Origin of the sequence: Kitasatospora sp. NPDC059327, from assembly GCF_042752535.1 — a bacterium.
Taxonomy (GTDB): domain Bacteria; phylum Actinomycetota; class Actinomycetes; order Streptomycetales; family Streptomycetaceae; genus Kitasatospora.
In genome coordinates, this window is record NZ_JBHYYB010000020.1 from 1 (window position 1) to 57019 (window position 57019).

A 57019-nucleotide genomic window follows, 5' to 3' on the forward strand; every position below is an offset into this window, starting at 1 on the left:
TCTCGCTCTGGGTGGACCTCGGGGCGCGGCGCGGCGCGCCGCGGGGCGGGGCGGGGCAGGGCCGAGGGGCGGAGGCCGGGCGGGCCGGCGGGAGGCGTGGGTCGGCGCGGGGCGGCATGGGCGGGGGTGCCCGGGGTGGTCCGGGGAACCGGTGGTGCGCCGGGGGGCGTCCCGGACGAGGTGGCGGGGTGTAGTGGCCGGTCGGCGGGCCGGGGCCGGTCCGCCGCGCCGACGGGCCGTTCGGCGAGGACCATGAGACGTCTGGGAGACTGACCCTGATGACAACTGCGAACACGACCGGCACGGCCACCCTCACCGACGGCGTACGGGCCGAGGCGACCATCGATCTGGCCGCCCTGCGCGGCAACCTCGCCGCGCTGCGCGAGCGCGTCGGCGCCGCCACGGTGATGGCCACGGTCAAGGCGGACGCCTACGGCCACGGCGCGGTCCGCTGTGCCCGCGAGGCGGTCGCCGCCGGCATCGGCTGGCTCGGCACGGCACTCCCGCAGGAGGCGCTCGCCCTGCGCGCCGCCGGGATCCGCCCCGACCAGGCCCGGGTCCTCTGCTGGCTCTGGACGCCGGGCGGCCCCTGGCGCGAGGTGCTGCTCGCCGACATCGATGTCTCCGTCAGCGGTCAGTGGGCACTGGACGAGTTGCTCGCCGCCGTCCGCGCGACCGGCGTTCCGGCCCGGGTGCACCTGAAGGCCGACACCGGTCTCGGTCGCAACGGCTGCCAGCCCCACGACTGGCCCGAGCTGGTCGCCGCGGCCCGGCGTGCCGAGGTCGAGGGCCTGCTCACGGTGGTCGGCGTCTGGTCGCACTTCGCGGCGGCGGACGAGCCCGGCCACCCCTCCATCCAGACCCAACTGGACGCCTTCCGCGAGGCGCTGGCGCACGCCGAGGCGGCCGGGCTGCGCCCGGTGGTCCGCCACCTCGCCAACTCGCCGGCCACCCTGCTGCTCCCGCAGTCGCACTACGACATGGTCCGTACCGGGCTGGCCATGTACGGGCTCTCGCCCGTCCCGGAGGTCGGCTCGCCGGCCGATTTCGGGCTGCGGCCGGTGATGGCGTTGACCGCCCGGTTGGCCCTGGTCAAGCACGTTCCCGGTGGTCACGGCGTCAGCTACGGCCATCACTACACCACGCCGGGCCCGACCACCCTGGGCCTGGTGCCGGTCGGCTACGGCGACGGTGTCCCCCGGCACGCCAGCGGTACCGGTCCGGTGCAGATCGCGGGCAAGTGGCGCACGGTGGCCGGACGGGTGGCGATGGACCAGTTCGTCGTCGACCTCGGCGGGGACACCCCCGCGATCGGCGACGAGGTGTTGCTGTTCGGCAACGGCGAGCAGGGCGAGCCGACCGCCGAGGACTGGGGCCGGGCCTGCGGCACCATCTCCTACGAGATCGTGACCCGGATCGGCGCCCGGGTGCCGCGCCGCTACCTCGGCGCGAGCGCGGCCGGCGCGGACACGGTGGACACCGGGGACAGCAAGGCCAGCAAGGCCAGCGCCGAGGGCTCGGTCGGATGAGCGAGGAGGCCGGCTCCGGTCCGGTCGCGGCGGTGGCCAAGGCCGCGGGAGCGGCCTCCGGAGTGAGCCGGGCCGGCCTGATCGGGATCTCGGTCGGCGTGGTCGCGGCCGGTGCGGCCGCCGGCGTGGCGATCGAGCGGCTGACCGTCGGCCGGGCGACCCGCCGCCGGGCCCGCGCGGAGCTGGATGCCAACGCCCCGTACGGCTCGCTCCGCGGGCGCCCGCGCAGGGTGGCGGCTCCGGACGGCACCGAGCTCTACGTCGAGCTGGACGGCACCGGTTGGCCCGAGCCCGTCCGGGCGAGCCCCGAACGCCCGCCGCACCACGAGGACGGGACGGACGGCGGCGTCGACACGGATGTCGATCCGGATCCCGATCCCGATACGGATGCCGAACCGGATGCGGGTACCGACGCCGGGGCCGGCCGTCGCGGCTGGTTCGTCCGCCGCCGGCAGGGCGGCACCGGGAGCGGCGAGGGACCGGCGGACCGGAGCGGCCTGCCCGGTCTGCTGGGCGGCTCCGGCGTGCCGGCGCGGGCCGGGCGACGCTCCGGCCCCGGGCCCGCCGTCGCGGCCGGCGGCGGACGCGAGCCGCTGACCGTGATCTTCTGCCACGGCTACTGCCTCAACCAGGACAGCTGGCACTTCCAGCGGGCCGCGCTGCGCGAGGGCGTGCGGCTGGTCTTCTGGGACCAGCGCAGTCACGGCCGCTCCGAGCGCTCCCGCTCCTACCTGGCCGGCGAGCCCGCGAGCATCGATCAGCTGGGCGGGGACCTCAGGACGGTGATCGAAGCCGTCGCGCCGACCGGGCCACTCGTCCTGGTCGGTCACTCGATGGGTGGCATGACGGTGATGGCGCTGGCCGACCAGGACCCGGACCTGTTCCGGGATCGGGTCGCCGGGGTCGCGCTGATCGGCACGCTGGCGGGGGACTGGGAGGCCGTGACCCTCGGAATGCCGGCGGTCGGCGCCAAGCTGTTCAAGAAGGTCGCGCCGGGCGTGATGAAGCTGCTCGGCCGACAGGTCGAGCTGGTGGAGGCGACCCGGCGGCTGGGCACCGACGTCAGTGCCGTCTTCTACCGGAAGTTCTCCTTCGGCGGGAAGGACGTCGACCCGGGCGTGGTGCGGTTCGCCGAACAGCTGCTGGACGCCACCCCGATCGACGTGGTGGCCGAGTTCTACCCGGTGTTCGGCGCGCACGAGAAGACCTCCGCCCTGGCGGCCCTGCGCGGCATCCCCACCCTGGTGCTCGCGGGCACCAAGGACCTGCTGACCCCGCCCGCGCACAGCGAGGCGATCGCCGAACAACTGCCCGGCGCCGAGCTGCTCCTGGTGGAGGACGCCGGGCACCTGGTGATGTTGGAGCGCCCGGACCTCGTCGACCAGCGCCTGGCCGCCCTGCTGGAGCGGGCGGCGGACTACCGGGGCGCGGCGCCGCCACTGTCGCCCTCGTCGCGGGAGACGGAGTAGCCCGACCGGTCACCTCGGGCCGGGCCGGGCCGGGCGCGGGACCCGGCGGGGATGTGGCACCGTAGCGGGGGCGCCCGGAGGTCGGTGCGCCGCCGTACGGATCGAAGGGCTTGAATCGCGCATGGGCTCGCACGCCACTCTCACCGTCGCCACTCCCCAGCGGATGGGCCGGCTCGGCCGGGAACTGGCCGCGCTGCTGCGGCCGGGGGACCTGGTGCTGCTCTCCGGGGAGCTGGGGGCCGGCAAGACCACGCTCACCCGGGGGCTGGGGGAGGGGCTCCAGGTGCGCGGGGCGGTCACCTCGCCGACCTTCGTGATCGCCCGGGTGCACCCGTCGCTGGTCGGCGGGCCGGCTCTGGTGCACGTGGACGCGTACCGGCTGGGCGGGGACCTGGACGAGATGGAGGACCTCGACCTGGACGTCTCGCTGCCGGAGTCGGTGGTGGTGGTCGAGTGGGGCGAGGGCAAGGTCGAGCGGCTGGCCGAGGACCGCTTGGAGGTCCGGATCGAGCGTGCCATCGGCGGTACGGCGGACGGGGACGACCTGGACCCGCGCCAGGTGCTGCTGACCGGGATCGGCCCGCGCTGGACCGGGGTGCAACTGGAGGCGCTGGCCTGAGCCGGCCGATGCCGACAGGCTGTCGGTAAGTGTTGCGGGCGGGGTGCCGGGCGTGATGGGATAGGTGCTGCGGTTAGGTCTGCCTAACTAGGGAGGCGCCATGTCGAGCACCACCCCCGCCCCGGAGCGCGCGCCGCGCGATGCCGGGGCCGGAGAGCCCACCCGCAGCGTTCAGGGCGGGCCGATGCGGGCCCTGCTGGCCGCGTGGGCGGCCGCGGAGGCGGTCTCCACCCCGCCGGAGCGTCGGACGACCGTGGCGCCCGCCGAACCCCTGGCCGACACCCCCCGCGCGGCCTGACCGCTCCGGACCTGCCTGCCAGGCCGGACCGCCCCGCGAACAAGGGCCCGCGAGCAAGGGCCCTGCACCAGGCCCGGGCACCGCGGCGCGCGGGCCCTGGTGCGCCCGGCAGGCCCCGGCGCCTCAGGCGATCACGACGACCTTGGTGCCGTTCGGCGCGAAGTCCCAGATCAGCTGGCCCTCCGGCCGCCCGCTGCGGATGCCGCCGGTCTTGGCCTTCGGGTCGGTGGTCGGGGTGGCGCCGTCCATCGCCGCGCTGAAGCCGAACACCACGCCGTTCTGCTGGGCGAAGCGCACCACGTGCTCGATCTGGCGGCCGTCGGTGCCGGTGGTGGTGGCCGTGCGGCTGTACACCGGGTAGCTGCCCGGGGTCGGTTCCACCGAGCCCGGGGTGACCGCGAAGGTGGCCACCACCTGCGGGTTCTTCTTGGGGTCGACCAGCCAGACGTAGTGGCTGCCGACCGAGTAGACGATCCGCAGCCCGCTGCCCGAGCCGGTCGGCAGCGCCGGGGCGGTCGGGGTGGCCGAAGCGGTCGGGGTGGCCGGGGCGGACGGGCCGCTCGACGAGGCGGTCGGGCTCGCACTCGGCCGGGTGGCTTCCGTGCGGTCCTGCGCGCCGTTGGCCTGGAAGGCCAGCAGGCTCACCACCGCCAGGGCCCCCAGGGTCAGCCCCGTGACCACCACTCCAGGACCCATCTTCGCCACGTGTCGCTCCCACCGCCGTCCCAAAACCCGTCGGCCCCATCGTGCCAGGTCGACTCGTCCGCGCCCGCACCCCGTAGGACGTGTGTTCCGAACCCGTACGCCTTGTCGATCGGGCGGACCAAGACCGGCGGTCGGTCACGGCTCCGACCGGTCTAACCTTGACCCGTGCTGCTGCTCGCGTTCGACACCGCTACCCCCGCCGTCACCGCCGCCGTCCACGACGGCACGGCCGTCCTCGCCGAGACCGACCAGGTCGACGCCAGGCGCCACGGCGAACTGCTCCTTCCCGCCATCGACCGGGTGCTGCGGGAGGCCGGCGTGGACAAGCATCGGCTGACCGGCATCGCGGTGGGCGTCGGCCCCGGCCCCTACACCGGCCTGCGGGTCGGCCTGGTGACGGCCGCCGCGCTCGGCCACGCGCTGGGCGTACCGGTTCACGGCGTCTGCACCCTGGACGCGATCGCCCACGCGGCACGCGCCGAGGGCCTCGCCGGGCAGCCGTTCACGGTGGCCACCGACGCGCGCCGCAAGGAGGTCTACTGGGCCTCGTACGACGCGGACGGCCGCCGCGTCGAGGGCCCCGCCGTGGACCGCCCGACCGAGCTGGCACCGCGACCGCGGGCCGTGGGCGCCGGCGCGCTGCTGTACCCGGAGGCCTTCCCGGGCGCGCACGGGCCCGAGCACGTCTCGGCCGGCGCGCTGGCCGACTTCGCCGCCGCCGAACTCGCCGCCGGCCGGGAGCTGCTGCCCAACGTGCCGCTGTACCTGCGGCGCCCGGACGCCCAGGTGCCCGCCGGCTACAAGGCGGTGCTCCCGGCGTGACCGGCCCGAACGGCCCGAACGGCGTGACCGGCCAGGACGCTCCCGCCGCCCCGAACGGCCCCGCCACCCTGCGCCCGATGCGCTGGTGGGACATCGCGCCGGTGCTGGAGCTGGAGCTGGACCTCTTCCCCGAGGACGCCTGGTCCACCGGGATGTACTGGTCCGAGCTGGCCGAGGCCCACCCCGGCGGCACCCGCCACTACACGGTGGCCACCGCCGCCGACGGCGCGATCGTCGGCTACGCCGGGCTGATGGCGGTGGCCGGCGAGGGTGACGTGCAGACCATCGCCGTCGACCGGCGGCACCAGGGCACCGGCCTCGGCGCGGTGCTGCTCGCGGACCTGATCCGGGAGGCCGCCCGGCGCGACTGCGCCGAGCTGCTGCTGGAGGTGCGGGTGGACAACCCGCGCGCCCAGCGGCTCTACGAGCGCTTCGGCTTCGAGGCGGTCGGCATCCGGCGCGGCTACTACCAGCCGGCCGGGATCGACGCGCTGGTGATGCGTCTCGATCACCCCAGTACCGAACCGAAGGACCTGAAGGAAGACCGCCATGGCTGACGAACCGCTCGTCCTCGGCATCGAGACCTCCTGCGACGAGACCGGCGTCGGCATCGTGCGCGGCACCACGCTGCTCGCCGACGCGGTGGCCTCCAGCGTCAACGACCACGCCCGGTTCGGCGGTGTGGTGCCCGAGATCGCCAGCCGCGCGCACCTGGAGGCGATGGTCCCGACCATCCAGCGCGCCCTGGACACCGCCGGCATCAAGGCGAGCGACCTGGACGGCATCGCCGTCACGGCCGGTCCCGGCCTGGCAGGTGCGCTGCTGGTCGGCGTGAGCGCCGCCAAGGCCTACGCCTGGGCGCTGGACAAGCCGCTCTACGGGGTCAACCACCTGGCCTCGCACATCTGCGTGGACCAACTGGAGCACGGCCGGCTGCCCTCACCGACGATGGCCCTGCTGGTCTCCGGCGGGCACTCCTCGCTGCTGCTCAGCGAGGACATCACCAGCGACGTCCGCCCGCTCGGCGCGACCATCGACGACGCGGCCGGTGAGGCCTTCGACAAGGTCGCCCGGGTGCTCGGCCTCGGCTTCCCCGGCGGTCCGGTGGTGGACCGGATCGCCCGCGAGGGCGACCGCGGGGCGATCGCCTTCCCGCGCGGTCTGAGCGGTCCGAAGGACCCGGCGTACGACTTCTCCTTCTCGGGGCTGAAGACCGCCGTCGCCCGCTGGGTGGAGGCCAAGCGCCGGGCCGGCGAGGAGGTGCCGATCGCGGATGTCGCGGCCTCGTTCCAGGAGGCGGTCACCGACGTCCTGACCCGCAAGGCGGTCAAGGCCTGCAAGGACAGCGGCGTCGATCACCTGATGATCGGCGGCGGGGTGGCGGCCAACTCGCGACTGCGCGAGATGGCCCAGCAGCGCTGCGACAAGGCGGGCATCCGGCTGCGGGTCCCGCGCCCGGGGCTGTGCACCGACAACGGCGCGATGGTCGCCGCGCTGGGGGCCGAGATGGTCTGGCGCGACCGCACGCCCTCGGCCTTCGACCTCTCGGCCGACTCCTCGCTGCCGGTCACCGAGGTCCACGTCCCGCACACCGACGTGCACGGCCAGGCGTACCAGGCGCTCGGCGGCGGGCGGTGACCACCACCGCCGCGATGTGGGAGGCACGGGCCGCCGACGGCCGGGGCGCCGAGCTGTCCGCGTGGGTCCGTGAGGTCGCGCTGCCCGCGCTGCGCGGCTCGGCCGGCCTGGTCCGCGCCGAGCTGTTCGGCGCGGCGGGCGACCGTGTGCTGCTGATCACCTGGTGGACGGCGGAGCCGCTGCCGCTCGCCGAGCCGCCCGCCGGGCTGATCGGCCGTCCGGTGCACCGCTGGTCCTTCGTCAGCGAGCATGTGGAGTAGTCACTCGTCAGCCTGTCCTGGAACCGAACAGCTGACCGTTACCGTGCATAGCTGAGGAACAGCTGGACGGTACCGGGGAGCGCGGCGCGGTGAAGTGGCACGGGCGGGGCAGGACGAGGACGTACGCGGTGGGGGCGCTGGCGCTGCTGGCCGCCGCCACGGGCTGTGGCGGGGGCGGATCGGGCGCCGGACCGGCGGGCGCCGCCGCGACGACGCCGGCGGCCGCGCGGGAGCCCTCCCGGGCCGCGAGCCCGGCGCCCGCGACGACACCCGCCGCGGTGCCCGCGGCCGGGGACGCGGCGGCCTGGGCGAAGTGGAACCTCAAGCCGCTGCCGCCCGCCCCCGCGGCGCCCGCCGACAAGCCGGTCAAGCTCGAACGGACCGGCACCGTGCCGGTGTTCAGCGAGGTGAAGACCACCGACAAGGTGGTCTTCCTCACCATCGACGACGGCGCCGAGAAGGACCCGAAGTTCGTCGAGATGCTGACCGACCTCAAGGTGCCCGTCTCGATGTTCCTGACCAGGGACATCGTCAAGGACAACTACGGCTACTTCAAGCCGCTCCAGGCGCTCGGCAACCACATCCACAACCACACCGTGGACCACGCCCAGATGAGCAAGGTCCCGCCGGAGAAGCAGAAGTCCGAGATCTGTGACGCCCAGTCCGCGCTGACCCAGCAGTACGGCAGCGCGCCGCTGCTGTTCCGGCCGCCCTACGGGGACGGCGCCAACACCCCGGCACTGAACACCGCGGTGCAGCAGTGCGGGCCGCGCGCGATCGTGCTCTGGCGCGAGTCGATGCAGATCCACGACATGCAGTACCAGGCGGCGGACAAGAAGCTGCGGCCCGGCGACATCGTCCTCGCCCACTTCCGGGGCCCGAAGGACCTCAAGGGCGAGACGATGACGCAGATGTTCGGGGAGCTGCTGGCCCGCGTCCAGGAGCAGGGCTTCGCGGTGGCCCGGCTGGAGGACTACATCCAGGCGCCCGCCTCCTGACCGGCCGCTAGGGGGCCGTCACCGGCCGGCCGAGCATCATCAGCGGGCCCCGGTCGGTGCGGCTGAGGATCACCGTGACGCTGTTCGGCCCGCTCGGCTTCAGCTGGCGGCGCAGCTCCTCCGGGGTGATCGCCATTCCCCGCTTCTTGATCACCACGGTGCCGACGGCCCGCTCGCGCAGCAGCGCCTTCAGCTTCTTGATGTGGAACGGCAGGACGTCGGTCAGCTCGAAGGCGTGCGCGTACGGGGTGGCGACCAGGTGGTCCGAGGTGACGTAGGCGATCTTCGGGTCGATCAGCCGGCCGCGCACCTGCCCGGCCACCTCGGCGACCAGGTGGGCCCGGATCACCGCGCCGTCCGGCTCGTAGAGGTAGCGGCCGACCGGTCCGGCGGGCGGGTCGGGCAGGTCGCCGCCGGTCAGCGAGGCGCCGTGCGGCAGCAGGGTGGCGCGGTGCGGGCGGTCGGCCCCGGTGCCGAACCAGAGCACCGCCTCCTTGACGTCGCCGTGGTCGGAGACCCATTCGGCCTCGGCGTCGGCCGGTACGGCCTCGTGCGGGATGCCCGGGGCGACCTTGAGCGCGCCGACCGGGGTGCGCCGGCCGGCCTCGATCGCCCAGGAGAGCGGCGGGGCGTAGGCCTCGGGGTCGAACACCCGGCCGCGCGCGGTGCGGCGGGCGGGGTCGGTGAAGACCGCGTCGTACCCGGTGACGTCGATGTCGGCGACATCGGCGCACCGCACCTCGACCAGGTCCGCCAGGCCCAGCGCGGCGGCGTTGGCGGCGGTGGCCGCGCAGGCCGCCGGGTCCTTGTCGACGGCGAGCACTTCGATGCCGGCCCGGGCCAGCGCGAGGACGTCCCCGCCGATGCCGCAGCAGAGGTCGGCCAGCCGGCGCACGCCGAGGTCGGCGAAGCGCCGGGCCCGCCACTCGGCGACGGCGCGCCGGGTGGACTGCTCGACACCGTTGGGCGTGAAGAACATCAGGTCGGCGTCCGTGCCGAACTTCGCGCGGGCGCGTTGCCGCAGCCTGGCCTGTCCGAAGGCCGCCGAGACCAGCTCCGGCGAGTGCTCCCGGCGCAGCCTGGTCGCCAGCGCGAGCTCCTCCTCGGGTGCGAACTCGCGCAGTTCGGCGAGCAGGGACTGCCCCTCGGGGGTCAGCAGGGGCTGCAGGTTCTCGGTCTCCACGCGCTCATTCTCCCCGGTCGGGCCGGGGCGGCGCCGGGGTGCCGCGGCGTCGGGGCGGCTGGGCCGCCGGGGCCGCCCGCACCGCCGGTCCGGCGGGGGGTACGGGTGTGCGGCGCGGCGGTGGCCTCGTACAGGAGTGCGACCGGGGACTCGCCGGTCCGAACCGTTCGGGCGCGCCGTTGGCACTCTGGTTGACTGAGTGCTAACCGCCGCCTATGGTCGTCCTTGGCACTCTCCCCATGGTGAGTGCTAACGCGACGACGTGTGTCTGACCCCCGCGACGGCAGGCCCGCAGGTTCGCCACCTACCCGTTAGAAAACCCCGTAATCTCCGAAGGGGAGCTCGGACGTGACCACCAGCAGCAAGGTTGCCATCAAGCCGCTCGAGGACCGCATCGTGGTCCAGCCGCTCGACGCCGAGACCACCACGGCCTCCGGCCTGGTTATCCCGGACACCGCCAAGGAGAAGCCCCAGGAGGGCGTCGTCCTGGCTGTCGGCCCGGGCCGCTTCGAGGACGGCCAGCGTCTGCCGCTCGACGTCGCCGTCGGTGACATCGTCCTGTACTCGAAGTACGGCGGCACCGAGGTGAAGTACCAGGGCGAGGAGTACCTCGTCCTCTCGGCGCGCGACGTTCTCGCCATCATCGAGAAGTAAGCAGCACCGAGAAGTAAGTCGTTCCAGCCCGCCCCGGATCCGTGTCCCAGTGACAGGGGCCCGGGGCGTGGTTGTTGGTTCACGTAGTCCGGTGGCCGGCGTGCCGGCCGCAGCCCCGAGGGAATAGGGAACATGGCGAAGATCCTGCAGTTCGACGAGGACGCCCGCCGCTCGCTGGAGCGCGGTGTCAACAAGCTGGCCGACACCGTCAAGGTGACCATCGGCCCCAAGGGCCGCAACGTCGTCATCGACAAGAAGTTCGGTGCTCCGACCATCACCAACGACGGTGTGACCATCGCCCGCGAGGTCGAGCTGGACGACCCGTACGAGAACCTTGGCGCGCAGCTCGTCAAGGAGGTCGCCACCAAGACCAACGACGTCGCGGGTGACGGCACCACCACCGCCACCGTGCTGGCCCAGGCCCTGGTCAACGAGGGTCTGCGCAACGTCGCCGCCGGCGCCGGCCCGGCCGCCCTGAAGAAGGGCATCGACAAGGCCGTCGCCGCCGTCTCCGAGCACCTGCTCTCCATCGCCCGCGAGATCGAGGGCAAGGACGACGTCGCCGCCGTCGCGTCCCTCTCGGCGCAGGACACCCAGGTCGGCGAGCTGATCGCCGAGGCGATCGACAAGGTCGGCAAGGACGGTGTCATCACCGTCGAGGAGTCGAACACCTTCGGCGTGGAGCTGGACTTCACCGAGGGCATGCAGTTCGACAAGGGCTACCTGTCGCCGTACTTCGTCACCGACGCGGAGCGGCAGGAGGCGGTCCTGGAGGACCCGTACATCCTGATCAACCAGGGCAAGATCTCCTCCATCCAGGAGCTGCTGCCGCTGCTGGAGAAGATCCTGCAGGGCGGTGCCTCGAAGCCGCTGCTGATCATCGCCGAGGACGTCGACGGCGAGGCGCTGTCCACCCTCGTGGTGAACAAGATCCGCGGCACCTTCAACGCGGTCGCCGTCAAGGCCCCGGGCTTCGGTGACCGCCGCAAGGCGATCCTGGGCGACCTGGCCACCCTGACCGGTGCCACCGTCATCTCCGAGGAGGTCGGCCTCAAGCTCGACCAGGCCGGTCTGGACGTGCTGGGCACCGCTCGCCGCGTGACCATCACCAAGGACGAGACCACCGTCGTCGACGGCGCCGGTGACAGCGAGGCCGTGGCCGGCCGCGTCGCCCAGATCAAGGGCGAGATCGCCAACACGGACTCCGACTGGGACCGCGAGAAGCTGCAGGAGCGCCTGGCCAAGCTGGCCGGCGGCGTCTGCGTCATCAAGGTCGGCGCCGCCACCGAGGTGGAGCTGAAGGAGCGCAAGCACCGCCTGGAGGACGCCATCTCGGCGACCCGTGCCGCGGTCGAGGAGGGCATCGTCGCCGGTGGTGGCGCCTCCCTGGTGCACGCCGCCAAGGTGCTGGACGGCGGCCTGGGCCTGTCGGGCGACGAGGCGACCGGTGTCGCGGTCGTCCGCAAGGCGCTCGCCGAGCCGCTGCGCTGGATCGCCCAGAACGCCGGCCTTGAGGGCTACGTCATCACCCACAAGGTCGCCGAGCTGGAGGCCGGTCACGGCTTCAACGCCGCCACCGGTGAGTACGGCGACCTGCTGAAGGCCGGCGTCATCGACCCGGTCAAGGTCACCCGCTCCGCGCTGGAGAACGCCGCGTCGATCGCCTCCCTGCTGCTCACCACCGAGACCCTCGTGGTGGAGAAGCCCGCCGAGGAGGAGGCCGGCAACGGCCACTCGCACGGTGGCCACGGCCACTCCCACTGACGCCTGATCAGTGACCGCAGGCCCGGTCCGCGCCCCTCGGGGTACGGGCCGGGCCTGCGGCGTTGTGCGCGCTTCATTCTTCAACTATCAGTTGAATTTTGCATAGCGCAAAGATTGCCTTATAACTGAGGCATGATCGAGGCCCGCCATCTGCGCGTCCTGCGTGCCGTCGCCCGCACCGGCTCCTTCTCCGCCGCCGCCCGTGAGCTGGGCTGTACGCAGCCCGCCATCAGCCAGCAGATGAAGGCCCTGGAGAAGTCCGTGGACACTCCGCTGGTGGTGCGTTCGGGGCGCGGCATGCAGCTGAGCGAGGCCGGACGGGTGCTGCTCAAGCATGCCACCGGCATCCTGGCCGGGCTCTCCGCCGCCGAGGAGGAGGTCGCGGCGATCGCCGGGCTGCGGGCCGGGCGGGTCCGGTTGGTCTCCTTCCCCACCGCGAGTTCCACCCTGGTGCCGCCGGCCGTCGCCCGGCTGCGGGACAGCCATCCGGGGGTGCGCGTGTCGCTGGTCGAGGCCGAACCGCCGGAGTCGCTGGCGATGCTGCGCGGCGGCGAGTGCGAGATCGCGCTGGCCTTCCGCTATCCGCAGGCCCCCGGCGGCGCCCCGGCGCCCGCCCCCGCGCACGGCACGCCGCGCGAGGCGCGGGCCGAGGCCAACCTGGAGGCCCAGCAGCTCAGCGCCACCACCGACTGGTCCGACCTGGTGGTCACCCCGCTGCTGGACGACCCGCTGGTCGGCCTGCTGCCCGCCGCGCACCCCTTGGCGGGGCGCGACGGCGGGCGCGGGCCGGTGGAGCTCGCCGAGCTGGCGGGGGAGCAGTGGATCGCCGGCTGCCCGCAGTGCCGGGGGCACCTGGTGGAGCTCTGCGCGGGCGCGGGCTTCGAGCCCCGGATCGACTTCGCGACCGACGACTACCCGGCGGTGGTCGGCCTGGTGGCGGCCGGGCTCGGGGTGGCGGTGCTGCCGGGGCTGGCGCTGGAGTCGGTGCGCCCCGACGGCGTGTCGGCGGTGTCGGTGCGGACCGCCTCGGGAGCGCCTGCGGTGCGGCAGGTGGTCGCCCTGACCCTGTCGGACCTCGCCGAGGTGCCGGCGGTGGCGCTGATGCTGGAGCGGCTGGCGGGCGCGGCGGCCGGGCGCTGACCGGACCCCCACCCGGGAGGAGCGTCGGCTCGAAGCGCTACGAAGAAACGTTTCTTCGCGGCGTGGGCCGGGTGGGTGCCTAGCGCGGCAGTCCCGTCGGCGCGACCAGCGGTACTTCCATCAGGCGGTTACGCGAGCGGCCCATCATCTCCTCGCGCTCGTCCTCGGTCAGCCCTCCCCAGACGCCGTACGGCTCACGGACGGCCAGGGCGTGCGCCGCGCACTCGGTGCGTACCGGGCAGCGCATGCAGACCTCCTTGGCGCTCGCCTCGCGCGAGCTGCGCGCGGCGCCGCGCTCCCCCTCGGGGTGGAAGAAGAGCGAGCTGTCCACGCCGCGGCAGGCCGCGGAGAGCTGCCAGTCCCAGAGATCGGCGTTGGGGCCGGGGAGGCGTGAGAAATCTGCCATGGCTCATTCCCTTCAGAGGCTCGGCGGCCGCGGACCGGCCATCGGCGGGCTGGGCTGCGCGGCACGGCGAGGCTTCGATGCGCTGGTGTGGACACCTGGAAATATGACTTACGGCAACTCCATGGACAAGTCACCCACAGAGTGGCACAACAGTCAATGACCATACAAAAGCTATAAAAACGGGCAAAGTGGGCATGGAGTTCGGCGGGCGCAGACGTGGCAATCGGGTGGCCGGGGGGCGCGCGGCGTCCCGTACCGGTGTGCGGGTCGTACGCCCACCGCGCGCGAGCTGCACAAAAGTGCGGCGTGTGCACCGCGAGGTGGCTGATCGGTAACGGGTCGGCCACGTACAGTGGTGGAGATGGCCCTGAAAGCCGTAACTCATTCGAGTGACGGTCGTTGGAAGTGCGGAGGCGGTCAGCGGGCGCCGGACGTCGGGAACGATCGCGGGGAAGTTCGGGCGATCGGCACGGAGTCTGTCGCCGATCGGCCGTGTCGGAGAGATTCGTACCAGCCAGGAGGCTCAACGTGACGCGGATCAGCTGCGGAGGACGACGGTCATGACTTCCGTTCTCGTTTGCGACGATTCCCCGCTCGCCCGCGAGGCGCTTCGCCGCGCGGTCGCGACCGTACCCGGCGTCGACCGGGTCACCACCGCGACGAACGGGGAGGAGGTCCTCCGCCGCTGGGTGGCAGACCGCTCCGATCTCGTTCTGATGGACGTCCGGATGCCCGGCCTCGGCGGGGTCGAGACGGTCCGGCGGCTGCTGTCCGCCGATCCGGGCGCGCGGATCATCATGCTCACCGTCGCCGAGGACCTCGACGGCGTCGCCCTCGCGGTGGCCGCCGGTGCCCGCGGCTACCTGCACAAGGACGCCTCGCGCGCCGAGCTGCGGGCCACCGTCACCCAGGCCCTCGCCGACCCGACCTGGCGGCTCGCCCCGCGTCGGCTGCGCAGCCCGGACATGGGCGCCGCGCCGACGTTGACGGCACGTGAGATCCAGGTGCTGGAGGGCATGAGTCACGGCCGCAGCAACGCCGAGATCGGCCGCGAGCTCTTCCTCTCCGAGGACACCGTGAAGACCCACGCCCGACGGCTGTTCAAGAAGCTCGGCGCCTCGGACCGCGCGCACGCGGTGGCCCTGGGCTTCCGGTGGGGCCTGGTCCGCTGACCACCGCCGGCTCCGCCGGCCGCGGCGCGCTGGTCGAGGTTCCCTTCGCAGGGGCGTATGACGTTACGGTCCCGAGGTTGCACCATGGAGGTGTGGAGCACCTCGGGGACCAGCGGACAGGCACTGCGGCGAACCACGGAGTCGCAGGACATTCGGCGGACGGCGCGACGGACGGAACCACCGACGGCGGCAGGGCGGGAGGTGGCACGGTGCAGGAGGGGCCGGTGGTGCGCGGCGGCCCGGTGCCCGGCGCCGCACCGCATAACGTTCCGGTGCACAACTCCGGACGCGGTGCCGCGTTTTCCCGTTCGACCAGGCACCATGGACCGATGCGTGACGACGTTGCCGGTAGTTCCGGCGAGGCTGACCCGATGGAGGCCGAGCCCTCCGGACCGGGTCGGGATCCGTCGTACGCGGATCCCGGTGACAGCGGGCCCGGCCACGGTCCCGGGCGGGGCGCCGGCGAGGCCGGCTCCGGTCGGGCCCCGGTCCTCGGCACCGGTGGTTCCCCGTTGGTCGGCGAGCTGGTCGCGGCCGCCGTCCGGGGCGAGGGTCCGGCGATCGACGCGCTGCTCGCCTACGTGCACCCGCTGGCGCTCCGCTACTGCCGGGGCCGGCTGGTCCGGCTGCCGGGCGGGGCCCGGCACCACGTGGACGACGTCGCCCAGGAGGTCTGCGTCGCGGTGCTCTGCGCGCTGCCGCGCTACCGGGACCAGGGCCGCCCGTTCGAGGCCTTCGTCTACGGGATCGCCGCGCACAAGATCGCCGATCTGCAGCGGGCCGCGATGCGCGGTCCCGGCTCCACGGTGGTCCCGCAGGACGACCTGCCGGAGGTGCCGGACGAGGCGCTCGGCCCCGAGGAGCGGGCGCTGCTCAGCAGTGACGCGGCCTGGGCCAAGGAACTGCTCTCCAACCTGCCGGCCCGTCAGCGCGAGCTGGTGCTGTTGCGGGTGGCCGCCGGGCTGTCGGCGGAGGAGACCGGCGAGGTGCTCGGGATGTCGCCCGGCGCGGTCCGGGTCGCCCAGCACCGGGCGCTGAGCCGGCTGCGGGCGCTCGCGGAGGAATCCTCCTGATCGTCCGCCTTTGACGGGGTCGGAATGGCCCATGGGCGGTCGGTGTTGTCAAGGGCACACGAGGACACATTCGCGGTGCCAGTACCATGGGGTATCGGCGCCTGGGCGGGTCGCCAAAGTTCCGTGGGTGCGAGCGGGGTTTCCCTGGAGGTTCCTCCAATGGCACCGAGCTTTCGGCGGCCTGAGCGAGTGAGCGATGGAGAGCGCCCCCACCCTCAGGGCGCGAGCGGATTAGGCCGGCCACGGAAGGTACCCCCAAATGTCCTACAACGCCGCAGGCGTACCCGAGAAGTTCGCGATGCTCGGGCTCACGTACGACGACGTGCTGCTGTTGCCCGGGGCCTCCGAGGTGCTGCCGAACCAGGTCGACACCTCCTCGCGGGTCTCCCGGAACGTGCGCGTCAACATCCCGCTGCTGTCCGCGGCGATGGACAAGGTCACCGAGGCGCGGATGGCGATCGCGATGGCCCGCCAGGGCGGCGTCGGCGTCCTGCACCGCAACCTCTCGGTCGAGGACCAGGCCAACCAGGTCGACCTGGTGAAGCGGTCCGAGTCCGGCATGGTCACCGACCCGATCACGGTCGGCCCGGAGACCACCCTGGCCGAGGCGGACGCGCTCTGTGCCAAGTTCCGGATCAGCGGTGTGCCGATCGCGGACGAGGCGGGCAAGCTGCTGGGCATCGTCACCAACCGTGACATGGCCTTCGAGTCGGACCGCAGCCGCCAGGTCCGCGAGATCATGACGCCGATGCCGCTGATCACCGGCAAGGTCGGGATCTCCGGCGAGGACGCCATCGCGCTGCTGCGCCGCCACAAGATCGAGAAGCTTCCGCTGGTCGACGACGAGGGCCGGATCAAGGGCCTGATCACCGTCAAGGACTTCGTCAAGGCGGAGAAGTACCCGAACGCGGCCAAGGACGCCGAGGGCCGGCTGCTGGTCGGCGCGGCCGTCGGCGCCAGCGCCGAGGCGTTCGACCGGGCCCAGGCCCTGGTCGAGGCGGGCGTCGACTTCCTGGTCGTGGACACCTCGCACGGCCACAGCCACAACGCGCTGGCCTGGATCGCCAAGATCAAGGCCGCCGTCGGCGTCGACGTGGTCGGCGGCAACGTCGCCACCCGGGACGGCGCCCAGGCGCTGATCGACGCCGGCGTGGACGGCGTCAAGGTCGGCGTCGGCCCCGGCTCCATCTGCACCACCCGCGTGGTCGCCGGTATCGGCGTCCCGCAGGTCACCGCGATCTACGAGGCGGCGCTCGCCTGCCAGGCGGCCGGCGTGCCGGTCATCGGCGACGGCGGCCTGCAGTACTCCGGCGACATCGGCAAGGCGCTCGCCGCCGGCGCCGACACCGTGATGCTGGGCTCGCTGCTGGCCGGCTGCGAGGAGTCGCCCGGTGAGCTGCTGTTCATCAACGGCAAGCAGTTCAAGTCCTACCGCGGCATGGGTTCGCTGGGGGCGATGCAGACCCGCGGGCAGGCCAGGTCCTTCTCCAAGGACCGGTACTTCCAGGGCGAGGTCACCTCGGACGAGAAGCTGATCGCCGAGGGCATCGAGGGCCAGGTGCCCTACCGCGGCCCGCTGTCCGCCGTGCTGTACCAGCTGGTCGGCGGCCTGCGCCAGACCATGGGCTACGTCGGCGCGGCCACCGTGGCGGAGATGGAGAGCAAGGGCCGGTTCGTCCGGATCACCTCGGCGGGCCTCAAGGAGAGCCACCCGCACGACATCCAGATGACCGTCGAGGCGCCGAACTACACCAGCCGCTGACCCGGCCGCCGACGTAGGACACCGAGGGGCCCGCGATCGCGGGCCCCTCGCGCGCGTCCGCGTCCCGTCGGCCCGGTCAGGGGGGCGAGGGCGGGTGCGGGGACGACCGACCTCCGGCCTCCCGTCCGGCAGTCGGAGGCGAGCGCGCGCGTCCTGGCAGGTGCGGGATACTGGGGGCGGCCGGGGTGACCCGGCGGGTATGAGCAACAAACCAGAAGGGCTCGAACGAAGTGACTGAGATCGAGATCGGGCGAGGCAAGCGCGGCCGCCGGGCGTACGCGTTCGACGACATCGCCGTCGTCCCCAGCCGCCGCACCCGGGACCCGAAGGAGGTCTCGATCGCCTGGCAGATCGACGCCTACCGCTTCGAGCTGCCGTTCCTGGCCGCCCCGATGGACAGCGTGGTCTCCCCGCAGCAGGCCATCGCCATCGGCCGCCTCGGCGGTCTGGGCGTGCTCAACCTGGAAGGCCTCTGGACCCGCTACGAGGACCCGCAGCCGCTGCTCGACGAGATCGCCACGATCACCGACGAGGCCGCCGCCACCCGCCGCCTGCAGGAGATCTACGCCGCGCCGATCCGGGCCGAGCTGATCAAGCAGCGGATCCAGGAGGTCCGCGACTCCGGCGTGGTCACCGCCGCCGCGCTCTCCCCGCAGCGCACCGCCGAGTTCTCCAAGGCCGTCGTGGACGCCGGTGTCGACGTCTTCGTCATCCGCGGCACCACCGTCTCCGCGGAGCACGTCTCCAGCGGCGCCGAGCCGCTCAACCTCAAGCAGTTCATCTACGAGCTGGACGTCCCGGTGATCGTCGGCGGCTGCGCCACCTACACCGCCGCGCTGCACCTGATGCGCACCGGTGCGGCCGGTGTGCTGGTCGGCTTCGGCGGCGGCGCCGCCCACACCACCCGCAACGTCCTCGGCATCCAGGTGCCGATGGCCACCGCCGTCGCCGACGTCGCCGCCGCCCGCCGCGACTACATGGACGAGTCCGGCGGCCGCTACGTGCACGTGATCGCGGACGGCGGCGTCGGCTACAGCGGCGACATCCCCAAGGCCGTCGCCTGCGGCGCGGACGCGGTGATGATCGGCGCGGCGCTGGCCCGGGCCACCGACGCCCCGGGCAAGGGCTTCCACTGGGGCATGGAGGCCGTCCACGAGGAACTGCCGCGCGGGAAGCGGGTGAACCTCGGCACCGTCGGGTCCACCGAGGAGATCCTCACCGGCCCGTCGCACACCCCCGACGGCACCATGAACCTGTTCGGCGCGCTGCGCCGCGCGATGGCCACCACCGGCTACACGGAGCTCAAGGAGTTCCAGCGGGTCGAGGTCACGGTCAACCCGGCGCTCCACCACCGCTGAGCCGCTCGCTGTGCGCGGGGCCCTAGTCCCGGGCGGCCGTGCGGCGGGTGAGCAGGAAGCCGCCGATCACGGCGATGCCGTAGAAGACCACGTCCAGCAGGCGGCGGTCCGAGCGCCAGAGGGTCAGGGCGTCGCGCAGCAGGTCGCCGTACGCGGTGCCGGCCAGCTCGTGCAGCCGGCGGGTCCGGCCGATCAACTGGCCGAGGAAGAGCGCGCCGGCCGAGAGCAGCGCGCCCAGCGGCGGCAGGGCACGGCCGCGGCCGCCGAGCCGGCCGAGCGGCCACGCGATGGCGGCGGCCGGGGCGATGGCCAGCCAGCCGACGGTGCCGGCGGCCCGGTGCGGCGCGAGTCCGTACGCCAGCGCGCCGGCCAGCATCGCGCCGACGGCGAGGGTGACCGCGACGGCGGTGCGGCCGCTCCGGCTGCCCCGGTCGGGCGCGGCGGCCTCGTCGGCGGGGTGGTAACCGGCCACCGGGGCGCCGGGCATGCCCGGGGCGACATAGCCCTCGGGGGTCTCCGGCTCCGGTGCGACGGAGTAGTGCGTGGCCGTACGCGGCCGGTCCGACCGGCCGTCAGCGCCCGGTACGGGTGCGGTCATGGGCGTCGAATCCCCCCGGGAAAGACGGTGAGCTGCCGAACGCTAGCAGCGCCCGGGGGCGCCCGGACAGAGTTTTCGATCACAGATCGGGCACGGAGCGCCGTGCCCGGCCGGGTCCGGCACCAGGGTGGCCGGGGGCCGGGTGGTCGCGGGCCCTCCGGACAGGGGATGATGGAGGCTTGGCGTCCGGGCCCGCGCCGGGCCGACACGCCGTCACCTCGACCGCCGGCAGCACATGGGGGAACGTTCCGAATGACCCAGGCGCAGGGTTCCACCGGCCGCCTCCTGGCCGGCCGCTACCGGCTGGACGCGGTGCTCGGACGCGGCGGCATGGGCACCGTCTGGCGTGCCGAGGACGAGATGCTGGGCCGCATCGTCGCGGTCAAGGAACTGCGGATGAACGGCAGCGTCGACGAGGACGAGAAGCACCGGCTGATCGTCCGGACGCTGCGCGAGGCCAAGGCGACCGCCCGGATCCGGCACAGTTCGGCCGTCACCGTCTTCGACGTGGTCGAGGAGGACGACCGGCCGTGGATCGTCATGGAGCTGGTCGAGTCCCGCTCACTGGCGGACGTGATCAAGGAGGACGGTCCGCTGGCGCCCGGTCGGGCCGCCGAGATCGCGCTCGACGTGCTGGGCGTGCTGGTCGCCGCGCACGCGCACGGCATCCTGCACCGCGACGTGAAGCCGTCCAACGTGCTGATCGGCGAGGACGGCCGGGTGGTGCTCACCGACTTCGGCATCGCCAGCGTCGAGGGGGACGCCTCGGTGACCTCCACCGGCATGCTGGTCGGCGCGCCCTCGTACATATCCCCGGAGCGCGCCCGCGGGCAGAAGCCCGGTCCGCCGGCCGACCTCTGGTCGCTGGGCGGCACGCTGTACGCGATGGTCGAGGGCCGGCCGCCCTACGACCGGGGTTCCGCGCTCGCCACCCTGACGGCGGTGATGACGGAGGACCTCGGCACCCCGCTGAACGCCGGGCCGCTGGGCCCGGTCATCGAGGGGCTGCTGACGAAGGACCCGGCTGAGCGGCTGGACGCCTCGCAGACCCGCTCGCTGCTCAAGCGGGTGGTGGCCGAGGCCACCACCCGGGCGGAGTCGACCACCGAGCACGCGATGCCGGTGAAGCCGGCCGCCGGGGACACCCGGGAGAGCGAGGCCGGCGGGGCCGGGGACGACACGGGGAAGAAGCCCGCGGGCGGGGGCACCGGCCGGCGCCCGGTCGGCGGGCTGCTCGGCACCGTCCGGGTGGGCAGCCGGGCCAAGGACGCCAAGGCCGCCGAGGACGCCAAGGCCACCGAGGAGCCGGAGCAGTCCGCGGCCGGGGCCACCGCCGCCGGAGCCGGGCCCGAGCCGATCCGGCCGGTGACCAGCGAGTGGACCCTCGGGGCGACCCAGGCCGCCGGCGCGGACCCGCACAAGGGCCGGCGGCGGCTGGCCGTGGTCACCGTCGTGGTGGTGCTGCTGCTGATCGCCGGGGCAGTGGCGATGGTGCGCGCCTTCGGCGACTCCGACGGTGGGTCGGCCAACGGCGCCGGCGCGACCTCCCCGGCCGCCTCCGAAGCCGGCACCTCGGCGGCGGGCAGCGCGCCGCCCGGGACCGAGACGCCCGGGACCCCGCCGCCGGTGAATCCGGGAACGCCGGCCGCGACGGTCCCGGCCGGTGGCGGGGCCGGTGCGGCCGAGACCTCCCCGGCCGGCTCGCCCGCCCCCGCGACCCACCCCGTCAGCGCGCCGCCGACCCCGGCGGCGACCGGCGCGGTGGTCCCGGCCGGGTACCACGAGTACAAGGACCCGACCGGCTTCTCGGTCGTCCTGCCGGACTGGCTCCAGCCCGCCGGGTCGGAGTCCATCCGCCGGGTCTTCAAGGGCAACGGGAGCACCCTGCGGATCGAGTGGACCACCACCCCGGGCCCGAGCGCGGTCGACGACTGGCAGGCCTCCGAGCCCGGGCTGCGCGGTCAGGTCAGCAACTACCAGCGGGTCCAGTTGCAGGCCATCACCTACCGGGAGTGGGCCAACTCCGCCGACTGGGAGTGGACCAACGGCACTCCCCGGATGCACTCGCTCAACCGGGGCTTCGTCACCGGCTCGCCGGCCAAGTACGGGTACTCGATCTACTGGATCACCCCGGACGCGGACTGGAGCACGCCGGCGAGCACGCAGGCCCGCCAGGTCGCCTTCGACACCTTCCAGCCCGCGCCGTAGGGCGGTCCGGCCGCCCGGCCCCGGCGGCCGGGCGTCAGCCGATCAGGCGCTGCTTGGCGCGGCCGAACTCCTCGGCGGTGAGCGCCCCCGCCGCGTGCAGGGCGGCCAGCCGCTCCAACTGGTCCAGCAGCTCGGCCCCGGTGGAGGCGGCCGGCGCGGCGGCGGGCAGCGCGGGGGGCTTCACCGCGGCGTCGCGGACCAGCCGGGCGGCCGCCCGGAGCTGCTCTGCGAACACCTCGGCCTTGACCACGTCCTCGAACCGGTGCGAGCCGGTGAGCGCGACCACCAGCAGTACCTCGCCGTTGAACCTGGTCCTGGTGACGGTCGCGTCCGTCACCGCGGTGAGCGGAACCGGGACCGGCGGCTTGCCGTCCTTGAGGAAGAGCAGCCGCTGGGTGGTCAGGACCAGGACGCCCTTGCGGAAGTGATCGGGATGACGCCCCGCCGTGGAGGCGACCGGCCTCTCGTCCGGCACGACGTTCGCCTCGACGGTACGCAGGGCTTCGGCCCGGTTGCCACGGTCGCTGTTGCCGGCCACGTCGAAGGCCGCGTCGATCAGATCGCTCCAGTCCATGGCACCGAGCGTAGTGCGGCTGCCGGCGGGCCCCCGTTCGGCCGGACGCCGCGCACCCGGCGAGGATCGGTGGGGCAGGGCCTAGGCTGGGCGGTGAGCGAGAGGAACACCCATGCGAGCGGGGCCGGGTCAGGTATTGGCGGGGCGTTACCGACTGACGGACCATCCGGAGGCGCTGCGCGCCCTCGCCGTGGACGAGCGGACGGGAGCCGTCGTCCTCCTGCGCGCCCTGGAGCTGCCCGCGCTGCTGACCGGCGGTCACGACCCGGACGACCCGGTGCCCGAGCAGGGCGACCGGTTGGTCCGCCGGGTGGCCGCGGTGGGCTCGGCCGCACCGGTGCACCCGAGGCTGCTGCAGGGCGTCGGCGCGTTCGTCGAGGGTGAGTCGCTCTGGACGGTGGAGGAGCGGCCGGCCGGTGTGCCGCTGGCCGATCTGGCCGCGGCCGGACCGATCGCGCCGTACCGGGCGGCCGAGTTGGCGGCGGACCTGGCCGGCGCGCTGCGGGCGCTGCACGAGGCCGGGCTCACCCACGGCAATCTGACCGCCGGGTCGGTGCTGGTCTGCGAGGACGGCGCGGCCCTGCTGGGCGGGCTGCTCCCGGGGGTGGCCGAGGAGGCGTTGGCCGAGGAGTTGGGCGGGCCCGGCGGGCGCCGTCGGTACGAGGTCCGGGCCACCCTGGTGGGGCCGGCGGCGGAGCGCTGGCCGTTGGACGGCGGCCCGGCCGGCGACTGCTGGGCGCTCGGTGTACTGCTGCACCGGCTGGTGACGGGCCGCTCGCCGTACCCCGACCAGGGGGTGCCGGAGTTGGTGACGGCGGTGCGGGACGGCCGGCGGGAGCCGTCGACGGCGTGCGGGCCGCTGGCGCCGCTGGTCGAGCGGCTGCTGCAGCCCGATCCGGCGCTGCGGCCGGCGGCGGAGGGCATCCGGCGGGAGCTGGCGGACCTGCTCGCGGGCGCCCCGGAGCCGGTCGACGAGGAGCGGGCGGCGCGCGCGGTCGAGCCGCGCCCGGAGGGCCCGCTGGTGCCGCTGAGTCCGCGTCGGCGCGGCCGCGGCGCGCCGGCCCCGGCGGCGGTCACGGCGGACGCCGGCCCGCTGCCCGTTCGGGCACCGTTGCTGCCGCCGGCCCTGCTGGGCCCGGTCCTGGTCGGCGCGGTGTTCCTGCTGCTGGTGCTCGGGGTGGCGGCCGTGGTGATGTTCGCAGGCTGACGGTGCCCGCCCGGCGCTTGCCATCCCCGCCACGGTCGGGGGAGATTACCGGTGTCCGGGTGGTGCGCCTAGGGTGTGCCTGAGATCTGTTCGAAAACTGGTCTGTACCGGGCCCTCCGTCGCGGTGACGGCAGGTGGAGGAGGGAGCGGTCGCCGATGGGCGTGCAGAACCGGCCGGAGGCGGCCGAGGCGGAGCGGTTGCTGGCCGGGCGCTACGAGCTGGGCGACCGGCTCGGCCGGGGCGGCATGGGCACGGTCTGGCGGGCCTGGGACCGGATGCTGGACCGCGAGGTCGCGGTCAAGGAGCTGACCGTCAGCCACCTCCCCGAGGAGGAGCTGCAGATCCTGCACGCCCGGATGAAGCGCGAGGCCAGCGCGGCCGCCCGGATCAAGCACCCCGGGGTGATCACCGTCCACGACGTGCTGGAGCAGGACGGCCGGCCGTGGATCGTGATGGAGCTGGTCGACGGCCGCTCGCTGGCCGATGTGATCAGCCAGGACGGCACCCTCCAGCCGCGCGCCGCCGCCGAGGTCGGCAGCCAGGTGCTGGCCGCGCTGCACCGGGGGCACCAGCTGGGCGTGCTGCACCGGGACGTGAAGCCGGCCAACGTCCTGCTGGAGCGCGGCACCGGGCGGGTGGTGCTGCTGGACTTCGGGATCGCGACGTACGAGGGCTCCGCCGAGCTGACCCGGCCGGGTGACCTGGTCGGTTCGCCGGACTACCTGGCACCGGAGCGGGCCCAGGGCGAGCGGCCCGGCCCCGCCTCCGACCTGTGGGGTCTCGGGGCGACGCTGTACGCGGCGGTGGAGGGCGAGTCGCCGTTCCGCCGGACCTCGCCGCTGACCACGCTGGCCGCGGTGGTCGGCGAGCCGCTGCCGGAGCCGCGGCGGGCCGGGGCGCTCGGGCCGGTGCTGGCCGCGCTGATGGCCAAGGACCCGGCGGAGCGGCCGGGCGCGGACGAGGCGGCCCGGATGCTGGACGAGGTGAAGGCCGGGCACACCGTCGGCTTCAAGCCCGTCGCCGCGGTCAAGATGCCGACCCAGTCCGTTCCGGTGGTCGACCGGACCGACGGGTCGGCCGGTCCGGCGCCGGACGCGGCCTCCGAGGGGCCGACCGCGCCGCGGCCTCCGGCCGGGGACGCCGGGACCGCGGACACGCCGCCGGTGGCGCTCGCCGGGGTGCTCGGTAGCGGGGCGCTCGGTGCCTCGTCCGTGCCGGCGGCGCACTCCGCTCCCGTGACGCCGGGGGCGCACCCTGCATCATTCGCGCCGGGGGCGCACCCTGATTCGCCCGCGCGTGGCCCGGCCAGGCGCCGGGCTGTGCTTCAGCTCGTCGCGATCGGGCTGGCCGTCGGCGTGCTGGCCGCCGGGGCGACCTTCCTGGCGATCCGCGCCGGCGGCGGGACCTCGGCGGGCGGTCCCACGGCGACCGGCTCCGGAACGCCGCAGCCCAGTGAGTCCGGCGACGCCGATCCGCCGCCCACCGGCTACCGCTGGGTGAACGACCCGGCGGGCTTCCGCTTCCCGCTGCCGGTGGCCACGCCGGCCTGGCAGCGCAGCACCGACACCGCCAACCAGATCTTCTACAGCCCGGACAACAAGACGCACTACCTCCAGTTCGCCGTCACCGTCGGTCAGTCGGTCAAGCCGCTGGAGCACCTGCGGCAGATGGAGACCACGGTCTCGAAGCTGAAGGACTACCGCCAGCACAAGCTGACCAGCGTCTTGGTGAACGGCCACGACGCGGCGGTCTGGGAGTTCAGCTACGCGGCCAAGGAGGGTGGCCGGCGGCGGGCCATAGAGGCGGAGTTCATCGACGCGGACGGGACCGGCTACGCCATCTACCTGTCCAGTCCGGACACGGACAAGGACTGGCCGGAGGGGGAGCAGCGGTTCAACGCGGTGCTCCGGGACTTCACACCGACCCGCTGAGCCGGCCGACCGCCGAGCGGCTGACCCGCTGAGCCGGCGACCCGTCGAGCGGCCGGCCCGCCGGTGGGGCGCGGCGCGCCGACATTGTTGTTACCGACGGGTACCGAACCGGCCCCCGAGCGCCTAGGCTGCGCCCCATGACGGACCTCACAGCAGATGCCACGGTCTCCGCGCGGCCCGGCGCCGCGGACCGCAACCCCGCCGCCCCCGGCGGCGGCCGCACCGTCGCCGCGGTCGTTCCGCCCTCCCTGGTCGCCCGCCTCGCCGCCGGGGTCACCGCGGCGGGCGAGCCGGACCTGGTGGAGACCGTCGCCCCGCTGACCGGTGAGCGGCTGGCCGCTCTGCCGCGCTCGACCCCCGGCGACGTCGAGGTCGCCTACGAGCTGGCCCGGCGGGCCCAGCCGGCCTGGGCCGCGCTGCCGGTCCGCCGCCGCGCCGCCGTCCTGCTGCGCTTCCACGACCTGCTGCTCAAGCGCCAGGACGAAGTGCTGGACCTCGTCCAGGCCGAGACCGGCAAGGCCCGGCTGCACGCCTTCGAGGAGGTGCTGGCCGTCGCGATGGCGGCCCGGCACTACGGGCGCGCCGCGCACGGCTACCTGCGCGACAAGCGGCACGGCGGGGCCCTGCCGCTGCTCACCCACGCGGTCGAGGCCCGTCGCCCCAAGGGCGTGATCGGGCACATCTCACCCTGGAACTACCCGTTGGAACTGTCCGTCGGGGACGCCCTGCCCGCCTTCGTGGCCGGCAACGCGGTGGTCAACAAGCCGGACACGCAGACCGCGCTGACCGCGCTCTGGGCCCGCGAGCTGCTGATCGAGGCCGGCCTGCCGGCCGACCTCTGGCAGATCGTGATCGGCGACGGCCCGGTGGTCGGACCGGCCGTGGTCGAGCACGCCGACTACGTCTCGTTCACCGGCTCCACCCGCACCGGCCGCGAGGTCGCCCAGCGCGCCGCCGCCCGGCTGGTCGGCGCCTCGCTCGAACTCGGCGGCAAGAACGCCATGCTGGTGCTCGCCGACGCGGACCTCGACCGGGCCGCCGAGGGTGCCGTCCGGGCCTGCTTCTCCTCCGCCGGTCAGCTCTGCATCTCCATCGAGCGACTGCTGGTGCACCGCGCGGTGGCCGACGAGTTCCTGGCGAAGTTCGCCGCGCGCACCCGCGCGCTGCGCCTCGGCGGCGGCCTCGCCTACGGCGCGGACATGGGCTCCCTGGTCTCCGTACGGCAGTTGGACGCCACCACCCGTCATGTGGAGGAGGCGGTCAAGGCCGGTGCCACCGTGGTGGCCGGCGGCCGTGCCCGGCCGGACCTCGGCCCGTTCTTCCACGAGCCGACCATCCTGGACGGGGTCACCCCCGAGATGGCGGTCTGCACCGAGGAGACGTTCGGCCCGGTGGTCTCGGTGTACCGCTTCGACACCGAGGACGAGGCGGTGGCCGTCGCCAACGCCACGCCGTACGGCCTCAACTCCAGCGTCTGGACGAAGGAGCTGCGGCGCGGCCGGGCGATCGCGGCCCGGCTGCGCACCGGAACGGTCAACGTCAACGAGGCCTATGCGGCGGCGTACGGCTCGGTCGGCTCGCCGATGGGCGGCATGGGCGAGTCCGGGCTCGGCCGGCGGCACGGCGCCGAGGGCATCCTGCGGTTCACCGAGGCGCAGACCATCGCCGGCCAGCGGGTGATGCCGCTCGCGCCGTCCTTCGGCCTGGACGACCGGCAGTTCGCCGCGGTGTTCACTGGCGGGCTGCGGGTGTTGAAGGCCCTGCGCTTCAAGTAGTCCCGGTCCGTCCACCGGCCCGGCCGGCCCGGTCCGGTCCTGATGTCCGTTCGTTTCCCGAAGGAGCAGTGGCACATGGTGGGGTCCCGCGACGAGGCGGACTTCGACTACGACGTGGTCGTGATCGGCTCGGGCTTCGGTGGTTCGGTGGCCGCGCTGCGGCTGACCGAGAAGGGGTACCGGGTCGCCGTCCTGGAGGCCGGGCGGCGCTTCGAGCGCGACGAGCTGCCCAGGAACTCCTGGGACCTCGCCAAGTACCTGTGGGCGCCCAGGCTCGGCCTGTACGGCATCCAGCGGATCCACCTGCTGGCCAATGTGATGATCCTGGCCGGTGCCGGGGTCGGGGGCGGCTCGCTGAACTACGCGAACACCCTGTACGTGCCGCCGAAGGCCTTCTTCGAGGACCGCCAGTGGCGCCACATCACGGACTGGCAGGAGGAGTTGGCGCCGTTCTACGACCAGGCGCAGCGGATGCTCGGGGTCCGGCTCAACCCGACCGTCACCCCGTCCGACGTCCATCTGCGGGCGGCCGCCGAGAAGATGGGCGTCGGGGACACCTTCCACATGGCGCCGGTCGGGGTCTTCTTCGGCGACGGGCGGGACTCCGACCGCACGGCCGAGGCGGCTCCCGGCGAGGAGGTCGCCGACCCGTACTTCGGCGGGGCCGGCCCCGCCCGGCGGGCCTGCGTGGAGTGCGGCGAGTGCATGACCGGGTGCCGGCACGGCGCCAAGAACATGCTCACCGAGAACTACCTGTACCTGGCCGAGCGCGGCGGCGCCGAGATCCACCCGCTCACCACGGTGGCCCGGATCCGCGAGCGCGGCGAGGGCTTCGCGGTGGACGTCCGCCGGACCGACGCCCGCTCCACGACCGACCCGGTGAAGGCGGGGGCGCGGACGATCACCGCCGCCCGGGTGGTGGTCGCGGCCGGCACCTACGGCACCCAGCGGCTGCTGCACCGGATGCGCGACGGCGGTCACCTGCCCCGGATCTCCGGCCGGCTCGGCGAGCTGACCCGGACGAACTCCGAGGCGCTGGTCGGCGCGCAGACCACCGACCGGCGCTACGGCGCCCGGGCGGACTTCACCAAGGGTGTCGCGATCACCTCCTCGATCCACCCGGACGAGAACACCCACATCGAGCCGGTGCGCTACGGCAAGGGCTCCAACGCCATGGGCGCCTTGTCGATCATGCAGGTGAAGGGCGGTGGGAAGGGTCCCCGCTGGCTGCGCTACCTGGGGACGGCCGCCCGGCACCCGGTGACCTTCGCGCGGTCGATGAACCAGCACCGCTGGTCGGAGAAGACCATCATCGGCCTGGTGATGCAGTCGCTGGACAACTCGATCACCGTCTCGCTGAAGACGAAGGGCCTGGGCAAGGGGCAGCTGACCTCCACCCAGGGCCACGGGGCGCCCAACCCGAGCTGGATCCCGGCGGCGGAGGAGGGGGCCCAGGCGCTGGCCGCCGAGATCAACGGCTTCGCGGGCAGCACCGTCGGCGAGATCTTCGACATCCCGATGACCGCCCACTTCCTCGGCGGCTGCCCGATCGGCGACTCCGCGGAGACCGGTGTGGTCGACCCGTACCACCGGCTCCACGGCCACCCGGGGATCAGCGTGGTGGACGGTTCGGCGGTCTCCGCCAACCTCGGGGTGAACCCCTCGCTGACGATCACCGCGCAGGCCGAGCGGGCCCTGTCGATGTGGCCCAACAAGGGCGAGGCGGACGGCCGCCCGGAGCCGGGCGAGGCGTACCGCCGGGTCGGGGCGGTGGCGCCGGTGCGCCCGGCCGTGCCGGCGGAGGCCTTCGGGGCGCTGCGACTGCCGCTGCTGGCCGTGCCGACGGTGCCCAAGAAGCCCGGCGCCACGGCCTCCTGACGCTCGGCCGGGTGTGGCGGGCGCCGTGTCCAGGACCGGTTGACAGCCGTCCGGGCACGATGGGATAAACGGGGCTCCCTGGGGGGACCAGGGGGCACCGTTGTGTGTGTGGGGGGGGATCGCGGTCCATGGCCATCTGCGCATCGTGCGGCGCGGCTTCGGGGGCGGGGGCGTTCGGCTGTGCCTCCTGCGGACGGCCGCTGACGCCGCCGCCGCCCCTGCCGCCGCCCGCCGCTCCGCCTGCTCCGCCCTCGGTACCAGCTCCGCCCTCGGTGCCCGCCCCGCCCGTCTTCGCGCCGTCGGCGCCGGGCGGTTGGGGTGCCGGCCGGCCCTACGACCCCGCCGCCGCGCGGCCGGCCGTGCTGCGCGGGCTCACCGGTGACTGGCGGCCGGCGTTCACGGCGCTGATCGCGCCGACCGCGGTGCTGTTCCTGGCGGCGCTGATCGCCGCGGTCCCGGACGGCTACACCTTCTTCTACCTCTTCGAGGCGCCCTCCTTCGGCAAGCGGTTCGGTGCCGCCCTGACGCTGGCCCTGTCCGCCCTCGGCGCGCCGTTCGAGCTGGGCTTCTCCGGCGGGGAGCGCTACGCGGACGGCAGCGGGGAGGCGATCGTCCGGGCGGTGCCGATGACGGTCACCGCGCTCTGGCTGGGCGCGCTCTGGCTCGGCCTGCGGGCCGGGGCTCGCCGGCGGCAGGCCCGTACCGGTGCGCAGCCGACCAGGCGGCAGGCGGCCGACGAGGCGCTGCGCACCGCGGTGGCCGCGGCGGCGGTGACCCTGCTGATCGGGCTCGTCGCCGGTGCCTCCTGGCGGCCCGGGTCCGCGCGCGGCGGGTTCGACGCGGGGGACTACTACGGCGACGCCGGCGGGGTGACGTACACGGCCGGCTCCGGCTGGCCGCAGGCCGTCTGCTGGGCGGCGCTGCTCGCCGCACTGGCGGCGTTCACCGTGCACGGGACGGACGCGTTGCGCTGGGCGGCCTGGCGCAACCGGGTGGTGCGCGGCTGGGCGGTGGCCGGGTTGGCGGCGGGCCGGGCGCTGGCGATGACGATCGGCCTCGCCGCGCTGGTCGGCTTCCTGCTGATCCTCGTCCAGGACGCGGACGGGCAGACCGGCGCCGCGCTGACCGTGCTGCCGAACGTCGCGCTGCTGCTGCTCGGCCTGGGCTCGGGGGCGACGCTCAGGACGACGAGCGACGCGAGCGGCCCGCGCGCCGACTGGGAGGGCGAGAGGTCCGACCAGGGGTTCTCCTTCTTCGACCTGGGGCACCAGAGCGCCGACTGGCGGTGGACCGGTCTGCTCGCGCTGGTCGGGGCGGCCCTCCTCGGGTGGACGGCGTACCGGCGCCGGCTGGACGCGGCGGACCGGCTCCGGTTGGCGGTGGTGCACGCGGCCGCGCTCAGCCTGCTGATGCCGATCGCCGGCGCGGTGCTCTCGACGGGTTCGACCGCGACGTACCTCGGCCGCCGGCAGGAGCTCGGCCACGAGTACGCGGTCGGCCTGGTCTTCCCCACCCTGCTGCTGGCCAACGTGGTCTGGGCGGCGATCGGCGCGCTGGCGGTGCCGCCGTTGTTGGCGGCCGTCGGCAGCCGTCCGGTGGCCGGCCCGCCCGGGGTACCGCCGCCACTGCCGTACCAGGGGGCGGCGCCGTCCCCGGCCGGTGTGCCGCGCGAGGCCGGGCCGGAGCCCGCCGTGCCGGTGGGGGTGAGCGAGGTGATCGGCTCGTACGAGGAGCCGCCGTCGTTCCCGGGCGGCGGGGTGCCGGCCGCCCGGCCGCCGGGGGAGGACGACCAGGTCGACCCCAGCGTCTGGCGCAAGCAGCGGTAGCGGCCGAGGGGCGCGCGGCCAACGGCCCGCGCCCCTCGCTCGTGACCGCCGGGCCGCGGCTCCGGCCGCCGCGGTGAGCCCCGGCCCCGGACAGGGCAAAGGGCCCCGCGGGGGAACGGGGCCCTTTGTCGCTCAGCACGCGGCGTCAGGGCTGCGCCGGTGCTGGGGTGACGGCGCCGGGGGAGGAGCGCCGTCGCGTCGGATGGCTCGTGGGTCGTGCCGCCGCGGTGCCGGCATGAGCTGGGCCGGTCGCGCGAGGCGGGTCCGCACGCGGCGGGGCGGGCCGGCGCGCATGCCTGCGCCGAGCTTTCGCTCACGGAGCGTGAGGTGATAATCGTTGCCATCGTGGGTCTCGGTGGCAAGGGGGCGGCACTCCGCAGTGGTCCTTCGGCCGCCGGGAGAACCTCTTCCCACCAGCATCGTGATGGACGAAGGGCTTGCTCTGCAACCGATTCGGCATGATTCGGCACAGTCCATTTTCGGCCCGGCCGGTGCGCGACGAAGCGTCCGCGGCGGCTCGGCGGCCCCTCGGGAGATCGCGGGCGGGTGCTAGTGATGATCACCGTGCGTAGTGGTGGCGCCGGAGCGCACCGGGACGCGCGTAGCGGCGCGGGACGGTGAACGGCTTGCGCCGGGGTGCGGCGGCCGGTACCCGGGCGTCCCCGGGGCCGGCCGCCCCACCTCCTTGGGTCCAGTCGCGGCCGGGGTCGCTGTCCCCTGCTGGCCGGCCGCGGCACCCGCGCGCGGTCCCACGGCGCACCGCTCCCGGCGGGGCCGGGACAGCGGTGGCGCCACGCGCGCCGGTGGACTGGGATGAGCTCCACGCGTGGTCCTGCAAGCCCGCACGGCGGCGCCCCTGCCGGGGCGGAGGCGGCGCACCTGGCGGGCGCGGCGCGGTCGTGCGGTCGTCAGATCCAACGAAGCGGCGGCCCGGCCGGTCACGGCCTCCTGGACGTGCAGACGAGTGAAACCGGCCAGCCCGGTAGACTCGTGCCCAGACCCCCGCCCGTCGCCCGTCGCCGCCCTCCCGGGGCGTGCGCCGCGACATCTCTAGATACCGCTGCCGGAAGGCCGTCCGTGTCCTCTGCTATTCCCGACCAGTCCGTGCCTGAGACCGACACCGTCCTGGTGGTCGACTTCGGCGCCCAGTACGCCCAGCTCATCGCCCGTCGGGTGCGTGAGGCCCGGGTCTACAGCGAGATCGTGCCGAGCAGCATGCCGGTCGCCGAGATGCTCGCCAAGAACCCGAAGGCGATCATCCTCTCCGGCGGCCCCTCGTCGGTCTACGAGCAGGGCGCGCCGCAGCTCGACCGCGCGATCTTCGAGGCCGGGGTGCCGGTCTTCGGCATGTGCTACGGCTTCCAGCTGATGGCCAAGACGCTCGGCGGCACCGTCGACAACAGCGGTGCCCGTGAGTACGGCCGCACCCCGCTGGTCGTCTCCCGCACCGGCTCGACCCTGTTCGAGGGCGTCCCGGCGCAGCACTCGGTGTGGATGTCGCACGGCGACGCCTGCTCGGCCGCGCCCGAGGGCTTCACCGTCACCGCCTCCACCGACGTGGTGCCGGTCGCGGCCTTCGAGAACGACGAGGCCCGCCTGTACGGCGTGCAGTACCACCCCGAGGTGCTGCACTCCGACCACGGCCAGCAGATCCTGGAGCACTTCCTCTACCGCGGCGCCGGCATCGCGCCGACCTGGACCACCGGCAACGTGGTCGACGAGCAGGTCGCGCTGATCCGCGCCCAGGTCGGCGACAAGCGCGCGATCTGCGGGCTCTCCGGCGGCGTGGACTCCGCGGTCGCGGCGGCCCTGGTCAACAAGGCCATCGGCACCAAGCTGACCTGCGTCTACGTCGACCACGGTCTGATGCGCAAGGGCGAGACCGAGCAGGTCGAGAAGGACTTCGTCGCGGCCACCGGCGTGCAGCTGAAGGTCGTCGACGCGCAGGAGCGCTTCCTGACCGCGCTGAAGGGCGTCAGCGACCCGGAGGAGAAGCGCAAGATCATCGGCCGGGAGTTCATCCGGGTCTTCGAGCAGGCCCAGGCCGAGATCGTGGCCGAGGCCGGCGAGCACGGCGAGTCCGTGGACTTCCTGGTCCAGGGCACCCTGTACCCGGACGTGGTGGAGTCCGGCGGCGGCACCGGCACCGCCAACATCAAGTCGCACCACAACGTCGGCGGTCTGCCCGAGGACCTGCAGTTCCAGCTGGTCGAGCCGCTGCGCAAGCTGTTCAAGGACGAGGTCCGGATGGTCGGCCAGGAGCTCGGCCTGCCGGAGGAGATCGTCCAGCGCCAGCCGTTCCCGGGTCCGGGCCTGGGGATCCGGATCGTCGGCGAGGTCACCAAGGAGCGTCTCGACCTGCTCCGCGAGGCCGACGCGATCGCCCGCGAGGAGCTGACCGCGGCCGGTCTGGACCGCGAGATCTGGCAGTGCCCGGTGGTGCTGCTCGCCGACGTCCGCAGCGTCGGCGTCCAGGGCGACGGCCGGACGTACGGCCACCCGATCGTGCTGCGCCCGGTCTCCTCCGAGGACGCCATGACGGCCGACTGGTCGCGCCTGCCCTACGAGGTGCTGGCGAAGATCTCCACCCGGATCACCAACGAGGTCCCCGATGTGAACCGCGTGGTGCTGGACTGCACCAGCAAGCCGCCGGGCACCATCGAGTGGGAGTAGGCACTCCCCGCCGGCGTTGAACCGGTGCTGAACGGCCGCGCCGTCGTTCCCGTATACAAGGGAGCGGCGGCGCGGCCGTTCGCGGTGGGCGGCCGGGGCACCGGGCGCCCACCGGGTGGGATCTCCCACCGAATGCGGTCACGAGCGTGCAGAATGCGGACCGGACCTGTCAGGTGATGGCAGGCCGTGAAGGAAGGTGTGAGGGATGTCGGAGGCCAGCGGCTCCGTGGCGACCAGCGGCTCCACGGCGGGCGGCGACTCGGCGGCGGCCGGCGACTCCGCGGCGACCGGTGCGGTGGGCGGCGGCGGGGCGCGGCGGCTCGCCCTGCTCAGGGCGACCGCCTCCCGGTACGCGCTGCTGCCGCTGCGGATCTTCCTGGGCGTCACCTTCGTCTACGCGGCGCTCGACAAGCTCGCCGACGCGCACTACCTGGCCGGTGCGGGCGACCCGGCGTCCTTCGTGTCGCAGACCCAGGCGGCCAAGGGCTCCAGCCCGATCTCGTTCCTGCTCGGCGCCGCGCTCGACGCGCCGACCCTGTTCGCGCTCGCCATCGCCTTCGGTGAACTGGCGGTCGGCCTGGGCACCCTGTTCGGCCTCTGGGGCCGGGTCGCGGCCCTCGGCGGCGCGCTGATCAATCTGAGCCTCTGGCTGACCGTCAGCTGGAACGTCTCGCCGTACTACCTCGGCAACGACCTCGCCTACCTGCTGGCCTGGACCCCGCTGGTGCTGGCCGGCACCCCGTACCTCTCGCTGGACGGCTACCTGGCCGGGCGGGCCGCCCGGGACCGCGGGCGCGGGCTGCGCGAGCGGCTCGTCCGGCGGCGGGCGCTGGTGGACGGCGGGATCGCGGCCGTCGCGATCGGCGGTGCCGGGCTGCTCACCGGCTCGCTGACCGCCACCTTCGGCCGGGACAGGAAGGCCGCCGGACCGTCGGCCGCGCCGGCGCCCGCCGGGCCGACCGTGTCGGTGGACGCCGCGAGCGTCCCGGTGGGCGGATCGGCCCAGGTCAAGGACCCGGCGACGGGTGACGCGGTCTACATCGTCCAGCCCAAGGCAGGCCAGTACTGCGCCTTCTCCTCGGCCTGCACGCACTCCGGCTGCGCGGTCGACGCCCCGAAGAACGGCCAGCTGTACTGCCCCTGCCACGGCTCGCGGTTCGACGCGGCCACCGGCGCGGTGGTGAACGGCCCGGCCACCAAGCCGCTGCCCCGGTACGGCGTCACCAAGGACGGCGAGAAGCTGAACCTCGGGCCGCTGCAGAGCTGAGCGGCACCGGGACGCACGACCGGTCCGGGGCTCAGGGCGCGTCCCGGCCCCGCCGGTCCGCGCCGCCGCGCCGGACCGCCGCCGCGACCGCCCCGGCCAGCCCGCCGAGACCGAGCACGATGAAGGTCACCGGGATGACGATCCGGCCGTTCACGGAGATGTCGTTCAGCGCCGCCACCAGGTAGAGCACCGCGATCACGGTGAACAGCCCCCCGGCGATCAACGAGAACAGGTCGAGCTGGTGCTTCCTCACGACTGGACCACCTTGATGTCGCCGAGCCCGACCCGCAGCCTGAGGTCGAGCGTGCCCTTGGATGTCTGACCGTTCACCGGACGCAGCTGGAAGACGCGGGACGTGTCGCTGCCGGCCTCGTCCGCCCCGGGGACGCCGATGTGGCCCATCCCGACCCTGGCGTCCAGGTTCACCGTCACGTCCGGCGGCACCAGGACGGTCAGCTGCCCGGCCCCGAGTTCGACGGTGCTGCGCAGGGTGGTGCCGGCCGGGTCGAGCCGCGAGAGGTCCAACCGGGCGTTGCCGAGCCCGAGGGTGTACCGCTCCTCCAGGCCGTCCGCCGCGACGACCCGCCAGTCCCGGTCGCCGACCGCGTTCTGGACCGAGAACGCCGAGCCGTGCGAGAGCGCGAGCGCCAGGGTGAGCAGCAGGCCCGGCACGACCAGCTTGCGGGCCCGGCCGAACTTGGCGGCGACCAGCAGGGTCAGCCCGATGACCAGCAGCGCGGTGGCCAGCACCGTGCCGGTGACCACCGCCTTGTCGCCGTGGGCGGAGGCCGACCAGACCGCACTGGCCGCGCCGACCGCCAGGAGCAGCCCGATCAGGCCGAGCGGCGAACGCTCGGGCCGGTGGCGCACCACGGCCGGCCGCGGCGGCGGGCCGGCCGGCCCGCCCTTGCGCAGCGGGTCGCCCTCGGGCAGGTCGGGGCGCTGCCACCAGGGCTGCGCCGGGCCGCCGGGCGGCGGGGTGGCGGTTCCGCCGTACGGGTTGCGCTCCGGGTGGCGGGGGTCCCACAGGTAGCCGCTCGGGCCCGCGTGCGGGGTGTCGGTCGGGACCGTGCCGGCCGCCCGGTCCCGGGCGTGCTGCTCGCGGGCCCGCTCGCCCTCGTCCGTGCGCGACCAGCCGTAGTCGGCGGTCGGCGGCTCCGGTTCGGGGAACCAGCGGTCGTACGGGCCGTGCCCGCGGTCCCGGCCGCGCCGGCGCCCGCGCTGCCGGCCGCGGCGCCGCTCCGGGTCGTAGCGGACCGCCAGGAAGGCCAGCGCCCCGAGCAGCAGCAGCGGGAACATGGTGTCCCCGTCGCCCATCGAGGCGAAGAAGACGCCGGTGCCGATCACGGTCAGCAGCACCGCGCCGATCGACTGGCCGTCCACCCGGCCGGTGAGCACCCGCTGGAGCTCGGTGCGGCCCGCCCTGTCGCCGCCCCGGCCGTCCGGGACCGGTTCGGTGGGGATGATCAGCCAGGCCAGCCCGTACAGGAACAGGCCGAGGCCGCCGGAGAGGCAGAGCACCACCGTCAGCACCCGGAAGACCACCGGGTCGATGTCCAGGTGCCGACCCAGGCCGCCGCAGACACCGGCCACCACGCGGTGGTGCTCGGTGCGGTTCAGCGGTGGGCGTTCCGGTGCCGGCGGGGCGCCCGGCCCGGTCTCCTGGATGCGGTGGTCTTCGGTCATGTGCACCATCCTGGGGGCTGGCGCGGCCGCGCCCAACCGGTGCGAGCCCTGTCCGTACCCTGACTTGTCCCTGAGAGGGTTGGGGGTCGCACCCTGATGCGCCCGGGCCCGCGTGCGTGGAACCATCGGTGCCGTGGCAGCACCCGGTACCGATCCCCGTCCCCTCGTCCCCGACGCCGCGTCGGCGGCGAGTGCCGACCCGGCCGCGCCCGGCGGCGAGCGCCCGCCGTACCGGCGGCTCTACCGGAGTCCGCAGGGCCGGATGCTCGGCGGCGTCGCGCACGGGCTCGCCGTGCACCTCGGGTTGCCGGTCACCTGGGTCCGGGTCTCCTTCGTGCTGCTCTTCTTCGCCCAGGGGATCGGCGCGCTGCTGTACGCGGCGTTCTGGTTCGTGGTGCCGATCGGCATCGGCGAGCCCGCGCAGCGCGGCGGCGCGCACTGGGTCTACGTCAACGGCGCCTTCGTGCCGTCGGGCTCCTGGCAGGCCTCCGGGGCAGTCGGGGCGGAGCTGAGCAAGCGCCGGCGCGGCTGGATCGGCCGGCTGCGCGAGCTGCTCCAGCACGCGTTTCAGGGCGAGCCGGCCGCGGTCGCGGGCGAACCCGGCGAGGAGCCGGGCGCGGCCCGGTCCGCCGCCGGGCGGCGCCAGGGCGGCCTGGGCCAGCTCGCCGCGCTGGTCATGCTGGTGATCGGTCTGATCGCCCTGCTCAACGCGCTCGGCGTGCAGACCGCCCGCCCGTACACCTGGCCGCTGCTGGCGATCGGGGTCGGGGTCGCGCTGGTCTGGCGGCAGGCCGACGACTCCCGCTGGCAGCGCTGGTTCGGCCTGGAGGAGGGCGAGAAGCGGCGCGGCGCCTACACCCGGGTCGGCGGCGGCGTGCTGCTCGTGGTGGCCGGCACCATCGCCTTCCTCGCCACCCAGGGCAGCGGCTCCACGCTCGGCTCGGTGGTCGAGGCCTCACTGGCGGTGCTGGCCGGCGTCCTGGTGCTGGTGGGCCCGTACGCGCTGCGGATGTGGCAGGACCTCGGCGCCGAGCGGACCGCCCGCATCCGCGCCCAGGAGCGCGCCGAGATCGCGGCGCACGTCCACGACTCGGTGCTGCACACCCTGACCCTGATCCAGCGCCGGGCCGAGGACCCGCGGGAGGTGCTGCGGCTGGCCCGGGCCCAGGAGCGCGAGCTGCGGCTCTGGCTCTACCGCCCGGAGGCGGTCGCCGAGGACGCGCCGGACACCATGGCGGAGAGCCTGCGGGCGGTGGTCGCCGAGGTCGAGGACCGGCACGGCGTCCCGGTCGAGCTGGTCATGGTCGGCGACTGCCCGATGGACGAGCGGATCGTCGCGCAGATGCAGGCCGCGAGGGAGGCGACGGTCAACGCGGCCAAGTACGGTGGCGGAGGACCGGTCCAGGTCTACGCCGAGGTGGAGGGGAGGACGGTGTCGGTGTTCGTTCGCGACCACGGCCCCGGCTTCGACCCCGACACGGTGCCCGAGGACCGGATGGGTGTCCGTGAGTCGATCATCGGCCGGATGAAGCGCAACGGCGGTACCGCACGGGTGCGGCCCGCGCCGGACGGCGGCACCGAGGTCGAGCTGGAGATGGAGAGAACGAATGACTGACGCAGCGCCGATGGGGGGGACCCCGGCCGAGGGCGGGGGAAGGGTCGCGCGGGTCGTGCTGGTCGACGACCACCGGATGTTCCGGACGGGCGTGCGCGCGGAGATCGGACGCACCGAGGTCACCGGCATCGACGTGGTCGGCGAGGCCGACGACGTGGAGTCGGCGGTCCGCGTGGTCGCCGAGACCAGGCCCGACGTGGTGCTGCTCGACGTCCACCTGCCGGGTGGTGGCGGGGTCGAGGTGCTGCGCCGCTCGGCCGGGCTGATGGGCGAGCAGGTGAAGTTCCTGGCGCTGTCCGTCTCCGACGCCGCCGAGGACGTCATCGGGGTGATCCGCGGCGGTGCCCGCGGCTACGTCACCAAGACGATCACCGGGACGGACCTGGTCAACGCGGTCTTCCGGATCGCCGACGGCGACGCGGTGTTCTCGCCGCGGCTGGCCGGCTTCGTGCTGGACGCCTTCGCGGCCACCGACACCCCGCCGGTGGACGAGGACCTCGACCGGCTGACCCAGCGCGAGCGCGAGGTGCTGCGGCTGATCGCGCGCGGTTACGCGTACAAGGAGATCGCGAAGCAGCTGTTCATCTCGGTGAAGACGGTGGAGAGCCACGTCTCGGCCGTGCTGCGCAAGCTCCAGCTGAGCAACCGGCACGAGCTGACCCGCTGGGCCACCGCCCGCCGCCTGGTCTGACGGGCCCCGCGACAACGCCCGCCCGGCCGGATTCCCTCCGGCCGGGCGGGCTTGTCAGTGGGGGGCCATAGACTCGGAGTGCCATGAGTAGCCTCTTTGACGACCTCCCGCTCCCCGGTTTCGAGGCCCCCGCCGCCGGGTCGAAGCAGCAGCCCGCCGCCACCCCGATGGCGCAGGAGCCGCCGCCGTTCGAGGACGACGTCCCCTACGACGTCCCGTACGACGCCTACGAGGAAGCGATCCCGGAGGGGCTCTTCCAGACCGACCACACGGCCGAGGCCGAACGGGACGCCTACTACCGCAACGGCGCCGCCCGGCCGGTGGTGGACCCGGCCCAGCTGCTGGAGGGGATGAACGACCCGCAGCGCGAGGCGGTGCTGCACGCCGGCTCGCCGCTGCTCATCGTGGCCGGCGCCGGCTCCGGCAAGACCCGCGTGCTGACCCACCGGATCGCCCACCTGCTGGGCGCCCGCGGGGTGCAGCCGGGCGAGATCCTGGCGATCACCTTCACCAACAAGGCGGCCGGCGAGATGCGCGAGCGCGTCGAGCAGCTGGTCGGGCCGCGGGCCCGGGCGATGTGGGTGTCCACCTTCCACAGCGCCTGTGTGCGGATCCTGCGCCGGGAGAGCAAGCTGCTCGGCTTCACCTCGTCGTTCTCGATCTACGACTCGGCCGACTCGCAGCGGCTGATGTCCCTGGTCTGCCGGGACCTCGACCTGGACCCGAAGCAGTTCCCGCCGAAGTCCTTCACCTCCAAGGTCAGCAACCTGAAGAACGAGCTGATCGACGAGGAGACGTACGCCGACCAGGCCGCCAACCCGACGGAGAAGAAGCTGGCCGAGGCCTACTTCCTCTACCAGCGGCGGCTGCGCGAGGCCAACGCGCTCGACTTCGACGACATCATCATGACGACGGTGAACCTGCTCCAGGCGTTCCCCGACGTCGCCGAGCACTACCGGCGGCGGTTCCGCCACATCCTGGTCGACGAGTACCAGGACACCAACCACGCCCAGTACATGCTGGTGCGGGAGCTCAGCGGGGGCTCCGCCGCGGCCGCGCCGAAGCGCACCGTGGACGGCGACTTCGTGGACCCGGCGGCCGGGCGCCTGGCCGAGGTGCCGCCGGCCGAGCTGTGCGTGGTCGGTGACGCGGACCAGTCGATCTACGCCTTCCGCGGCGCGACGATCCGCAACATCCTCCAGTTCGAGGAGGACTACCCGAACGCGACCACCATCCTGCTGGAGCAGAACTACCGCTCCACGCAGACCATCCTGAGCGCCGCCAACGCCGTCATCGAGCGGAACACCAGCCGGCGGGAGAAGAAGCTCTGGACGGCCGGCGACCACGGCGAGAAGGTGGTCGGCTACGTCGCGGACGACGAGCACGGCGAGGCCCAGTTCATCGCCGACGAGATCGACCGGCTGACCGACCGGGGCGAGGCCAAGCCCGGCGACGTCGCGATCTTCTACCGGACCAACGCCCAGTCCCGGGTGTTCGAGGAGGTGTTCATCCGGGTCGGCCTGCCGTACAAGGTGGTCGGCGGGGTGCGCTTCTACGAGCGCAAGGAGGTCCGGGACGTCCTGGCCTACCTGCGGGTGCTGTCCAACCCGGAGGACACCGTGCCGCTGCGCCGGATCCTCAACGTGCCCAAGCGCGGGATCGGCGAACGGGCCGAGGCGATGATCGACGCGCTCGCCGGGCGCGAGCGGATCTCCTTCGCGCAGGCGCTGCAGCGGGTCGACGAGGCGTACGGGATGGCCGCCCGGTCGGCGAACGCGGTGAAGAAGTTCAACGCGCTGATGGCCGGGCTGCGGCAGGTCGTGGAGTCGGGTGCCGGGCCGGCCGCGGTGCTGGAGGCGGTGCTGGAGGAGACGGGGTACCTCGCCGAGCTGCAGGCCTCCACGGACCCGCAGGACGAGACCCGGGTGGAGAACCTCCAGGAGCTCGCCTCCGTCGCCCTGGAGTACGAGCAGGATCCGGGCGAGCGGCCCGACGCGGGGGAGGACGGCGCACCGCCGGTCGGCTCGCTGCCCGACTTCCTGGAGCGGGTCGCGCTCGTCGCGGACTCCGACCAGATCCCCGACGACGACGAGGAGGGCCGGGGCGTCATCACGATGATGACCCTGCACACCGCCAAGGGACTGGAGTTCCCGGTGGTCTTCCTGACCGGCATGGAGGACGGCATCTTCCCGCACATGCGGGCGCTCAACCAGGTCAAGGAGCTGGAGGAGGAGCGGCGGCTCGCGTACGTCGGGCTCACCCGGGCGCGGGAGCGGCTCTACCTGACCCGCTCGGTGCTGCGCAGCGCCTGGGGGCAGCCCTCGTACAACCCGGCCTCGCGGTTCCTGGAGGAGATCCCGGACACCCTGGTGGAGTGGAAGCGCACGGGGGGCTCGGCGGTGCCGGCCTCGCGCGGGTACTCCTCCGGGGCCTCCTGGGGCGGGAAGTCCGCCGGTGGCTCCGGTGGCTCCGGGGGCTCCTCCCGGGGCGCGTCGCGGGGTGCGGCGGCGGCCTCGCCGAAGGCGGGCTGGGGACAGTCGGCGCGGCGGGCCGGCGCGGCGGTCGAGCGCGAGGTCGTGGCACTGGCGGTCGGGGACCGCGTCACCCATGACACCTTCGGTCTGGGCACGGTGGTGGCCACCGCCGGTGTGGGTGAGAAGGCCCAGGCCACGGTGGACTTCGGGACGGAGGGGCGCAAGCAGCTGCTGCTGCGGTACGCGCCGGTGGAGAAGCTGTAGGGCTCGGCGCGCGGGCCCGGGTGCGCCGGGCCCGCGCGGTGCCGGCCGCTGTCGGTGCCGACCGCCGACGGTGCCGACCGCCGACGGTGCCGGCTGCCGTCGGGGCCCGGGGCTCAGCGCGGGTCGACGCCCTGGGCGAGGAACCACGGCAGCGGGTCGACGGGTGCGCCGCCGCCGGCCGGGCGGATCTCGAAGTGCAGGTGCGGCCCGGTGCTGTTGCCGCTGCTGCCGACGAAGGCGATGACGTCGCCCGCCTTCACGGTGCCCTTGCGGATCTTGTACGACCGCAGATGGCAGTACCAGGCCTCGGTGCCGTCGGCCGTCTTCAGGACCGACATGTAGCCGTACGACGGGTTCCACTGCGTGCGGATCGTGCCGTCGGTCACCGCCAGGACCTGGGTGCCGCCGTCGACGGGGAAGTCGATGCCGGTGTGCCGGGTGGCCCAGTGCGTGCCGGACGCGCCGAACATCTCGCCGAGGCCCCGCCGGGCGACCGGGAGGGAGACCTTCGGGAGCACCGGCTCGGGGGCCGGGGCGGCGTCCACCGCGGGAGCGTCGGCGGTGTTCGCGGTCTGGGTGCCGGAGAGCGGGCCGCGGGCGGCGCCGCGCGAGGCCTGGTCGGTCCCGCCCGCGGCGAGGACCTGCTGGGCGGCGGCCCGGGCGGGCGCGTCGGCGGGTGCCTCGGCGGCCTGCTCGGGGGCCCGGCCGGCCGCCTGCGCGCGCTGCTCGTCGGCCTCGCCCTGGACGGTCACGGCGGCCGCCCCGGCCACGCCGAGGGCGGCCATCGACGGCAGCGCGACGCGCAGCAGCGCCGTCCGGGTGGCCGCCTTGGCGGCGCCGCGGCGCTGCGCGCGCGACTGCTCGCGGGCGGCGACCCGCAACTCCGCGCGGGTCGGGCGGGCGGCTGCGTCGGGAGCCATCGGGGGCTGCCTCCTCGGTGGGCCTCTGGCACGTCGTCGGGCGAGGGGAAGGACGAGGGGAAGGGCGGGGACAAGGGCGGGCGGAAAGACGAGGGGAAAACAGCCGAGACTGTAGCCGTAACGCCGACATCCGGACAAAAGTCCGGATGTCAAGGGGGGAGTTGGCGGGGTGTGCGCGGATCCGGCGGGGTATACCGACCGGTAGCAAGGCCGGGCCTGTGATTTTCCCCTCCTCTTGAGGGGCGGCACGACCAGCCCGGCCGGGTGACGCTAACCTCCCCTCAGGTTGGTTATTGCTGGTTAACCGCGCCCGTGCCCGACGAGGTCCGGTGGGGTGGTGGACGACGAAGTCCAGGAGGCAGTGATGGGTGTGTCAGGCCCGATCCGTGTGGTGGTCGCCAAGCCCGGGCTCGACGGTCACGACCGCGGTGCCAAGGTCATCGCGCGGGCCCTGCGTGACGCCGGTATGGAGGTCATCTACACCGGCCTGCACCAGACGCCCGAGCAGATCGTCGACACCGCGATCCAGGAGGACGCGGACGGCATCGGCCTGTCGGTCCTCTCCGGGGCGCACATGACGCTCTGCGCGCGGGTGCTGGAGCTGCTGAGGGAGCGCGAGGCGGAGGACATCAAGGTCTTCTGCGGCGGGATCATCCCCGAGGAGGACATCGTCGAGCTCAAGGCGATGGGCGTCGCGGACATCTTCACGCCGGGGACGCCGACCCGGGACGTGGTGGCCTGGGTCGAGGCGAACCTGCGGGTCGCGAGCTGAGGCCTCCGGCGGAGGTTCGCCTCGTCGGGGCCGGGAGCCGCCGCTCAGGCTCCTGAGGACGCCGTGCCGGGCGGGCCGCCCGCCGGGGCGTCGTCGAGTCGTGCGCGGAGCCGGTGCGGGGTGCCCCGTACCGGCTCCGCCGTTTCCGGCGGCGGGCGGTCAGGCGTCGAGCTCGGCGAGCATCGCCTCCCGGAAGCGCAGGGTGCCGGCCAGCCGGGCGAAGGTCTCGGCCCAGGCCCCGGCGGGTACGGACCCGGCCGCCAACTCCTCGACGGCGGCGGCCGTCCCTGGGGAGAGCGCGCGCTCCGTCATGCCCAGTACCCCGCTGTGGCTCCACGGGTAGGCGCCGGAGGCGGCCGCCCGGGCGAGGGCCGCGACGACGGCGGTGGACAGCGGGGGCGTCCACGGCGTCGCGCAGGCGCCGAGCAGCTGGAAGGCCTCACCGAGGCCGTGCACCTCGATGAACGCGGCCGTCCAGGCGGCCCGCTCGGCGGGCGGCAGGACCGCGAGCAGCTTGGCGGGGGCGCCGGTGCTCCGCGGGGCCCGGGGGCCGCGGCCGGTGCGGGCACCCGGGGCGGGGGCCGGCGCCGGGCCCAGCAGCGCTCGCGCCCAGTCGGCGTCCCGCTGGCGGACGGCGGCCCGGGCCCAGGCCTCGCGCAGGTCGTCGGCCCAACTGCTGTTGGTCTCGTCGACGCCGTCGCCCACCCGCAGGCCGAGCAGCCGGCCCGGCGCCAGACCGGTGGACTCCGACCAGAGGGCGAGCGGCGCGGCGGCGATCACCTCGCCGAACCACCAGGCCCGCTCGCCGCGCCCGGTGGGCGACTTGAGCGGTATGCCGTCCCGCTGCATCGCCGCGTCGCACTCGGTGGGCGGGGTGACGAGCAGGTGCGTACCGCGCTCGGAGAGGCGGACGGCGGCGCGGGCGCGCTCGGCCATCCGGTGGGCGAGGGTGGAGCCGGGGAGGGTCGAGAGCAGCTCGGCGGCGGTGGCGCGGACGTTCTTGCTCCGGTCGCCCAGCGCGGCTTCGAGGAAGGGTTCGTCGGCGAGCGAGAGGCCGTCCTGGAGGGCGTCCAGGAAGAGCAGGCGGTCCTCGGCGCGTTCGGTGGGCCAGGTGCTCACCAGCAGGGCGAGGCCGGCGGCGGGGTCGGTGCGGCGCAGCGCGGTGAGGTGGGTGACGCGCTCGGCGAAGAGGCCCTCGTGCCAGAGGTGGTGGTCCAGGGGGGCGGCTGCCGCTCCGGTGGGCCCGGCGGAGGCGTCGGCCGGGTCCGCGGTGGTGCGCAGGACGAACCGCCAGTCGGGGTTGCGGGCGGCGAGCCAGCGGCCCAGCGGGCCGGCCAGCGCCACCGCGTCGGGGCGCAGCTCGGTCCGGCCGCGGGCGGCGTCCAGCAGGGCCGGGACGGCGGTGGCGGGCGGGCGCAGGCCCCGGGCCCGGGCCGTGGCGAGCCACTGCGGGAGAAGTTCGGTGAGGTTGGCGAGGCTGCCGGCGGAGCCGGTGCCCCGGCCGCCGAGCAGCAGGGTCAGCCGGCGGGCGGCGGGGGCGGGCAGTTCGGGCCGGTGGTCCTCGGGGGCCGGGGTGGCGAGCGGCGCGGTGGCGGCCTCGGTGGCGGGGGCCGGACGGGCGCCGGCGCGGCGGCGGACCGTCTCCAGGGCGGCGAGTTCGAGCAGGGCGGTGGCCGGGTCGGTGCGGTCGACGGCGCGCTGGGCGGGGGAGTCGTCGGCGGCGGGGGGTGGCAGCGGGCGGCGGTCGGTGCCGAGGAGGGCGCTGGTCCGGAGGGTCTCCCAGGGGTCGGCCGGGGGCGGGGTGGTGAGCGGCACGCGGGGCTCCTGCGGGTCGGTGGGCGTTGTTCGGAGGTGCTCGGAGGGGCTGCGCGGCCTCCTCGGGGCGTCGCGCGCGGGCGTGCGGGCCGGGCCGCGCGCCCGCCCGGGGGCGGACCGGAGCTACGGGGCGGTCAGGTCGATCGGGCGGTGGTCCGCCCCCCAGGCGGTGACCGGGGCGAAGCCCCGGTGGCCGTGTTCGCCGAAGACGGTGAGGGGGCGGCCGGTGGAGACGGCCGCGAGGCGCCAGAGGGCGGACTCGGGGGTGGCGGCGCGGTGCACCGGGAGCGTGTGCCGGCCGTCGGTGAGGTGCCAGCCGTCGGGGGTGAGGACGGGGACGACGTCGGCCAGGACGGTGGGCCAGGAGTCGAGCCAGGGATCGTCGGCGACCGCGGCGCCGTAGCCGGCGACGGCCTCGGCGGGGGTGAGGCCGGGCGGCGGGGCGGCGGGGCCCGGCCCGGGGGTGCCGTAGCGGGTGCCGAGGGCGGCGCGCAGCGGGCGGACGCCGGGGTGGAAGGCGAGTTCGGCCTCCAGCGGTCGGCCGGTGGGGAGGGCGAGGTCGGGAGCCCGGCCGGGGCGGCCGAAGGCGAGGAGCAGGGCGTGGCGGCCGGTCTTGGCGCCGCGCAGCCACAGGCGGCGGGTGGTGAGGCGCTCGTCGGCGCCGCCCTCCAGCGGCGAGGTGCGGCTGCCGAGGACGTACCAGCGGTCGCGGACGGTGGGGCCGGTCAGCACGTCGGCGGCGTCGGTGGTGTAGCCGACCCGGGCCCGGACGGTGGCGGCGAGCGGGGCGGGCAGCTCGTCGATCCGGGTGGCGGCGGTGGCGAGCAGATGGAGCATGGCGTACTCCTCCAGGAGGTGGGAGTCGGGCGCGGTGTCGAGCGCGCGGACGCGGGTGGCGAGGCCGGGGGCCTGGGCGTCGACCATCCGGGCGGCGACCTCCTCCCAGGGGCCGGTGGCGGAGCGGTCGGCCAGGCCGTGCCGGACGCGGTCGGCCAGCCGCAGCCGCAGTTCGCCGGCGCCGGCGGCCACCCGGGCGTGGCGCTTCTCGGCCCGGCGGCGGGCGGCCGCCGGGTCCGCCGGGGCGGTGGCGCGGCGCTCGGCACGGTCGCGGCGCCCGGCCAGCCAGTCGGACGCCCAGCCGGCCGGTTCGCCGGCCGGGACGGCCTCGGGGGTGCCGCTCCAGAGCAGCAGCAGCCCCAGCGCGTGCTTGCACGGGAACTTCCGGCTCGGGCAGGTGCACGAGTAGGCGGGCCCGGCCAGCTCGACGGCGGCGCGGTACGGCGTCCGGCCGCTGCCCTCGCACTCGCCCCAGAGCGCGGCGCCGTCGGTGCCCGTGGCCGACCAGGGCGCGGGTGAGGAGAGCTTGCCCGCGGCCTTCCGCGAACTCGCGTCGGGTGCCAGCGACAGGATGTGTTCGGTGCTCCAGCGTTCCTCCATGCCCACGACGGTAGGCGGGGGGACTGACAGGCCGGGTGGCCGAACTGAGGTCCGGTCAGGATTGTCAGTGGTCCGGTGCAGGGTTGTTCCCGCAGGCCGGGACGCCGACCTGGCTCCCCCCGATCATCCCGCCGCCTGCCACCGGTGTGTCCGGCGGCCGACCCGAAGGAGCCCCTCCATGACCGACGTTCTGCGCCAGCACGCGGAGGACGCCTTCGCCGCGGAGCTGGCCGCGCTGGCCGCGCGGGACGACCGTCCGCGTCCCGAGCGCTGGAAGCTGTCGCCGTGGGCGGTCGCCACGTACCTGCTCGGTGGCGAGCTGGCGGACGGCACCGTCGTCACCCCGAAGTACGTCGGGCCGCGGCGGATCGTGGAGGTCGCCGTGACGACGCTGGCCACGGACCGGGCGCTGTTGCTGCTCGGCGTGCCGGGCACCGCGAAGACCTGGGTGTCGGAGCATCTCGCGGCCGCGATCAGTGGCGACTCGACCCTGCTGGTGCAGGGCACGGCCGGTACGCCTGAGGAGGCCGTCCGGTACGGGTGGAACTACGCCCGGCTGTTGACGGAGGGCCCGAGCCGGGCGGCGCTGGTGCCGTCGCCGCTGATGCGGGCGATGGCGGACGGGAAGGTGGCCCGGGTCGAGGAGTTGACCCGGATCCCGGCGGACGTGCAGGACAGTCTGATCACCATCCTGTCGGAGAAGACGCTGCCGATACCGGAGTTGGGCGCCGAGACGCAGGCCGTGCGCGGCTTCAACCTGATCGCCACGGCGAACGACCGGGACCGCGGCGTCAACGAGCTGTCGAGCGCGCTGCGTCGGCGGTTCAACACCGTGGTGCTGCCGCTGCCCGGTTCGCTGGACGAGGAGGTGGACATCGTCACCCGGCGGGTCGACCAGCTCGGACACTCCCTGGAGCTGGCCCAACTGCCCGGTGGTGCCGAGGAGATCAGGCGGGTGGTGACCGTCTTCCGCGAGCTGCGGGCCGGTCTCACGGTGGACGGCCGGACGAAGGTCAAGACGCCGAGCGGCACGCTGTCGACGGCCGAGGCGATCTCGGTGGTGACCAACGGCCTCGCCCTGGCCACCCACTTCGGGGACGGCGTGCTGCGGGCCGGGGACGTCACGGCCGGCATCCTCGGCGCCGTCGTCCGGGATCCGGTGGCCGACCAGGTGGTGTGGCGCGAGTACGTCGAGGGCGTGCTGCGCGAGCGGGACGGCTGGAAGGACTTCTACCGTGCCGCCCGCGAGCACACCCGCTGAGGCCGTTGCGGGCCGGGGCACTTCGGAGCCGGCCGGAGTGGACCGGAGCGGTTCGAGGCGGTCCGTGGCAGTTCGAGGTACGAGGAGGGAGGGCGCGATGAGCGCAGAGGTGACGCTGCTGGGCGTACGGCACCACGGCCCCGGCTCGGCCCGCGCGGTGGCCGCCGCGCTGGAGCGGCTGCGGCCGGACGCGGTGCTGGTCGAGGGGCCGCCGGAGGCCGACCCGATCATCGCACTGGCAGCCGAGAAGGACATGGTGCCACCGGTCGCCCTGCTCGCCCACGCGGTGGACGACCCGGCCAGGGCCGCCTTCTGGCCCTTCGCCGCGTTCTCCCCGGAGTGGGTGGCGATCCGGTACGGACTCGACGCCGGCGTACCGGTGCGCTTCATCGACCTCCCGGCCGCCTACAGCCTGGCCGACCGGCCCGGCGGGCCCGACGAGCCGGGTGCGCGGCCCGACGAACGGGCGGGGGACCCGATCGGGCTGCTCGCCGAGGCCGCCGGCTGCGACGACCCGGAGCGCTGGTGGGAGGACGTGATCGAGCACCGCTCGCCCGGCACGGACCCACTGGCCCCGTTCGCCGCGGTCGCCGAGGCGATGGCGGCGCTGCGGGAGGGCGCTCCGGCCGGCGGTCCGGCCCGGCGCGACGACCTGCGGGAGGCGTACATGCGCCGGCAGATCCGGGCCGCCCAGCGGGCCGGGCACCGGCGGATCGCGGTGGTCTGCGGGGCGTTCCACGTACCGGCGCTGGCCTCCCCGCCGACCGTCGCCCAGGACCGGGCGGTGCTGGCGGGCCTGCCGAAGAAGGTGCGCACCGACATCACCTGGGTGCCGTGGACGCACCGCCGGCTCTCCCAGCGGAGCGGCTACGGCGCCGGGATCGTCTCGCCGGGCTGGTACCACCATCTCTTCACCACCGCGGGTGATCCGCTGCCGCGCTGGTTGACCAGGGCCGCCGAGCTGCTGCGGGCCGAGGACCACCCGGTGTCCTCCGCGCACGTGATCGAGGCCGTCCGGCTGGCCCGGACCCTGGCGGTGCTGCGCGGCCGCCCGCTCGCCGGGCTGACCGAGACCCTGGACGCCGTCCGCGCGGTGCTGTGCGACGGCTCGGACGTCGCGCTGGCGCTGGTGCGCGACCGCCTGGTGACCGGCGACGCGCTCGGCGAGGTGCCGGACGGCGCGCCGGCGGTCCCGCTGCAGCGCGACCTGGCCCGGCTGCAGCGCTCGCTCCGGCTGAAGCCGGCGGCGCAGCCGCGGGAGCTGGACCTGGACCTGCGCGAGGAGACCGACGCGGCGCGCTCCCGGCTGCTGCACCGGCTGCGGCTGCTCGGCGTCGACTGGGGGGTGCCGAGCCGCTCCGCCGTCACCTCGACGGGCACCTTCCGGGAGAGCTGGCGGCTGTGCTGGCGGCCCGAGTTCGCCGTCCGGATCGTCGAGGCCGCCCAGTGGGGCACCACCGTCGAGGCCGCGGCGGTCGGCCGGGCGGTCGGCGCGGCGCGGGCCGCGGTGGAGCTCGCCGAGCTGACCGCCCTGGTCGAGACCTGCCTGCTGGCCGGACTGCCCGGGGCGCTGCCCGCCGTGATGCGGGTGCTCGCCGACCGCGCCGCGCTGGACACCGATGTCGCCCATCTCGCGGGCGCCCTGCCCGCGCTGGTCCGCGCACTGCGCTACGGCGACGTGCGCGGCACCGACCGCGGCGCGCTCGACCAGGTCGCGGCGGGTCTCGCCGAGCGGATCTGCGTCGGTCTGCCGTCCGGCTGCACCGGGCTGGACGCGGCCGGCGCGGAGGCGATGCGCGGTCACCTCGACGAGGTGCACGGCGCCGTCGGCCTGCTGGAGCCGGCCGGCGGCCTCGCCGACCGGTGGGCCGCGACCCTGCGGGAGCTCGCCCGCCGCGAACCGGTCGGCGGCCTCGCCACGGGCGTGCCCGGCCTGCTGCGGGGCCGAGCCGTCCGACTGCTGCTGGACGACGACCGGCTCGACTCCCAGGAGGCCGGCCGCCGGATGGGCCTGGTCCTCTCCCCGGCCAACGCCCCGGCGGACGCGGCCGGCTGGATCGAGGGCTTCCTCGCCGGCGGCGGCGCCCTGCTGCTGCACGACCCCCGACTGCTGGGCCTGCTCGACGCATGGCTGACGGGGGTGCCGGCCGAGGCCTTCACCGATGTGCTGCCGCTGCTGCGCCGCACCTTCTCCGCCCTGGAGGCGGGCGTGCGCACCACCGTCGGCGGCCGGGTCGCGGCCGGCCCGCTCGACGCCGAGCCGGCGGCGACGCCGGGCACCGGCCCCGAACTGGACCCGGCCCGCGCCGAGGCGGCGGTCCCCGTGGTCGCCCTGCTCCTCGGCCTGCCCGGCTGCCCGGTCCACCCCGGCGGCCCGGCGCGGATCCCCCGCCAGGCCGAGGGCCGCGACACCTGATCCCCGTAACGGACGTACCGGAAGGAGCACCCGATGGCAGAGCCGACGACGACCGCCACCCCCGCCGCCGACGAGCGGCTGCGCCGCTGGCGCCTGGTGCTCGGCGGTGAGGCGGACGGCACCGGCCACGCGCTGCGCGGCCGGGACGCCGCGATGGACGGCGCGCTCGCGGCGCTGTACCGGGGCGCGCCGCAGGAGGGCCGGGCCGGGCGGTCCGGCCGGCGGGCCGCCGGCCTGGGCGGGTCGGCCCCGCAGGTGGCGCGCTGGCTGGGGGACATCCGCGCGTACTTCCCCACCTCGGTCGTCCAGCTGATGCAGCAGGACGCGATCACCCGGCTCGGCCTGGACCGGCTGCTGCTGGAGCCGGAGATGCTGGCGGCGGTCGAGCCCGACGTCCAGCTGATCGCCACCCTGCTCTCGTTGAAGGACGCGCTGCCCGAGACCACCCGGGAGACCGCCCGCGCGGTGGTCGGTACGGTGGTCGCGGAGCTGGAGCGCCGGCTCGCCGACCGGACCAGGGCGACCCTGGGCGGCGCGCTGGACCGCGGTGCCAAGGTGAACCGCCCGCGCCACCACGACATCGACTGGGACCGCACCGTCCGGGCCAACCTGAAGAACTACCTGCCCGAGTACGGCACCGTCGTCCCGGAGCGGCTGGTCGGCCACGCGCGGGCGCGGCGCGCGGTGCGCAAGGACGTCATCCTCTGCGTCGACCAGTCCGGTTCGATGGCCCCCTCGGTGGTGCACTCGGCGGTGTTCGGCGCGGTGCTGGCCTCGATGAGGACCCTGGACACCCGGCTGGTCGTCTTCGACACCTCGGTGGTCGACCTCACCGAGCAGCTGGACGACCCGGTGGACGTCCTGTTCGCGACGCGGCTCGGCGGTGGCACCGACATCAACCGCGCGCTGGCCTACTGCCAGTCGAAGATCACCCGCCCGTCGGAGACGGTGGTGGTGCTGATCAGCGACCTCTACGAGGGCGGCGTCCGGGACGGGATGCTCCGGCGGGTGGCGGCGATGAAGGCGGCCGGCGTCCAGTTCGTCGCCCTGCTCGCGCTCTCCGACGAAGGAGCGCCCGCGTACGACCACGCCCACGCGGCCGCCCTGGCCGCGCTCGGCGCCCCGGCGTTCGCCTGCACCCCCGACGCCTTCCCCGACGTCATGGCGGCGGCGATCGAGAAACGGCCCATCCCGGTGCCGCGGCCGGGCGGGTAGGGCCGGGTGCGCGGGTTCACCCGGACGAGCGAACCCGGGCCCGGCCGGACCGCTGATCTGCGGGCCTGTCGACCAGGCACGCGGCAGTCGGTCGCGGCCCTCGCTGTGACGGTTCTCACCCAAGCCGGGCCGGTCCCGGGCGAAACACGCCCGTCGTCCGGGGATAACCTGCCAGACGGACGTGACGCGCGTGTTGATTGACGTGTGCGCCCGTGGCTGTGTGGGCCGCAAGGCCGTACCTCTGCGTACCCGCACCGCTTCGACGACCCGCAGCGAAGATCCTGCCGTGGCACGCTCGTAGAGACACAATCCGCGACCACGAACAAGGACAAACACGTGGACCTGTTCGAGTACCAGGCGAGGGACCTCTTCGCCAAGCACGGGGTTCCCGTGCTTGACGGTGATGTCATCGAGACCGCCGCAGACGCTGCCGCCATCGCGGAGCGCTTCGGCGGCCGCGCCGTCGTCAAGGCTCAGGTGAAGGTGGGTGGCCGAGGCAAGGCCGGTGGCGTGAAGCTCGCCGCCGACCCGGCGGACGCCGTCGCCAAGGCCGAGGCGATCCTCGGCATGGACATCAAGGGCCACACCGTGCACAAGGTGATGCTGGCCCAGACCGCGGACATCAAGGAGGAGTACTACGTCTCCTTCCTGCTGGACCGCACCAACCGCACCTTCCTGGCCATGGCCAGCGTGGAGGGCGGTGTGGAGATCGAGGTCGTCGCGGAGGAGAACCCCGAGGCGCTCGCCAAGATCCCGGTCGACGCCAACGAGGGTTGCACCCCGGAGAAGGCCGCCGAGATCGTCGCCGCCGCGAAGTTCCCGGCGGAGATCGCCGACCAGGTCGCCGATGTCCTGCAGAAGCTCTGGGTCGTCTTCATCAAGGAGGACGCCCTCCTCGTCGAGGTCAACCCGCTGATCAAGTCCGGTGACGGCAAGATCATCGCGCTCGACGGCAAGGTCTCCCTGGACGAGAACGCCGAGTTCCGCCAGCCCGAGCACGAGGCGCTTGAGGACAAGGCCGCCGCCAACCCGCTGGAGGCGGCGGCGAAGGCCAAGGGCCTGAACTACGTCAAGCTCGACGGCCAGGTCGGCATCATCGGCAACGGCGCGGGCCTCGTCATGAGCACCCTCGACGTGGTCGCCTACGCGGGCGAGAACCACGGCGGCGTCAAGCCCGCCAACTTCCTCGACATCGGTGGCGGCGCCTCGGCCGAGGTCATGGCGAACGGCCTGGAGATCATCCTGGGCGACCCCGACGTCAAGTCGGTCTTCGTCAACGTCTTCGGTGGCATCACCGCGTGCGACGCCGTCGCGAACGGCATCGTGCAGGCCCTGGCTCTGCTGGAGTCCAAGGGCGAGAACGTCTCCAAGCCGCTGGTCGTCCGTCTGGACGGCAACAACGCGGAGCTGGGTCGCAAGATCCTCGACGACGCCAACCACCCGCTGGTGCAGCGCGTCGACACCATGGACGGCGCCGCCGACCGTGCCGCCGAGCTGGCCAACAAGTAAGGAAGGGGACTTAACACCATGGCTATCTTCCTTACCAAGGACAGCAAGGTCATCGTCCAGGGCATGACCGGCTCCGAGGGCATGAAGCACACCCGCCGCATGCTCGCCTCGGGCACCCAGATCGTCGGTGGCGTGAACCCGCGCAAGGCCGGCACCACGGTGGACGTCGACGGCACCGAGGTGCCCGTCTTCGGCTCCGTCGCCGAGGCCATCGAGAAGACCGGTGCCGACGTCACCGTCATCTTCGTGCCGCCGAAGTTCACCAAGGACGCCGTCGTCGAGGCCATCGACGCCGAGATCGGCCTCGCGGTCGTCATCACCGAGGGTGTCCCGGTCCACGACTCGGCCGCCTTCTGGGCGTACGCCGGTTCGAAGGGCAACAAGACCCGGATCATCGGCCCGAACTGCCCGGGCCTGATCAGCCCCGGACAGTCCAACGCCGGCATCATCCCGGCCGACATCACCCAGGCCGGCAAGATCGGCCTGGTGTCGAAGTCCGGCACCCTGACCTACCAGCTCATGTACGAGCTGCGCGACATCGGCTTCTCCTCGGCCGTGGGCATCGGTGGCGACCCCGTCATCGGCACCACCCACATCGACGCCCTCAAGGCGTTCCAGGAGGACCCGGAGACCGACATCATCGTGATGATCGGTGAGATCGGCGGCGACGCCGAGGAGCGTGCGGCGGCCTACATCGCCGAGCACGTCACCAAGCCGGTCGTCGGCTACGTCGCGGGCTTCACCGCCCCCGAGGGCAAGACCATGGGCCACGCCGGCGCCATCGTCTCCGGCTCCTCGGGCACCGCGCAGGCGAAGAAGGAGGCCCTGGAGGCCGCCGGTGTCAAGGTCGGCAAGACGCCGTCCGAGACCGCCCGCCTGGCGCGTGAGCTGATCAACGGCTGACGCTCCCCGCGTGTCGAGCGCCCCCGTCCGGACCTCCGGGCGGGGGCGCTCGCCGTTCCCCGGGAGCCGCCCCGGCTAGTGGTCCGCCGGGCAGGGGTGGAGTGCCCAGCGGGTGCAGGCCGACGGTCCCACCGCCGGGCCGGGCGGGGGCAGGGCCGCCGGGGCGCGGCCGGCGGCCGGCAGCTCCCAGCGGGGGGCCCGGGGCGGCGGCGGGTCCGTCACGACCGGTTCCACGCCCGGGGTCGGACTGCACCAGAGGCTGCGGATGCCGGTCAGCGGTCCGTCGGGGGCGAGGGGGACGGCGGAGCCGTTCACCGCGCCGCAGACCGACTGTTCCACCGCCTCGGGGGGCCGGCGGAACAGCGACCCGGGGCCGTTGCCGGCCAGGGTCGCCGCCGCCGCGCCGCCGACCGCCAGCGTGATCAGTACCGCCGCCCCGGTCCGGGTGGCGTTGGCCAGGCCGTGCCGGGCGCGCAGCAGCGGGACCGGTGGCCGGTGCGTCTGCGGGCAGCCGCGGACGGCGGCCCGGTGCAGCAGCCCGGCGAGCCGGTCGGCGAAGCCCGCCTCGGCCGGGTCGGACCCGACCAGCTCCGGTACCCACTGCGCCAGCGCCGCCCGGCCCGCCCAGACCCGGCCCTCGGCGGCCGCCACGGTCGACTCCACCTCGACGGCCACGGCGGCGGCGGGCAGACCCAGGCCGTCGTGCAGCACCAGGGCCCGGCGCTGGGGGCGGGAGAGCCGCTTGAGCGCTTTGAGCAGCGCGCGGTCGCGGTCGGTGAGCCGGTCGTGGTCCGGCAGCACGGCCTGCGACTCGTCGGCGGGGCGGACCTTGATCCGCCGGTGCGGCAGCCGCCAGACGTGCGCCCGGCGCGGACCGCCCCGGTGCCAGGGCGAGAGCGCCGCCTCGCAGGCCCGGGCCCGTACCCACCCCTCCGGATCGGCCCCGGCCGCCACCTCGTCCCAGCGTCGCCGGGCCTCGCCGAAGGCCAGCCGTACGCAGTGCACGGCGCGGTGCTTGCAGGAGGTGAGCAGGAACACCTGTTGGACCAGCCGGGTGTGGGCGGCCTCGTACAGCTCCTCGAAGGAGCGGACGGGCGCGGGCGGCGTGGCCGCGGCGGGGACGGTGGCCGCCGGGCCGGCGGGTGCGGGCCGGGCGGTGCCCGCCGTGCCCCCGCCGGTGGCGGCGGGCTCGCGGCCGTTCGGCCGGGCCGTGCCCCCGGCGGCCGGGGCGCGGCCGGTGGTGGCGCCGCCCTCGGTCCGGGAGCGCTCGGTGGGCGTGGCGGCCGGCCCGGCCGCAGCGGTGGTGTCGGCCGCGGTGGTGTCGGTCACCGTGGTGTCCGGCCGGACGGCGGCCTTCGTGGTGGCGGGCCGCGGCGGTTCGTCGTCCCCGGCGCGCGCTGTCCCGGGGGAGACGGCGGGGGCCGGGGTGTCCGGGGCGGCCGGCCGGGCCTTGCCGCGCCCGCGCCGGTCCCGTCCGGCCGGCTGCCCTGCCGGGGTGTCACTCCGGGGGCCGTCCGGCGGGCCTGCGGTGCTCGTGGACGGGCTCCGAACCGTGGACGGGCGCTGACCCCTCGAAGGGCTCCGACCCGTGGGTCCGCTCCGACCCCTGGAGGTGTCCTGCTGCGTGGCCGCGCTCTGAGCGGGGCTCAGCAGGGCGGCGAAGGCGGCGATCTCGGCGTGGGTGCGCGTGCCGAGCTTGCGCATGGCCCGGTGCTGGTAGCTGCGCGCGGTGGCCGGGGTGACACCGAGCGCGGCCGCCGCCTGGGCGAGGTCCCGGCCGGCCGCGAGCTGGGCCAGGGCCTGGGCTTCACGCGGCGTCAGCTGTCGCAGCAGCCGGAGCGCCTCGTCCTGGCGTCCGCCGGATTCGGCGGCCGGTCCACCGCCGGACCCGCCGCCCGGTCCGTCACCGGACCCGCCGGTCGCCGGGCCGGTCTCGGTGGCGCGCGCCGCCGCGGCGGTGGTGGGAGCCTTCGCGCCCTTCCCGGCCTTCGGGCCCCGGCCGCGTCCGGCCCGGCCCTTTCCGGGTCGGCCCTGCGGTGCGGGCGGGTCGGCGGAGGCGGTGGGCCGGGCGGTGGAGTGGGCGGCGGGGTGGGCGGCGGGGGCGCCGGGTGGGCGCTCGGCGGTCGGCGGCGTGGTCATCAGACGCTCCGGGCCGGAGTGGGGGCGACGGCATGAGGGCAGGGTCTGAAAATGCGCATAAGCCAATAATCTGGGACACGACGGTGGTTTGCCTCTTCACGGAGCATGGCGAGTCGCCTTGGCACCATGAGGCGCATGACGCAGCTGATGGGCCGTCCGATCCTGGAAGTGCCGGGCGAACTGGGGGCCAGGCCCGTCCTGGCCGATGTGCTCACCGGGGTGCGGACGGCGCTGCTCGGCCTGGCGGTGGTCGCGGTGCCGGTGCTCGGACTCTGGGTGGTGACCCCGTACGCGGACGACGGCGCGGCCGGCGCCGTTCGGCTGGCCGGGGTGCTCTGGCTGGTCGGGCACGGTGCGCCGGTGCTCCGCGGCGCGCTGGACGCCCCGTTGACCGTGACTCCGCTGCTGCTCGGCCTGCTGGTGGTGGCCCAGCTGTACCGCGCGGGTGCCCGGGCGTCGGCCCGGCGTCGGCTGCGACCCTGGTGGAGCGGCCCGTTGGCGGTGTGGTGCGGCTACTGCGCGGTCGCCGTGGTGGTGGTCGCGCAGTGCTCGGGCGCCGGCTGGCTCCGGGCCCGGGTGCTGCCGGACGTCCTGGTGGTGGCGCTGCTGGCGGGCGCCGCGACGGCCTTCGGCGCCCGGACGGCCCACCGGGCACCGGAGCGTGACGGGGCGGCCGGTGGCTTCGGGCCGACGCCCCGGCCGACGTCGCCGTCCTGGCAGGCGCTCCGGCAGCGGGTGCTGGACCGGCTGCTGGACCGGCTGCCCGACTGGGCCCGTTTCGACGGGGGAGCGGCGGTGGTCCGGACGGCGGTGCCGGCGGCCGGAGCGGGGCTGCTGGCGGCGGGCGCGGTGGTGGTCGCGGTGGCGGCGGTGCTGGACGCGGTGACCGGTGGCGGCCGCGGTGCGGCGGCGCTCGCGCAGGGCCCGGCCGCGGTGGCCGGACTCCTGCTGCTCAGCGTGGCGCTGCTGCCGAACGCGGTGCTCTGGGGCGCCGCCTACGCGCTGGGCCCCGGGTTCGCGGCCGGGACGGGGACGGTGGTGGCGCCGACCGGCACGGTGCTGGGGCCGGTGCCGGAGTTTCCGCTGTTCGCCCTGTTGGCGGAGCCCGGGGCGG

General features: G+C 74.7%; 45 protein-coding genes and 1 pseudogene (1 of these 46 cut by a window edge). 35 read left to right on the plus strand and 11 right to left on the minus strand.

Features of this window, described 5'->3' with window-relative positions:
- Nucleotides 1–278: 278 nt before the first annotated feature.
- The 4 genes from alr (at nucleotide 279) to ACFXHB_RS14815 (ending at nucleotide 3915) form a co-directional block, all read left to right on the plus strand.
- Complete coding sequence (alr, locus tag ACFXHB_RS14800; RefSeq protein ID WP_380574519.1) at nucleotides 279–1529, plus strand: alanine racemase; 1251 nt, start codon at nucleotides 279–281, stop codon at nucleotides 1527–1529.
- The gene (locus tag ACFXHB_RS14805) at nucleotides 1526–2998 is read left to right on the plus strand and encodes an alpha/beta fold hydrolase (RefSeq protein WP_380574521.1); all 1473 of its coding nucleotides are present in this window, start codon (nucleotides 1526–1528) and stop codon (nucleotides 2996–2998) included. The genes alr and ACFXHB_RS14805 overlap by 4 nt, the downstream gene beginning before the upstream one ends.
- A gap of 121 nt (nucleotides 2999–3119) precedes the next feature.
- Nucleotides 3120–3617, plus strand: coding sequence for a tRNA (adenosine(37)-N6)-threonylcarbamoyltransferase complex ATPase subunit type 1 TsaE (gene tsaE / locus ACFXHB_RS14810; protein ID WP_380574522.1), 498 nt, complete (start codon nucleotides 3120–3122; stop codon nucleotides 3615–3617).
- A gap of 100 nt (nucleotides 3618–3717) precedes the next feature.
- Nucleotides 3718–3915 carry a hypothetical protein gene (locus ACFXHB_RS14815; protein WP_380574523.1) on the plus strand — a complete coding sequence of 66 codons (198 nt, stop codon included), beginning with the start codon at nucleotides 3718–3720 and terminating at the stop codon, nucleotides 3913–3915.
- 123 nt (nucleotides 3916–4038) lie between these two features.
- On the opposite strand, the gene ACFXHB_RS14820 is transcribed toward ACFXHB_RS14815, so the two are convergent.
- On the minus strand, nucleotides 4039–4611 hold the full coding sequence (locus tag ACFXHB_RS14820) for a hypothetical protein (RefSeq protein WP_380574641.1): 573 nt from the start codon (nucleotides 4609–4611) through the stop codon (nucleotides 4039–4041).
- A gap of 174 nt (nucleotides 4612–4785) precedes the next feature.
- Between ACFXHB_RS14820 and tsaB the strand changes: the two genes are divergently transcribed.
- The 5 genes from tsaB (at nucleotide 4786) to ACFXHB_RS14845 (ending at nucleotide 8338) form a co-directional block, all read left to right on the plus strand.
- The gene (gene tsaB / locus ACFXHB_RS14825) at nucleotides 4786–5442 is read left to right on the plus strand and encodes a tRNA (adenosine(37)-N6)-threonylcarbamoyltransferase complex dimerization subunit type 1 TsaB (protein ID WP_380574524.1); all 657 of its coding nucleotides are present in this window, start codon (nucleotides 4786–4788) and stop codon (nucleotides 5440–5442) included.
- A 77-nt stretch (nucleotides 5443–5519) separates the two neighbouring features.
- The gene (rimI, locus tag ACFXHB_RS14830) at nucleotides 5520–5999 is read left to right on the plus strand and encodes a ribosomal protein S18-alanine N-acetyltransferase (protein WP_380574642.1); all 480 of its coding nucleotides are present in this window, start codon (nucleotides 5520–5522) and stop codon (nucleotides 5997–5999) included.
- The gene (gene tsaD, locus ACFXHB_RS14835) at nucleotides 5992–7080 is read left to right on the plus strand and encodes a tRNA (adenosine(37)-N6)-threonylcarbamoyltransferase complex transferase subunit TsaD (RefSeq protein ID WP_380574525.1); all 1089 of its coding nucleotides are present in this window, start codon (nucleotides 5992–5994) and stop codon (nucleotides 7078–7080) included. Before rimI ends, tsaD begins: the two co-directional genes overlap by 8 nt.
- Nucleotides 7077–7340, plus strand: coding sequence for a hypothetical protein (locus ACFXHB_RS14840; RefSeq protein WP_380574526.1), 264 nt, complete (start codon nucleotides 7077–7079; stop codon nucleotides 7338–7340). The genes tsaD and ACFXHB_RS14840 overlap by 4 nt, the downstream gene beginning before the upstream one ends.
- A gap of 89 nt (nucleotides 7341–7429) precedes the next feature.
- Nucleotides 7430–8338 carry a polysaccharide deacetylase family protein gene (locus tag ACFXHB_RS14845; protein WP_380574527.1) on the plus strand — a complete coding sequence of 303 codons (909 nt, stop codon included), beginning with the start codon at nucleotides 7430–7432 and terminating at the stop codon, nucleotides 8336–8338.
- Nucleotides 8339–8345: 7 nt separating this feature from the next.
- Here the strand turns inward: ACFXHB_RS14845 and ACFXHB_RS14850 are convergent, their stop codons facing one another.
- Nucleotides 8346–9521, minus strand: coding sequence for a methyltransferase domain-containing protein (locus tag ACFXHB_RS14850; protein ID WP_380574529.1), 1176 nt, complete (start codon nucleotides 9519–9521; stop codon nucleotides 8346–8348).
- A 348-nt stretch (nucleotides 9522–9869) separates the two neighbouring features.
- Between ACFXHB_RS14850 and groES the strand changes: the two genes are divergently transcribed.
- The 3 genes from groES (at nucleotide 9870) to ACFXHB_RS14865 (ending at nucleotide 13079) form a co-directional block, all read left to right on the plus strand.
- On the plus strand, nucleotides 9870–10175 hold the full coding sequence (gene groES / locus ACFXHB_RS14855) for a co-chaperone GroES (RefSeq protein WP_014136232.1): 306 nt from the start codon (nucleotides 9870–9872) through the stop codon (nucleotides 10173–10175).
- A gap of 132 nt (nucleotides 10176–10307) precedes the next feature.
- Complete coding sequence (gene groL, locus ACFXHB_RS14860; RefSeq protein ID WP_380574530.1) at nucleotides 10308–11939, plus strand: chaperonin GroEL; 1632 nt, start codon at nucleotides 10308–10310, stop codon at nucleotides 11937–11939.
- A gap of 132 nt (nucleotides 11940–12071) precedes the next feature.
- Entirely contained in the window at nucleotides 12072–13079 is a 1008-nt protein-coding gene (locus ACFXHB_RS14865; RefSeq protein WP_380574532.1) for a LysR family transcriptional regulator, read from the plus strand.
- A gap of 79 nt (nucleotides 13080–13158) precedes the next feature.
- Here the strand turns inward: ACFXHB_RS14865 and ACFXHB_RS14870 are convergent, their stop codons facing one another.
- On the minus strand, nucleotides 13159–13485 hold the full coding sequence (locus tag ACFXHB_RS14870; protein ID WP_380574533.1) for a WhiB family transcriptional regulator: 327 nt from the start codon (nucleotides 13483–13485) through the stop codon (nucleotides 13159–13161).
- A 560-nt stretch (nucleotides 13486–14045) separates the two neighbouring features.
- On the opposite strand from ACFXHB_RS14870, the gene ACFXHB_RS14875 reads away from it, so the two are divergent.
- From ACFXHB_RS14875 to ACFXHB_RS14890, 4 genes are all read left to right on the plus strand, one after another.
- Complete coding sequence (locus ACFXHB_RS14875) at nucleotides 14046–14657, plus strand: response regulator transcription factor (RefSeq protein ID WP_014136228.1); 612 nt, start codon at nucleotides 14046–14048, stop codon at nucleotides 14655–14657.
- 371 nt (nucleotides 14658–15028) lie between these two features.
- Nucleotides 15029–15730 carry a sigma-70 family RNA polymerase sigma factor gene (locus tag ACFXHB_RS14880; RefSeq protein ID WP_380574643.1) on the plus strand — a complete coding sequence of 234 codons (702 nt, stop codon included), beginning with the start codon at nucleotides 15029–15031 and terminating at the stop codon, nucleotides 15728–15730.
- A gap of 259 nt (nucleotides 15731–15989) precedes the next feature.
- Entirely contained in the window at nucleotides 15990–17492 is a 1503-nt protein-coding gene (guaB, locus tag ACFXHB_RS14885) for an IMP dehydrogenase (protein WP_380574534.1), read from the plus strand.
- A 230-nt stretch (nucleotides 17493–17722) separates the two neighbouring features.
- The gene (locus tag ACFXHB_RS14890; protein ID WP_380574535.1) at nucleotides 17723–18850 is read left to right on the plus strand and encodes a GuaB3 family IMP dehydrogenase-related protein; all 1128 of its coding nucleotides are present in this window, start codon (nucleotides 17723–17725) and stop codon (nucleotides 18848–18850) included.
- A 22-nt stretch (nucleotides 18851–18872) separates the two neighbouring features.
- Here ACFXHB_RS14890 and ACFXHB_RS14895 read toward each other — a convergent pair whose 3' ends face one another.
- Nucleotides 18873–19448 (minus strand): hypothetical protein, encoded by a 576-nt coding sequence (locus tag ACFXHB_RS14895; RefSeq protein WP_380574536.1) that lies wholly within the window; start codon nucleotides 19446–19448, stop codon nucleotides 18873–18875.
- A gap of 252 nt (nucleotides 19449–19700) precedes the next feature.
- On the opposite strand from ACFXHB_RS14895, the gene ACFXHB_RS14900 reads away from it, so the two are divergent.
- Complete coding sequence (locus ACFXHB_RS14900) at nucleotides 19701–21656, plus strand: protein kinase (protein WP_380574537.1); 1956 nt, start codon at nucleotides 19701–19703, stop codon at nucleotides 21654–21656.
- Nucleotides 21657–21690: 34 nt separating this feature from the next.
- Here the strand turns inward: ACFXHB_RS14900 and ACFXHB_RS14905 are convergent, their stop codons facing one another.
- The gene (locus ACFXHB_RS14905) at nucleotides 21691–22230 is read right to left on the minus strand and encodes an SHOCT domain-containing protein (protein ID WP_380574538.1); all 540 of its coding nucleotides are present in this window, start codon (nucleotides 22228–22230) and stop codon (nucleotides 21691–21693) included.
- Nucleotides 22231–22342: 112 nt separating this feature from the next.
- Here ACFXHB_RS14905 and ACFXHB_RS14910 point away from each other — a divergent pair, with 112 nt between their 5' ends.
- The 8 genes and pseudogenes from ACFXHB_RS14910 to ACFXHB_RS14945 all read left to right on the plus strand — a co-directional run bounded on the left by ACFXHB_RS14910 (nucleotide 22343) and on the right by ACFXHB_RS14945 (nucleotide 34788).
- Nucleotides 22343–23437 (plus strand): protein kinase, encoded by a 1095-nt coding sequence (locus ACFXHB_RS14910; protein ID WP_380574540.1) that lies wholly within the window; start codon nucleotides 22343–22345, stop codon nucleotides 23435–23437.
- 156 nt (nucleotides 23438–23593) lie between these two features.
- Nucleotides 23594–25369, plus strand: a complete 1776-nt coding sequence (locus ACFXHB_RS14915) for a protein kinase (protein WP_380574541.1) — start codon at nucleotides 23594–23596, stop codon at nucleotides 25367–25369.
- 137 nt (nucleotides 25370–25506) lie between these two features.
- Nucleotides 25507–27144 carry a succinic semialdehyde dehydrogenase gene (locus ACFXHB_RS14920; protein ID WP_380574542.1) on the plus strand — a complete coding sequence of 546 codons (1638 nt, stop codon included), beginning with the start codon at nucleotides 25507–25509 and terminating at the stop codon, nucleotides 27142–27144.
- A gap of 75 nt (nucleotides 27145–27219) precedes the next feature.
- The gene (locus tag ACFXHB_RS14925) at nucleotides 27220–29022 is read left to right on the plus strand and encodes a GMC oxidoreductase (RefSeq protein WP_380574543.1); all 1803 of its coding nucleotides are present in this window, start codon (nucleotides 27220–27222) and stop codon (nucleotides 29020–29022) included.
- Nucleotides 29023–29294: 272 nt separating this feature from the next.
- A complete protein-coding gene (locus tag ACFXHB_RS14930; RefSeq protein WP_380574545.1) occupies nucleotides 29295–30848 on the plus strand; it encodes a hypothetical protein in 1554 nt (517 codons plus the stop codon).
- Between the two features lie 1104 nt (nucleotides 30849–31952).
- On the plus strand, nucleotides 31953–33521 hold the full coding sequence (guaA, locus tag ACFXHB_RS14935; RefSeq protein ID WP_380574546.1) for a glutamine-hydrolyzing GMP synthase: 1569 nt from the start codon (nucleotides 31953–31955) through the stop codon (nucleotides 33519–33521).
- A gap of 226 nt (nucleotides 33522–33747) precedes the next feature.
- Nucleotides 33748–34311, plus strand: a pseudogene (locus ACFXHB_RS14940) (DoxX family protein); the annotation flags it as partial.
- A 198-nt stretch (nucleotides 34312–34509) separates the two neighbouring features.
- On the plus strand, nucleotides 34510–34788 hold the full coding sequence (locus ACFXHB_RS14945; protein ID WP_380574644.1) for a Rieske (2Fe-2S) protein: 279 nt from the start codon (nucleotides 34510–34512) through the stop codon (nucleotides 34786–34788).
- A gap of 31 nt (nucleotides 34789–34819) precedes the next feature.
- Here ACFXHB_RS14945 and ACFXHB_RS14950 read toward each other — a convergent pair whose 3' ends face one another.
- A complete protein-coding gene (locus tag ACFXHB_RS14950; RefSeq protein ID WP_380574547.1) occupies nucleotides 34820–35041 on the minus strand; it encodes a hypothetical protein in 222 nt (73 codons plus the stop codon).
- A complete protein-coding gene (locus tag ACFXHB_RS14955; protein ID WP_380574548.1) occupies nucleotides 35038–36474 on the minus strand; it encodes a PspC domain-containing protein in 1437 nt (478 codons plus the stop codon). Before ACFXHB_RS14955 ends, ACFXHB_RS14950 begins: the two co-directional genes overlap by 4 nt.
- Before the next feature lie 262 nt (nucleotides 36475–36736).
- On the opposite strand from ACFXHB_RS14955, the gene ACFXHB_RS14960 reads away from it, so the two are divergent.
- The 3 genes from ACFXHB_RS14960 (at nucleotide 36737) to pcrA (ending at nucleotide 41518) form a co-directional block, all read left to right on the plus strand.
- Nucleotides 36737–38089, plus strand: coding sequence for a PspC domain-containing protein (locus tag ACFXHB_RS14960; protein WP_380574645.1), 1353 nt, complete (start codon nucleotides 36737–36739; stop codon nucleotides 38087–38089).
- Nucleotides 38082–38780 (plus strand): LuxR C-terminal-related transcriptional regulator, encoded by a 699-nt coding sequence (locus ACFXHB_RS14965; protein ID WP_380574549.1) that lies wholly within the window; start codon nucleotides 38082–38084, stop codon nucleotides 38778–38780. Before ACFXHB_RS14960 ends, ACFXHB_RS14965 begins: the two co-directional genes overlap by 8 nt.
- Nucleotides 38781–38863: 83 nt before the next feature.
- Nucleotides 38864–41518, plus strand: coding sequence for a DNA helicase PcrA (gene pcrA / locus ACFXHB_RS14970; protein ID WP_380574550.1), 2655 nt, complete (start codon nucleotides 38864–38866; stop codon nucleotides 41516–41518).
- 113 nt (nucleotides 41519–41631) lie between these two features.
- Here pcrA and ACFXHB_RS14975 read toward each other — a convergent pair whose 3' ends face one another.
- Nucleotides 41632–42438: a M23 family metallopeptidase gene (locus ACFXHB_RS14975; RefSeq protein ID WP_380574551.1), complete on the minus strand. Its 807-nt coding sequence runs from the start codon at nucleotides 42436–42438 to the stop codon at nucleotides 41632–41634.
- 364 nt (nucleotides 42439–42802) lie between these two features.
- Between ACFXHB_RS14975 and ACFXHB_RS14980 the strand changes: the two genes are divergently transcribed.
- The gene (locus ACFXHB_RS14980) at nucleotides 42803–43210 is read left to right on the plus strand and encodes a cobalamin B12-binding domain-containing protein (protein WP_380574552.1); all 408 of its coding nucleotides are present in this window, start codon (nucleotides 42803–42805) and stop codon (nucleotides 43208–43210) included.
- A 159-nt stretch (nucleotides 43211–43369) separates the two neighbouring features.
- Here the strand turns inward: ACFXHB_RS14980 and ACFXHB_RS14985 are convergent, their stop codons facing one another.
- A complete protein-coding gene (locus tag ACFXHB_RS14985; RefSeq protein WP_380574554.1) occupies nucleotides 43370–45025 on the minus strand; it encodes a DUF5691 domain-containing protein in 1656 nt (551 codons plus the stop codon).
- A 123-nt stretch (nucleotides 45026–45148) separates the two neighbouring features.
- A complete protein-coding gene (locus tag ACFXHB_RS14990; RefSeq protein WP_380574555.1) occupies nucleotides 45149–46462 on the minus strand; it encodes an SWIM zinc finger family protein in 1314 nt (437 codons plus the stop codon).
- 178 nt (nucleotides 46463–46640) lie between these two features.
- Between ACFXHB_RS14990 and ACFXHB_RS14995 the strand changes: the two genes are divergently transcribed.
- The 5 genes from ACFXHB_RS14995 (at nucleotide 46641) to sucD (ending at nucleotide 53766) form a co-directional block, all read left to right on the plus strand.
- Nucleotides 46641–47723, plus strand: coding sequence for an AAA family ATPase (locus ACFXHB_RS14995; protein WP_380574556.1), 1083 nt, complete (start codon nucleotides 46641–46643; stop codon nucleotides 47721–47723).
- Nucleotides 47724–47820: 97 nt separating this feature from the next.
- Nucleotides 47821–50139: a DUF5682 family protein gene (locus ACFXHB_RS15000; RefSeq protein ID WP_380574557.1), complete on the plus strand. Its 2319-nt coding sequence runs from the start codon at nucleotides 47821–47823 to the stop codon at nucleotides 50137–50139.
- 33 nt (nucleotides 50140–50172) lie between these two features.
- Nucleotides 50173–51354, plus strand: coding sequence for a VWA domain-containing protein (locus ACFXHB_RS15005; RefSeq protein WP_380574558.1), 1182 nt, complete (start codon nucleotides 50173–50175; stop codon nucleotides 51352–51354).
- Nucleotides 51355–51690: 336 nt separating this feature from the next.
- Nucleotides 51691–52863, plus strand: a complete 1173-nt coding sequence (sucC, locus tag ACFXHB_RS15010; protein WP_380574560.1) for an ADP-forming succinate--CoA ligase subunit beta — start codon at nucleotides 51691–51693, stop codon at nucleotides 52861–52863.
- Between the two features lie 18 nt (nucleotides 52864–52881).
- Entirely contained in the window at nucleotides 52882–53766 is an 885-nt protein-coding gene (gene sucD, locus ACFXHB_RS15015; protein ID WP_380574561.1) for a succinate--CoA ligase subunit alpha, read from the plus strand.
- A gap of 75 nt (nucleotides 53767–53841) precedes the next feature.
- On the opposite strand, the gene ACFXHB_RS15020 is transcribed toward sucD, so the two are convergent.
- Nucleotides 53842–55905 (minus strand): LuxR C-terminal-related transcriptional regulator, encoded by a 2064-nt coding sequence (locus tag ACFXHB_RS15020; protein ID WP_380574563.1) that lies wholly within the window; start codon nucleotides 55903–55905, stop codon nucleotides 53842–53844.
- 135 nt (nucleotides 55906–56040) lie between these two features.
- Between ACFXHB_RS15020 and ACFXHB_RS15025 the strand changes: the two genes are divergently transcribed.
- Nucleotides 56041–57019, plus strand: partial view of a DUF6350 family protein gene (locus ACFXHB_RS15025; protein WP_380574565.1) — the 5' portion only. 620 nt of this gene lie beyond the right edge of the window; the window shows 979 of its 1599 coding nt (coding positions 1–979); it begins with the start codon at nucleotides 56041–56043; its stop codon lies beyond the right edge, outside the window.

What these genes read in the sequence shown, in the direction of transcription:
- ACFXHB_RS15020 (WP_380574563.1), bottom strand. Translation starts at nt 55,905, where the DNA reads ATGACCACGCCGCCGACCGCCGAGCGCCCACCCGGCGCCCCCGCCGCC.
- tsaD (WP_380574525.1), top strand. Translation starts at nt 5,992, where the DNA reads ATGGCTGACGAACCGCTCGTCCTCGGCATCGAGACCTCCTGCGACGAG.
- ACFXHB_RS14820 (WP_380574641.1), bottom strand. Translation starts at nt 4,611, where the DNA reads ATGGGTCCTGGAGTGGTGGTCACGGGGCTGACCCTGGGGGCCCTGGCG.
- guaB (WP_380574534.1), top strand. Translation starts at nt 15,990, where the DNA reads ATGTCCTACAACGCCGCAGGCGTACCCGAGAAGTTCGCGATGCTCGGG.
- ACFXHB_RS14815 (WP_380574523.1), top strand. Translation starts at nt 3,718, where the DNA reads ATGTCGAGCACCACCCCCGCCCCGGAGCGCGCGCCGCGCGATGCCGGG.
- ACFXHB_RS15005 (WP_380574558.1), top strand. Translation starts at nt 50,173, where the DNA reads ATGGCAGAGCCGACGACGACCGCCACCCCCGCCGCCGACGAGCGGCTG.
- ACFXHB_RS14925 (WP_380574543.1), top strand. Translation starts at nt 27,220, where the DNA reads ATGGTGGGGTCCCGCGACGAGGCGGACTTCGACTACGACGTGGTCGTG.
- ACFXHB_RS14880 (WP_380574643.1), top strand. Translation starts at nt 15,029, where the DNA reads ATGGAGGCCGAGCCCTCCGGACCGGGTCGGGATCCGTCGTACGCGGAT.
- ACFXHB_RS14905 (WP_380574538.1), bottom strand. Translation starts at nt 22,230, where the DNA reads ATGGACTGGAGCGATCTGATCGACGCGGCCTTCGACGTGGCCGGCAAC.
- ACFXHB_RS14900 (WP_380574537.1), top strand. Translation starts at nt 19,701, where the DNA reads ATGACCCAGGCGCAGGGTTCCACCGGCCGCCTCCTGGCCGGCCGCTAC.
- pcrA (WP_380574550.1), top strand. Translation starts at nt 38,864, where the DNA reads ATGAGTAGCCTCTTTGACGACCTCCCGCTCCCCGGTTTCGAGGCCCCC.
- rimI (WP_380574642.1), top strand. Translation starts at nt 5,520, where the DNA reads ATGCGCTGGTGGGACATCGCGCCGGTGCTGGAGCTGGAGCTGGACCTC.
- tsaE (WP_380574522.1), top strand. Translation starts at nt 3,120, where the DNA reads ATGGGCTCGCACGCCACTCTCACCGTCGCCACTCCCCAGCGGATGGGC.
- sucD (WP_380574561.1), top strand. Translation starts at nt 52,882, where the DNA reads ATGGCTATCTTCCTTACCAAGGACAGCAAGGTCATCGTCCAGGGCATG.
- ACFXHB_RS14965 (WP_380574549.1), top strand. Translation starts at nt 38,082, where the DNA reads ATGACTGACGCAGCGCCGATGGGGGGGACCCCGGCCGAGGGCGGGGGA.
- ACFXHB_RS14895 (WP_380574536.1), bottom strand. Translation starts at nt 19,448, where the DNA reads ATGACCGCACCCGTACCGGGCGCTGACGGCCGGTCGGACCGGCCGCGT.
- groL (WP_380574530.1), top strand. Translation starts at nt 10,308, where the DNA reads ATGGCGAAGATCCTGCAGTTCGACGAGGACGCCCGCCGCTCGCTGGAG.
- ACFXHB_RS14915 (WP_380574541.1), top strand. Translation starts at nt 23,594, where the DNA reads ATGGGCGTGCAGAACCGGCCGGAGGCGGCCGAGGCGGAGCGGTTGCTG.
- ACFXHB_RS14975 (WP_380574551.1), bottom strand. Translation starts at nt 42,438, where the DNA reads ATGGCTCCCGACGCAGCCGCCCGCCCGACCCGCGCGGAGTTGCGGGTC.
- ACFXHB_RS14910 (WP_380574540.1), top strand. Translation starts at nt 22,343, where the DNA reads ATGCGAGCGGGGCCGGGTCAGGTATTGGCGGGGCGTTACCGACTGACG.
- ACFXHB_RS14865 (WP_380574532.1), top strand. Translation starts at nt 12,072, where the DNA reads ATGATCGAGGCCCGCCATCTGCGCGTCCTGCGTGCCGTCGCCCGCACC.
- ACFXHB_RS14990 (WP_380574555.1), bottom strand. Translation starts at nt 46,462, where the DNA reads ATGGAGGAACGCTGGAGCACCGAACACATCCTGTCGCTGGCACCCGAC.
- ACFXHB_RS14960 (WP_380574645.1), top strand. Translation starts at nt 36,737, where the DNA reads ATGCTCGGCGGCGTCGCGCACGGGCTCGCCGTGCACCTCGGGTTGCCG.
- ACFXHB_RS14805 (WP_380574521.1), top strand. Translation starts at nt 1,526, where the DNA reads ATGAGCGAGGAGGCCGGCTCCGGTCCGGTCGCGGCGGTGGCCAAGGCC.
- alr (WP_380574519.1), top strand. Translation starts at nt 279, where the DNA reads ATGACAACTGCGAACACGACCGGCACGGCCACCCTCACCGACGGCGTA.
- ACFXHB_RS14920 (WP_380574542.1), top strand. Translation starts at nt 25,507, where the DNA reads ATGACGGACCTCACAGCAGATGCCACGGTCTCCGCGCGGCCCGGCGCC.
- ACFXHB_RS14875 (WP_014136228.1), top strand. Translation starts at nt 14,046, where the DNA reads ATGACTTCCGTTCTCGTTTGCGACGATTCCCCGCTCGCCCGCGAGGCG.
- ACFXHB_RS14955 (WP_380574548.1), bottom strand. Translation starts at nt 36,474, where the DNA reads ATGACCGAAGACCACCGCATCCAGGAGACCGGGCCGGGCGCCCCGCCG.
- ACFXHB_RS15000 (WP_380574557.1), top strand. Translation starts at nt 47,821, where the DNA reads ATGAGCGCAGAGGTGACGCTGCTGGGCGTACGGCACCACGGCCCCGGC.
- ACFXHB_RS14980 (WP_380574552.1), top strand. Translation starts at nt 42,803, where the DNA reads ATGGGTGTGTCAGGCCCGATCCGTGTGGTGGTCGCCAAGCCCGGGCTC.
- ACFXHB_RS14995 (WP_380574556.1), top strand. Translation starts at nt 46,641, where the DNA reads ATGACCGACGTTCTGCGCCAGCACGCGGAGGACGCCTTCGCCGCGGAG.
- ACFXHB_RS14870 (WP_380574533.1), bottom strand. Translation starts at nt 13,485, where the DNA reads ATGGCAGATTTCTCACGCCTCCCCGGCCCCAACGCCGATCTCTGGGAC.